Below are 46,376 nucleotides of genomic sequence, written 5' to 3'. Positions count from 1 at the left end.
GGGGCTCGAAAGATGGAGTGGCTGTGAGAGTCCCGGAGTGCCGGCCAGATCATCATCAAGCTTCTATAAGAAACCCCAGATCTCGTCAGAGGTCTGGGGTTTCGTCTTTGTGGGCCTGGGAAACAGCAAGCCGGCAGTGACAAGAGATCTCGAAGGGCACCTTCCTGGGTATCGCTGTGCTCAACCCAGGCTACGGGGCGAGCGGCGCAGGCGTGGAACCTCTTGGTGAGCCTGTGGTGGAAGGCTGAGGCGTCTCCCACCCTACATATGCCCTGAGCTGGCTCCGTAGCCTGGGTTAGCCGAGGCGTAACCCGGGGCCGCAGGGCGCGTCTGTTCAGGAGCCTAAGACGCAGAGGACGCACAGCATGGCTGCAGCAACAAGGGCAGGCTGTTGCCGTATTTGCCGATGGCTGCCCCTGCATCGACTACAAAGCGCCACGAATACAAACCCCTGTGGCTGAATCACCAGCCGGATGGGCCTAATTCAGTCGCCAGAGACGCCAGTGCTCACCGGCGAGGGAGGAGTCAGTCAAAGACTGCTGCCGTGTCTATACGTCGCCAGATCGCTTCGGCAAAGCTATAGAGCGCGAACGCGATCAGTCCCGAGCCAATCAACCCCAGCCAGAAGGTGCCAAAGGGCAACGACTGCAACGCCTGCAGTGCGTCCTCGAGGCCTGGCGGCTTGGTCGGCTCGTAGCGTGCACCCCCACTGAAGAGCATGCCGGACACCACCAGAAAGGAAATGCCTCGGGCAATCAGGCCCGCCTTCGAGATGGGCGTAACCCAGCGCATGACGTCGTCCGAAGCAGAGAAGTACTTTTCGAACTTGGCTTTCCAGCCCTTTATGATGTGCGCGATGCCGACGCCCAGAGGCACCAGCGCGACCAGGTAAACCAGATAGTTCGAATACTTCCAGCCCAATAGGCCGGAGAGGAAGTCGCCGTTGCCGCTCCCGCCACTGGACGACTCTCCGAGCGAGCTTCCCAGCAGGCCCAGGGTGAACAGGGTCAGCAGGCTGTAACTGATGGCGCCACCAACAAGGCCTGCGCGCGCGGCGAGCCCCTTGGCATCGGTGCCGTGATCTTCCGGATCGGTAATGGCCTGGGTCAGCCGCCAGGCGGCATAGGCGACAAGCCCTATCACCATGATCCACAGCAAGGTTGCGCCGAATGGTTGCGTCAGCAATTGCGAGATGGCGCCTTTGGTGCCGACCGTGTCACCGCTCCCTTTGGCGGCGAGCAGCGCGAAGATCCCGATGATCAGGTAGACCACTCCGCGCGCTGCGTAGCCAGTCCGAGCGAGCCAGACAATGCCTCGCGAGAGTTCGCCTTTGGCGTGAATGGCTGGGTTGTACATGGTGAGCATCCTGAATGGCCGAAGTAGATAGCGATGCAGTTGACACTCACCGATGGATCACGGTTTAGATTGATTGACCGCAGGCTTTCAGGAAAGGGCGAGGCTGAACGGCCAGAGGTTTGTGCCCCGAGCCTGCTTCACCCGGAGCACTTGAGCGCTCGCTTCGCCGAGCCATCCAATAACGTGCCTGCTGACAAAGCCGGAAGTGCTGCTATCTGCCTCCGCCAAGATTGCCCGGGTAGGCAGGTGCAGGTCGCCGATGCCCGTACCCGGGCTACGCACCGAACGCGGTGGTGCAAAGGCCCAAGCATTGAGTCCGTGCCTGAGAATGATTCAACGTCACAGGGAGCAAGTGCCAGAAACGACAAAACCCGCACATGGCGGGCTTTGTGTTGTGTTTTCTCGTCACCACTCGGATGCAGGAAAACAGCGATATGGCGCACCAGGCGGGATTCGAACCCACGACCCCTGCCTTCGGAGGGCAGTACTCTATCCAGCTGAGCTACTGGTGCGTTGCGGGGCGCAATCATACGCATGTCGCTGGCGTGCGTCCATGCTGCACGAGGTGCTCATTTGGCGGGAGCATGGCGGGCTCGGGCTCTAGAAAAAAGCCGGGCGGGGTTCCACCCACCGCGGGCTGTTAATTTTCTCGAACATACTATTGCCCTTTCGTCTGGCTGATCTTAGGATCTGTTTGATATTTCAAACGTCGGTGTTTGCCAAGCTGGGGCTCCCGGTTACACTCCGTTCGAATTGCCAGGCAGTGGCTAATCTGTCGCTCTACCCATACCTGGGCTCGCCCAGCTTCTTTCGTCATCTCCTGGTGCCATGTTGCCGGGATAGAGGAGACCGCCATGCAACTGAAAGACGCGCAACTGTTCCGCCAGCAAGCTTTCGTCAACGGTGCCTGGGCTGATGCCGACAGCGGCCAGACCATCAAGGTGACCAACCCGGCCACGGGTGAAGTGATCGGCAGCGTGCCGAAGATGGGTGCGGCCGAAACTCGCCGTGCCATCGAGGCGGCCGACAAGGCGCTGCCGGCCTGGCGTGCACTGACCGCCAAGGAGCGCTCCGCCAAGCTGCGTCGCTGGTACGAGCTGATGCTGGAGAACCAGGAAGACCTGGCGCGTTTGATGACCATCGAGCAGGGCAAGCCGTTGGCCGAGGCCAAGGGCGAGATCGCCTATGCGGCTTCCTTTATCGAGTGGTTCGCCGAAGAAGCCAAGCGCGTGTATGGCGACACCATTCCGGGTCACCAGGCCGACAAGCGCCTGATCGTCATCAAGCAGCCGATCGGCGTGACCGCGGCCATCACTCCGTGGAACTTCCCGGCGGCGATGATCACCCGCAAGGCCGGCCCGGCCCTGGCTGCTGGCTGCACCATGGTGCTCAAGCCGGCTTCGCAGACCCCATACTCCGCCCTGGCCCTGGCCGAGCTGGCCACCCGTGCCGGCATTCCGGCTGGCGTGTTCAGCGTGGTGACCGGCAGCGCGGGCGATATCGGTAGCGAGCTGACCGGCAACCCGATCGTGCGCAAGCTGTCGTTCACCGGTTCCACCGAGATCGGTCGCCAACTGATGGCCGAGTGCGCCCAGGACATCAAGAAGGTGTCCCTGGAGCTGGGCGGCAACGCGCCCTTCATCGTGTTCGACGATGCTGACCTGGACAAGGCCATCGAAGGCGCGATCATCTCCAAGTACCGCAACAACGGCCAGACCTGCGTGTGCGCCAACCGCATCTACGTGCAGGACGGCGTCTACGATGCCTTCGCCGAGAAGCTCAAGGTTGCGGTCGAGAAGCTGAAGATCGGTAACGGCCTGGAAGAGGGCACCACCACCGGCCCGCTGATCGACGAGAAGGCCGTGGCCAAGGTCAAGGAGCACATCGAGGACGCCGTTGCCAAAGGCGCCAAGATCCTCTCCGGCGGCAAGGCCCACGCCCTGGGCGGTACCTTCTTCGAACCGACCATCCTGGCCGATGTGCCCAAGGATGCGCTGGTCTCCAAGGACGAAACCTTCGGCCCGCTGGCGCCGCTGTTCCGTTTCAAGGACGAAGCCGAAGTGATCGCCATGGCCAACGACACCGAGTTCGGTCTGGCCTCCTACTTCTACGCCCGTGACCTCTCCCGCGTGTTCCGTGTGGCCGAGGCGCTGGAATACGGTATGGTCGGCATCAACACCGGGCTGATCTCCAACGAAGTGGCGCCGTTCGGCGGCATCAAGGCCTCCGGCCTGGGCCGTGAAGGCTCCAAGTACGGCATCGAGGATTACCTGGAAATCAAGTACCTCTGCCTCAGCATTTAAGACAGATTGACCTGCGCCGCTGCGGCGGCGCAACTCACGTATCTCCCTGTATCCCGCAAGGCCCCGGCAGTCGATCATCGCATGCTGTCGTGGCTGCAGCGGGATGCGTCATCCTTGAACCACACCGACGATGAGCGGTGAATGAGGAAGCCATGAGCAAGACCAACGAATCCCTGCTGCAACGCCGCCAGGCCGCCGTACCGCGCGGTGTCGGCCAGATCCACCCGATCGTCGCCGAGCGCGCCGAAAACGCCACCGTGTGGGATGTGGAAGGTCGCGAGTACATCGACTTCGCTGGCGGTATCGCCGTGCTGAACACCGGCCACCTGCACCCCAAGGTGGTCGCCGCCGTTCAGGAACAGCTCACCAAGCTGAGCCACACCTGCTTCCAGGTGCTGGCGTACGAGCCCTATATCGAGCTGTGCGAAGAAATCGCCAAGCGCGTACCGGGCGACTTCGCCAAGAAAACCCTGCTGGTCACCTCGGGCTCCGAAGCCGTCGAGAACGCCGTGAAGATCGCCCGTGCCGCTACCGGCCGGGCGGGCGTGATCGCCTTCACCGGCGCCTACCACGGCCGCACCATGATGACCCTGTCGCTGACTGGCAAGGTGGCGCCGTACTCCGCTGGCATGGGCCTGATGCCTGCCGGCGTGTACCGCGCCATCGCGCCGTGCGAGCTGCATGGCGTCAGCGAAGACGAGTCCATCGCCAGCATCGAGCGCGTGTTCAAGAACGATGCCCAGCCTCAGGACATCGCCGCGATCATCATCGAGCCGGTGCAGGGCGAAGGCGGTTTCTACGTCAACTCGCCCGCCTTCATGCAGCGTCTGCGCGCCCTGTGCGACCAGCACGGCATTCTGCTGATCGCTGACGAAGTGCAGACCGGCGCTGGCCGTACCGGCACCTTCTTCGCCACCGAGCAACTGGGCGTGGTGCCGGACCTGACCACCTTCGCCAAGTCCGTCGGCGGCGGCTTCCCGATCTCCGGTGTCAGCGGCAAGGCCGAGATCATGGACAAGATCGCCCCCGGTGGCCTGGGCGGCACCTACGCTGGCAGCCCGATCGCCTGCGCCGCGGCCCTGGCCGTGCTCAAGGTGTTCGACGAAGAGAAGTTGCTGGATCGCTCCAACGCCGTGGGCGAGAAGCTCAAGGCCGGCCTGCGTGACATCGCCGCCAAGCACAAGGTGATCGGTGACGTACGTGGCCTGGGTTCGATGATCGCCATCGAGCTGTTCGAAGGCGGCGACCACAGCAAACCGGCTGCCGAGCTGACCGGCAAGATCGTCGCCAAGGCGCGCGAGAAGGGTCTGATCCTGCTGTCGTGCGGCACCTACTACAACGTGGTGCGCTTCCTGATGCCGGTGACCATCCCGGACGCCCAGCTGGAAAAAGGCATCGCCATCGTGGCCGAGTGCTTCGACGAACTGGCGTAAGCCACAGCGTTGAAAAGGACCCGCTTCGGCGGGTCTTTTTTTGCCTGCGGTTTATACCGCTGCACATCGTCCGGGCATTGCAGCGCTGGGTAATAACCGCAGGAAAAATGTGTCGAAAATCCGCCGCAAGCGTCTCTTCACTTGCTCGAAACGGCCTGCTGCCGCCATGCTCCGACAACCCTGTCGGCGGCGGGATCGTTGCGCGCCTATTTCGGTCAAAGCTCGCGGTGCTTGCCCACAGGGGCGGCACGTCGCTCCCAGGTTCTCAAGGATATCGGTGTAGATGATTGACCACGATCTGTTGCTGGTAGGCGCAGGCCCGGCCCATCTCGGGGTTCTGCGGCGCTGGGCGCTGATCGAGCGGCCGGCGGGTCGTATCGCCCTGGTCGCCAGTGCCGAGCACACCTGGCATGCGGGCATGCTGCCCGGGCTGGTCGGTGGTCGTTATTCGCCCGAGGATTGCCAGATCGGCTTGCGCGCACTGTGCCAGGCGGCGCAGGTCGAGCTGATCGTCGCACCCGTCGCCGCGCTGGATGCCGCCACCCGCCAGCTGACCCTGGCCGATGGCCGCGTGTTGCAGGGCAACTGGCTGTCGCTCAACGTCGGCGACCGGGTGGCCTGCCCGCCGCGTGAAGGCGAGGGCATGGACGTGCTGGCGGTGAAGCCGGTAGATCAGTTCATCAGCGGCTGGCAGGCCTGGCAGCGTGACCCGCAGCCGCTGGCCATTCTCGGCGGTGGCGTGGCGGGCGTGGAGATGGCCCTGGCGCTCGCCGACCAGGTGCCGCAGCTGGCGCTGTTCTGCGCTGAGCCGCTGCTGGCCGGGCACTGCGCCGGTTTGCGCATGCGTGCCTGGGGCCACTTGCGCATGCGCCGCGTGCAGGTGCGCGAGCATTGCCCCATCAGCCGTATCGATGGCAACTGCCTGATCAGCGGTGAGGCGTCCGTGTGGCACGGTGGCCGCCTGCTGCTGGCCAGCGGTGCCCAGGCGCTGCCGTGGATCGCCGCCAGCGGCCTGAGCTGCGATGGCGACGGTTTCGTGCACACCGCCCCCACGTTGCAAAGCCATTCCCACCCGCAGGTGTTCGCCGTCGGCGATTGCGCCAACCTGCCCGGGGTGCGCAAGAGCGGCCTGTACTCGATGCGCCAGGTGCCGGTGCTCGCCGCCAACCTGTCTGCGGCCTTGCGCGGCGGCGCGCTGCGTGACTACAAGGCACGTGGCCAGCGCCCCCTGCTGCTGGCCAGTGGCGATGGCGGTGCCCTGCTGGGTTGGCAGCAGTGGAGCGCGGGCGGGCAGCTCTACGGGCGCTGCAAGGACTACTTCGACCGTTCCTTCGTCAAGCGCCACCGTCTCGAACGCTGATCGGGTTCGCCGTCTACTACCAAAGTGCCATAGCCTGATGGGGTGTGGGATGATCCACTCACCGGTCCGATGCATGGCTTCAGTTTTACTCTCCATGGTCGATGAGCTGAGGAGAAGAGCGGCTTGCGTCGCAAAGGCCCTTGGGCCGTATCACCGCATAACAAGAACAACGAGGTTCGCCATGGACACTGGTACTACTCGTGATCGGCTTGCGCTGGCCTTGCATGTACTGGGCTTGCTGGCACTGCTGGTGGTCTGGCAGCAGGTGCAGCTGCCGCCCTATCTTGGCGTTAGCGCACTGCTGTTGCTGGCCCTCTGGCCATGGCTTGGCCCCTGGCACCGGCCTGCTGCGCCGGTTGCCGACGCTGCGCCAGTGGCTTCGCTGGACGCCCTGAGCCAGAGCCTGTCGCAGCACACCTGCCATAACGCATTGTCCGCCGCCCAGGTGGCCTTCACCGTGCAGCAGCTGGCCGGCAGGTTGCAGTCACAGCTGGCGGCGGTCGAGCAGATCAGCGAAGGTGCCCACGCCGTGACCCGTACCGAGCAGAGCAACGCCGAACGTGCCGGGCAGACCCTCGGTGCCGCGCAAACCGTGCGCGCCAGCAGCGCCAGCGGCCAGGCCGAGTTGCAGCAGGCCATCGCGCGCATGCAACAGCTCAGCGCCCAGGCCGCTGCCAGCCGCGAGTTGATCGACGGCCTCGGCGCACGTACCGAGCAGATCGAGCAGGTCACCCAGGTGATCCAGTCCATCGCCAGCCAGACGAACCTGCTGGCGCTCAACGCGGCTATCGAGGCCGCCCGCGCTGGCGAGCAGGGCCGTGGTTTCGCGGTGGTCGCCGACGAAGTGCGCAGCCTGGCCGGGCGCACCGCCAGCGCCACCGGTGAGGTGGGGCAGATGGTCGCCGATATCCGTCAGCAGAGCGCAGCGGTGGTCAGCCATATCCAGCGTCAGGCCGAGGAGCTGGAAGCCGCTGCCCGGCAGGTCGAATTCACCGGCCAGCAACTGCGCGGCATCGCCGACCTGGCCGCCGATGTCGACACCCAGGTGGCGCAGATCAGCGCCGGTACGGCGAGCAACCACGAACACCTGGCCGAGTTGCTGGTGGCCGTCGAACAACTGCGTGGCGACGTGCGCAGCAGCGAAGACCAGACCCGCCAGCTGGGCAAGGCTGCCGAGCAACTGGTTGGCCAGGCGGAAAGCGTCAGCGAGCAGTTGGCCAGCGTCGGCCTCGACGATTACCACCAGCGCATCTACGACCTGGCGCTGGAGGGCGCAGCGGCGATTGCCGCGCAATTCGAGGCCGACATCCAGGCCGGGCGCATCAGCCTGGCGGACCTGTTCGACCGGCAGTACCAGCCGATCCCGGACACCTTTCCGGCCAAGTTCCGCACGCGCTTCGACAGCTACGCCGACGGCGTGCTGCCGGCCATCCAGGAGCCGCTGCTCAAGCGTCACGAAGGCCTGGTATTCGCCATCGCCACCACGCCGGAAGGTTACGTGCCGACCCACAATCAGGCCTTCAACCATCCGCCCACTGGCGATCGCGCCGTGGACACCGTGAAAAGCCGCAGCAAGCGACTGTTCAATGATCGCACCGGCATTCGCTGCGGCAGCCACAAGCAACGCGTGTTGCTGCAGACCTACATGCGCGATACCGGTGAGCTGATGCACGACCTGTCGGTGCCGATCCATGTGCAGGGCAAGCATTGGGGTGGCTTGCGCCTGGGCTACAAGCCGGAGCCGTGACCGCGATTGTTTAGTCGATGGCTATCTGAAGGTGCGGCAATAACGATTTAACCCCACTGTTGCCCCGTGCGAGCCTCGCGGGCATGTCTATTCCGGTTTGCAGCCCCGCCCACTCCGTTGCCATGCCAGCTGAACGCTCGCGGGGGCGGGTGCCTGAACCCACTGCGCTGCCGCAGATCCTCGCCTTCTGGGCACTCTGGCATTGCCGCCACGCCCGCCCGCCGGACGTTTCCCTCGCCCGCTGAATCCGATGGCTGCGCCCTGTCCGCAGCCGCTGATGCCTATTTGTCTGCCTGCGCCATCGGTTCGCGTATCGAACCGGCCGTGCGGACACCGAGCGCCTGACTGGCGCAAGCGAGTGCGCTATGACGACTTTCGCCGCTGTGCAGGAAGCCCAGGCTTTCCTGGCCAGCCACCCCGATATCGAACTGATCGAACTGTTCATCCTCGACGCCAATGGCGTGCCGCGCGGCAAGCTGCTGCACCGTGAGGAACTGCTGGCGCTGTACCAGAGCGGCCGGCCGCTGCCGAGCACGCTGCTCGGCCTGTCCATCCAGGGCGATGATGTCGAGGATACCGGCCTGGTCTGGGAGGTTGGCGATATCGACTGCCGCGCCTACCCGCTGGCCGGCAGCCTGGTGCGCCTGCCCTGGCGGCAGATCCCCACCGCGGCCGTGCAGGTGTCGATGCACCCCAGCGAAGGCCTGCCGGCCACCCCCGCCGATCCACGGCAGTTGCTGGTGCGGGTGATCGAGCAGCTCGAGGCCGACGGCCATCACCCGGTGATGGCCTGTGAGCTGGAGTTCTACCTGCTCGACCAGAAACGCGATGCCCGCGGGCGCCCGCAGCCGGCGCTGGACGCCGATGGCAGTCGCCCGCGGCAGACCCAGGTCTATGGCCTGCGCGAGCTGGAGCAGATCGAGCCGTTTCTCAAGGATCTCTACGCGGCCTGCAAGGCCCAGGGCATCCCCGCGCGCACGGCGATTTCCGAATACGCCCCCGGCCAGGTGGAAATCACCCTTGAGCACGGCCCGGCGCTGGCGGCCATGGACCAGGCCGTGCGCTACAAGCGCCTGGTCAAGGGCGTGGCCCATGCCCACGGCATGCAGGCCTGCTTCATGGCCAAGCCCTTCGATCACCTGGCCGGCACCGGCATGCATATGCACGTCAGCCTGGCCGATGGGCAGGGCGACAATCTGTTCGCCAGCAGTGATCCTGCCGGTACGCCGCTGTTGCGCCAGGCAGTCGGCGGCATGCTCGCCAGCCTGCTCGACTCGCTGTTGCTGTTCTGCCCCAACGCCAACTCCTACCGGCGCTTTCAGGCCAATAGCTACGCGCCGCTGGCGCCCACCTGGGGGGTGGACAACCGCACCGTCAGCCTGCGCGTGCCCGGTGGCCCGGCCAATACCCGGCATGTCGAGCACCGTATCTGTGGTGCCGATGCCAACCCCTATCTTGCCGCCGCGGCGATCCTCGCCGGGATCCGCCGGGGCATCCGCGAACGCCTCGATCCCGGTGCGCCAATCGAGGGCAATGGCTATGCCCAGGCCACCGAGCATCTGCCCACCCAGTGGTCGGCGGCGATCCACGCACTGGAGCATTCCGAGTGGGCCCACGAAGCCTTTGGTGGGGCGTTTCTCAAGGTGTATCTGGCGATCAAACACGCCGAACACCGCCAGTTCATGGGCGAGGTTGGCGAGCAGGACTGGCGTTGGTACCTGAGCAACGCCTGATGGCTCTATTTGAAAGGCTCGGGGCTGAAGCGGATCGCCGCCCGGCCCCTCCTACACAAACCCTCTGTGGGAGCGGCTTTAGCCGCGAAGGCTGATTTAGCGGTGCCAGCGCACCCCAAGGACATGCAATGAACCCAAGCGATCAACCCGTCAAGCCGGCCGCCGAGCGCGCGCCGTCCTACTATGCCGCCTCGCTCAATTTCGAGAGCGACTACCCGACGCTGCAGGGCAGCGTGAGCGTCGACGTGGCCATCATCGGCGGCGGCTTCACCGGCATCGCCACGGCGGTGGAGCTGGCCGAGCGCGGCCTCAAGGTCGCCGTGGTGGAAACCCACAAGGTCGGCTGGGGCGCCAGCGGGCGCAACGGCGGGCAGGTCACCGGCAGCCTGTCCGGCGACGAAGCCATGCGCAAGCAGATGCGCAACACCCTGGGCGCCGAGGTGGACGATTTCATCTGGCAACTGCGCTGGCGCGGCCACGCGATCATCGAGCGGCGCGTCGCCAAGTACGCTATCGCCTGTGACCTCAAGTACGGTCATCTGCATACGGCGATGAAGGCCAGCCATATGCACGAGCTCCAGGCGACGTACGACGAAGCGCTGCGCCGCGGCATGCAGCGCGATGTCACCTTGCTCGACGCCGCCGGTGTACGTGCGCAATTGGGCAGCGACCTGTACTGCGGCGCGCTGAAGAACACCCGCAACATGCACCTGCACCCGCTCAACCTGTGCCTCGGCGAGGCCAGGGCGGCCGAGCGCCTGGGTGCACTGATCTTCGAGCATGCCGAGGTGCTGGAGATCGTCCACAGCCCGCGCCCGGCGGTGGTCACCACCGGCGGGCGGATCGAGGCCAAGCAGGTGCTGCTGGCTGGTGACGTGTATCACAAGCTGGAGCGCCGCCAGCTCAAGGGCCTGATCTTCCCGGCCATGGGCGGCATCGTCACCACCGCGCCGCTGGGCGAACTGGCCGCCGAGATCAACCCGCAGGACCTGGCGGTGTACGACTGCCGCTTCGTGCTCGACTACTACCGCCTCACCGGCGATGGCCGGCTGCTGTTCGGCGGCGGCGCCAACTACTCCGGCCGTGACTCACGGGACATCGCCGGTGAGTTGCGCCCGTGCATCGAGCGCACTTTTCCACAGCTCAAGGGCGTGCCGATCGATTTCCAGTGGAGCTGCGCCATGGGCATCGTGATGAACCGCATCCCGCAGCTGGGCAAGCTGTCGGGCAACGTCTGGTACTGCCAGGGCTACTCCGGCCACGGCGTGGCGACCAGCCACATCATGGGCGAGATCATGGCCAAGGCGATCACCGGCGACCTGGAGCAATTCGACACCTTCGCCGCCTGCAAGCACATCAAGGTGCCGCTGGGCGACCAGCTCGGCAACCCGATGCTGGCGGCGGGCATGTGGTACTACCAGATGCTCGAGAAGCTGCGCTGAGGGCACCGCAGCTTGCCAGGGTGGCCTGCACCCTGGCGGTGGCGGGCCCCAGAATCTGTTCACGGTCTTGCGAGCTAGAGCGATACAAGGCAAAAACAAGCGAGGAAGCGGAGTTTACAAGTGGTAAATGAGCATTCCGAGCTTGTTTTTAACGCAGTAGCGCCGACGCGCAGCAGACTGTGGGCAGATTCTTAGTCGTGGCGTTCGGCCTTGGCCGCGCTCTCCGGCAGGAACCAGTTGAGCACCAGCGCGCAGATGCCGCCGGTGGCCACGCCGGACTCCAGCACGTTGCGCAGCGCAGCCGGCATATGGGCGAGGAATTCCGGCACCTGGGAAACGCCGAGGCCGAGGGCCAGGGACACGGCGATGATCAGCAGCGCGCGGCGATCCAGTTGGATGCCGGCGAGGATGTTGATGCCCGAGGCCGCCACGGCGCCGAACATGACCATCGCCGCGCCCCCGAGCACCGGTTCCGGCACGGCCTGGATGATCCCGGCCACCGCCGGAAACAGGCCGAGGATCACCAGCACCAGGGCGATCCACACACCGATGTGGCGGCTGGCGATGCCGGTAAGCTGAATCACCCCGTTGTTCTGGGCGAAGATCGAACTGGGGAAGGTGTTGAACACACCGGCCAGCAGCGAGTTGACGCCGTTGACCAGCACGCCGCCCTTGATGCGTTGCATCCACAGCGGGCCTTCCACCGGCTGGCGCGACACCTTGCTGGTGGCGGTCACGTCGCCGATGGCTTCCAGCGAGGTCACCAGGTAGATCACCAGCATCGGGATGAACAGGCTCCACGAGAAGCCCAGGCCGAAGTGCAGCGGCGTCGGCACCTGGAACAGTTCGGCCTGGTGCATGCCGGTGAAGTCCAGGCGGCCCAGGTAGCCGGCCAGTGCGTAGCCGACCAGCAGGGCGATGACGATGGCGCAGCTGCGCATCCACACCACGGGGATGCGGTTGAGCACCACGATCACCGCCAGCACCACGCCGGACAGCAGCAGGTTCTCGCCGTTGGCGAAAGTGCCGTTGGCCATGGCGCCGTAGCCGCCGCCCATGCTGATCAGGCCGACCTTGATCAGCGTCAGGCCGATCATCAGCACCACGATGCCGGTGACCAGCGGGGTGATCAGCTTCTTCACGAATGGGAGGATGCGCGAGATGCCGATCTCCACGAACGAGCCGGCGATCACCACGCCGAAGATCGCGGCCATCACGCCCTCGACCGGCGTGCCCTGCTTGACCATTAGCGCGCCGCCAGCGATCAGCGGGCCGACGAAGTTGAAGCTGGTGCCCTGCACCACCAGCAGGCCGGCACCCAGCGGGCCGAAGCGGCGGCATTGAACAAAGGTGGCGATACCGGAAATCACCAGGCTCATGGACACGATCAGGTTGGTATCGCGGGCCGACACGCCCAGCGCCTGGCAGATCAGCAGGCCCGGGGTGACGATCGGCACGATGATCGCCAGCAGATGCTGAAGTGCCGCGAGGATGGCCACCAGCGGGCGCGGGCGGTCTTCGAGGCCATAGATCAGTTCGCCGTTACGCTGGGGATCAGCTGGTTGCATGGTCGTCGCCGCCTGGAAAAGCGGCGAATTCTACTGCCTGGGCGGGGCGAGCCCAAGTGGCATTCGGCAGGCAGTGGCAAGATCGTGGCCGCAGGCTTGCGAACCATGCCGTGGCGCGATCGGTCTGACGGCCGCGCAGGGCAACGGCCAACAGATTGTGGAGCACCCATGGACACGACATTCGCTATCGCCCGCCGCTGGCGACATCGACCTGCAGGCGTTCTGGGATGACCGTACCCACGCCCGCAGCGCTCCGCAGGCTGGGCGTTGCGGCTACCAGGCAACCTAGAAGTCGGCTTTTACCGAGAGCATGAAGTTGCGCGGCTCGCCATAGAAATTGCCGAAGCCTTCGGTGCCGACGGTGGTGTAGTAACGCTTGTCGAACAGGTTGTTGCCGTTGAGGGCCAGCGACCAGGTGTCATCGACGCGGTAACCGATGCGGCCGTTCCACACGGTGTAGCCTGCCTGGGAGATATCGTTGCCGCTGATCGGTGAGGTGCGGTAGTTGTCGCTCTGGGCGTTGAAGCCGGCGCCAAGGGTGAAACGCTCCAATGGCCCACCGAGGCGATAGTCGCCCCACACGCGCAGCAGATGCCGCGGCACGTAGGAGTTGTAGGACACGCCATTCTGAGCCGGGTCGGCATCTTCCAGTACCTTGGTCTGGGTGTAGGTGTAGCCGGCCAGCAATTGCAGGCGGTCGATCAGTTCACCGCTCAGCTCGGCCTCGAAGCCCTGGGCGCGCACCTTGCCGGAGTTCTGCGAACAGCTGTCATCGGCACAGTTCGGGTCGGTCTGGGCGGCGTCTTCCTGAAGGGTGCGGAACAGGCTGAATGAGCTGTTCAAACGGCCGTCGTACCACTCGCCCTTGATGCCCAGCTCATAGCTCTTGCCGATCAGCGGTTTCAGGGTGCTGCCGTCGATTGTCTTGAGGTTGCCCTGGGGCGTGAAGATGTCTGTGTAGCTGGCGTAGGCCGTCAGGTGCTCGTTGAGATCGAGCAGCAGGCCGGCGAATGGCGTGACCTGTCCGGTTTCGGTTGCCTTCGAATTGGCCGGGGTGCCGACACCGCGAAAATAAGCGATGGAGTCGGTTTCGGATTGGTACCAGCTGACCCGGCTGCCAACTACCAAGGTCAGTGGCTCGGCCAGCTTCAGGCGCGCGGTCGAGTAGACGCCATATTGCCTGATGCGGATGTCCAGCGGGCCGCCGCGCGAGGCGTTGGCCAGGTAGTAGCGCTCATCCGGTTGCGGCAGATGATGATCCGGGTCGAGCACGTTCTGGCGCTGAGGCAGGGCCGCCACGGCGAAGAAGTCGTCCTTGTGCGAGCGGCTGGTGTTGGCACCCACGATCAGCTCGTGCTGCCGGCCAAAAGCATCGAATTTGCCGTCGACATAGGCATCGAGGCCGTAGTCCACCTGGTCGTAGTCATAGATGCTGCCCAGCACCAGCGTGTTGGAGCTGCTGGCGCCCACCGGCACCGAGCCACTGGGAAAGGCGTATTGCATGTCCTGGGTATTGCGCGACCAGGCACCTGCGACTTTCAGCGCCCAATCGTCGTTGAGCTGGTGGCTCAGGTCGCCGAATAGCGTGGTGCGTTTGCTGCGCTGGTGGTTCCAGGCAGGGTTCAGGCAGGTCGAGCGGCCGAGCTTCAGGTCGTTGCCATCGGCGTAGCGTGGCAGGCCGCCCCAGCAGGGCGTCGCGTCGAGATCCTCGTAGGCGACGCCTACGCCGACGGTGGTGTCGGCACTCAGGTCGAAATCCAGCGCGCCGTAATAGACCTGGTCCTTGCGCTCGGCGACGTCGTAGAAGTAATGGCGACTTTGCTGGGTCGCCACGGCCCGGCCGCGAACCGTACCGGCTGCATTGAGCGGGCCGCCCGTGTCGACCTGCGCGCGGTAGTTGTCCCAGCTGCCGGCGGCAAGAGACAGCTGAGTGTGGGGGCTGTACTGGCCGCGCTTGCGCACGAAGTTGACGCCGCCTGCGGTGCCGCCGGCGCCTTTCATCATCCCTGCTGCACCGCGCAGCACTTCGACCCGGTCATAGATGGCCATGTCGCTGGAGAAACTGTCGGCTTGTGCATAACTGCTGCCGATATCCAGCGGCACGCCGTCGTATTGATACTGGCCGGTCATGCGAAAGCCGCGGGAGTAGAAATACTTGCCGCCCATGGGCGAGTCGTACACGGTGATGCCCGGGGTCTTTTCCATGACCTGTTCGATGGTGTTGAGGTGCTGGTCGTCAAGCATCTTGCGGGTCATCACCGTGACCGATTGCGGGGTTTCGCGCAGCGAATGCCGGCCCTTGCCGATGGTTACCGCACCCGTGGTGTAGGAGCCGCTACCCTCGGTGAGCTCGCCCAGGCCGCTGGCGTTGATGCTGGTTGCGCCCAGTTCCACTGAGCTGCCGTTGTCCTGTGCGACTTCCAGGGCGTAGTTGTTGCCGGCCTGCAGCGGGCGCAGACCGGTGCCGGCCAGCAACCGCGCCAGGCCTGCCTCCACCGAATAGCTGCCGTTGAGCCCGGGGCTGCGTTTGCCCGTGGTCAGCCGCGAATCCACCGACAGCAGGATGTCGGCGTCGCTGGCGAAGCGGTTCAGCACCCCGTCGAGATCACCCGCGGGGATGGCATAGACGCGGGTCTGTGCAGTGGCGGCCGATTGCGCCTGGGCGCTGGCAGCGATCAGCAGGGGGCTGGTGGCCAGCAGGCTGGTGAGCAGGACTCGGGTGATCGACAGGCTCAGCGTCGAGCGTTGAGATGCGGGCAGGTACGGCATTCTGGATATCCTCTGAGAATGCGTCTTTGTTGGGTTCAAGAGGTATCCCGTGCGAGCCGGCAAAACCGACAATAGATTCTGAAAACATCTCAACTACCCCGCACTGCAGGGCATGTAGCGCGCTTTTTGAGCCTGGGTGGAGCGCAGCGAAACCCGGGGAGCGGTATCTGCTCGTTCCCGTACGCTAGCTGGCGGGGCACTCACGTCCGTGCGCTTCAGCAGGCGCCCCAGATGGCATTCCCCGTGGCGCGTGAGGAACGATCCGGCCGTCAGCCTCTCGGCCGCACGGTGACCCAGTAGCGGGTAACGCCGTGTACCTCGACCGGCAGTGATTGTTGCAAGGCGGCGAGTACGCGGTCGGTGTCGGCCAGTGGAAATACGCCGGTCAGCGGCAGCTCGGCGACCGCCGGATCGCAGCGCAGCACACCGCGGCGATGACGGCCCAGCTCGTCGAGGAATTGCCCCAGGGGCATGCGTTCGGCAATCAGCCGGCCCTCGCTCCAGGCAATCGCATTGCGGTCTGCCTGGCCGATAACACCGCTCCGTATGGCACTGAACCAGCGTTGCTGGCCGGCCTGGAGGTGGGATGGCGGAGCGTTGTGCGGGCGCAGTTGCAGTTCGCCCTCGTAGAGGCCGACGCGGCTGCCGCCGTCGATTTCATGTACCGAGAAGCGTGTGCCGAGGGCCTGGATTTCACCAGCGGCGGTCTCGACGATCAGTGGGCGGCGAGCGGCATCATGGCCACTGTCGAGCAGCAGTTCGCCCTTGAACAGGCGGATGCGGCGCTGCGTTTCGCTGAAGCGAACATCCACCGCGCTGTCGCTGTTCAGCGCCAGCCGGCTGCCGTCGGCCAGGGTGCGCTGCAGCCGCTCGCCGGTGCCGCTGCGCAGGTCGGCCATGGCTTCGCGCCAGGGTAACTGTGCCTGGGCCAGGTAGCCGCTGCCGCCTGCCAGCAGCGCCAGGCCGAGCATCTTCAGGGCCTGGCGACGCCGTGCGTCCGGCAGGTCGCGCAGCACGGCGCTGGCGGTATGGGCGGGGACGCCAGCCAGGGTACCTTGCAGGCGCTCCAGGCGTTGCCAGGCGCGCTGGTGTTCGGGGTCGCGGGCCTGCCAGTCAGCGAAGCGCTGGCGTTGCTCGGCATCCAGATCGCCGCCCCAGTGCAGCATCAGCCAGTGGCTGGCCTGCTCGACGATGGCCGGCTGGATGGGGGCATCGCTGGCACGCTTCATTCGGCGTACAGCACCTGATAGCAAGCGGTGATGGCGCGCAGCATGTACTTCTGCACCGAGCTGACGCTGACCTGCAGGCGCTCGGCGATCTGTGGATAAGTCAGCCCCTCGAACTGCGAGAGCAGGAAGGCTTCGCGTACCTTGGCGGGCATGGCGTCGAGCATTGCATCGATTTGCAGCAGCGTTTCGACCACCAGCGCACGGGTTTCCAGCGAGGGCGACTCGGGTTCGGCAAGGTGAGCGATGCTGTCAAGGTAAGCCCGTTCGATACGCTGCCGGCGCCACTGGTCGATCACCAGGTTGCGGGCGATCTGGGTCAGGTAGCTGCGGCCTTCGCCAATGCTCGGCAGGCGGCCGCTCAGTAGCAAGCGCAGGAAGGTGTCCTGCGCGATATCCGCCGCCTGTTCGCGGTCGCCCAGGCGTTTGCGCAGCCAGCCATGCAGCCAGCCGTGATGATCGCGGTAGAGCGTATCGACGCTTTGCAACGGTGAGGGGGGCGGAGCGCTGGACACCAAAACTCCCTTGGCGTGCGCCAGTGCGGATAAGAATTGATCGCGATTGTAGGCGGGCCGGCTTGTATTTGGGAACAGGGTGGCGGTAAATGCTTGAGCAGGGGCTGGGCAGTCTGCTGCATCGCCGAAAACCTGAACTTAGCAGCGCCTTCCAGTGACTGAGTGAATAAGGGCAATCAGCCCACTTGTGTTTACCAGCCCTGGAGGCGGATATGTCGGATCATCACACTTACAAGAAGGTCGAGCTGGTTGGCTCGTCTACCTCGAGTATCGAAGATGCCATCAACAATGCCCTGGCCGAAGCCAGCAAGAGCATCCGGCATCTGGAGTGGTTCGAAATCACCGAAACCCGTGGTCACATCGCCGATGGCGCGGTGGCCCACTATCAGGTAACCCTGAAGGTTGGCTTCCGCGTCGCCAACAGCTGATCGCGGGCATCTTTAGCCGCAGCCACTTGCCATAACGGCGATCTGCGGCTTTATTGAGTCGGGCCGCTTCAAGGCGCCCGGAGTTGTTCACTGTTACGAGGGAGCGTTTGTGATGAAGAAAGTGTTGTTTGCAGCAGGCCTGCTGGCGCTCGCTGGCTCGACCTTCGCAGCTGGTAAAGACTGTGAAACGCTGAAGAGCGAGATCGATGCGAAAATCCAGGCCAATGGTGTTTCGTCCTACACCCTGGAAATCGTCGACAAAGGCAGCGTGACCGATCGCCAGGTGGTCGGCACCTGCGATGGCGGCACCAAGGAAATCGTCTACCAGCGCAACTGATGGTGATGGTCGAAAGCCGGCTCGCAGCCACTGCGATGCCGGCTTTTTACTGCCTGCAATTTGCCATGTGGTGGCCTGAGACGGCGGGCAGGCGTAGGATAAGACCTACTGTTTTACTCGGATAAGGCCCCGGCGTTATCCATCAGCAAGGGTTCTTTCATGTCTGCACTCGCCAAACTTCCGTTTTCCGTTCTCGATCTGGCGCCGATCCGCGACACCGGCAGCCCACAGCAGGCGCTGCACAATTCGCTGGCGCTGGCCCGGCATGTCGAGTCACTGGACTTCAACCGCTTCTGGGTCGCCGAGCACCACAACATGGACGGCATCGCCAGCTCGGCGACCGCCGTGCTACTCGGTTACCTGGCGGCCGGTACGTCGCGCATTCGCCTCGGTTCTGGCGGGGTGATGCTGCCCAACCATGCGCCGCTGGTGGTCGCCGAACAGTTCGGCACGCTGGCGACCCTGTATCCGGGGCGCATCGAGCTGGGCCTGGGCCGCGCGCCGGGCGCCGACCAGTTCACCGCCCATGCGTTGCGCCGCGAGCGCTCCGGCAGCGCCGACGACTTTCCCCAGGACGTTGCCGAGCTGCAGCGCTACCTCGGCCCGCGCACGCCGGATCAACGGGTCATCGCCGTGCCGGGTACCGGTACCAACGTGCCGATCTGGCTGCTGGGTTCCAGCCTGTTCAGCGCCCAGCTGGCCGGTGAGCGTGGCTTGCCCTATGCCTTCGCTTCGCACTTCGCGCCGCGCTATGTGCACGAGGCGATTCGCGTGTACCGCAATGCCTTCAAACCGTCCGAAACCCTCGAAAAGCCCTATGTGATGCTCGGTGTGCCGCTGATGGCCGCCGATACCGACGAGCAGGCTCAACACCTGGCCACGTCCGCCTACCAGCGGATTCTCTCGCTGATTCGCGGCCAGAGCCTGGTGCAGCGCCCGCCAGTGGAATCGATGGAGGGCCTGTGGCTGCCCCACGAGCGCGATGCCGTCGGCAGCTTCCTGGGGATGGCGGTGATTGGCGGCCCGCAGAAGATTCGTGCGCGCCTGGAGGTGTTGCTGGAGCAGACCGAGGCCGACGAGCTGATCTTCACCTGCGACCACTACGACTTCGCCGACCGTCTGCACGCCTTCGATATCCTCGCCAGCCTGCGTTGACCGAGGCGGCACGCGCGCCAAAAAACTCGAACTTGCCTGGCCGCTGTCTCTCTGAACTCTGTACCCCTCATCAACAGGAGCACAGAGATGAAGAAGACAGCATCGGCCCATTGGCAGGGCGGCATCAAAGACGGCAAAGGCACCATTTCTACCCAGAGCGGTGTGCTTGCCGAGCAGCCCTATGGCTTCAATACCCGCTTCGAAGACAAGCCCGGCACCAACCCCGAAGAGCTGATCGGTGCGGCCCATGCCGGCTGTTTCTCCATGGCGCTGTCCAAGGAGCTGGGTGAAGCGGGCATGACCGCCGAGAGCATCGATACCAAGGCCGAAGTGACCCTCGACAAGCAGGACGGCGGCTTCGCCATCACGGCGGTGCACCTGTCACTGAAAGCCAAGATTCCAGGCGCTGACCGCGCCGCTTTCGAGAAGGCGGTAGAAACCGCCAAGACCGGTTGCCCGGTCTCCAAGGTGCTGAATGCGGAAATCACCCTGGAAGTAGTACTGGAAGCCTGATCGACGTTCACCGCGTCAACCCCTGAGCCGCCCCGCGCGGCTCAGACTCTTTAATTGCACGCCAGTCAGAAACTGCCGCAGCGCAGATTCTTGCCCTGTGCCAATACGTTGCGCTCGGCATCGTAGAGCACCGCCTGCGCGCGCATCACCACTGCACGGGCCTCGACGCGATAACGCTGGCCGGCCTTGAAGTCGTCGTAGCGGATGCGCACGTCACAGGTCAGTTGCTGGGGCTCGGACATCATCGAAGTACCCCCGCCACCGGCCACTTCGAAGCGATAGCGCATCTCCAGCTCATGGGCACCAGGGGTTACCTGGAAGTAGCGACCGTCATTGACGCGCTCGCGATCCAGCCGCTCGGCCATCAGCAGGTCGATGCCTTCGCCCTTGAGGTCGATCCAGGCCATGTTCGGGTCGGCGGCTGGCAGCGGCGAGGCGCAGGCGCCCAGGAGCAGCAGGCTGGCAAGCAGGAGGGGCTGGCGCATCAGGGTGCCTCCGTTAGGCGATTGTGGGGATGCAGCAGTATCACGCAAAACGGCCGCGACTTCGCGGTAGGATGAGGCGTTTATCCCTTACATGACGATGGGCATGCTCGAGCAGTGCACCTCTCTCCTTGTCGACCTGCCGCGCCGCGTTGCGGTTCCCCTGCTTGCGCTGCTGCTGACTGGCTGCAGCACGGTCGATTACTACGGGCAACTGGTCCGTGGGCAATTGCAGCTGCTCAGTGCACGGCAACCGGTGCAGGCGCTGATCGATGATCCAGCCACCGATGCGCAACTGCGCGAGCGGCTGGTGCTCTCCCAGCAAGCACGACGTTTCGCCAGCGAGCAGCTGGCCCTGCCGGACAATCGCAGCTATCGCCTGTATGCCGACCTGCAGCGGCCCTTCGTGGTGTGGAACCTGTTCGCCACCGAAGAGTTCTCGCTGCAGCCGCAGCTGCACTGTTTCCCGATTGCCGGCTGTGTGGCCTACCGCGGGTTCTACGAGCAGAGTCGTGCCCGTGGCGCGGCGGCCTTGCTCAAGGCGCAGGGCCTGGACACCTACCTGGGCGGCGTCGAAGCCTATTCGACCCTGGGCTGGTTCGATGACCCGATCCTCAACACCATGCTGCGCTGGAGTGACGAGCGTCTGGTGGCGGTGATCTTTCACGAGCTGGCGCACCAGCAGTATTACCTGGCAGGGGATACGGCCTTCAACGAGTCCTATGCCACCTTCGTCGAGCAGGAGGGCTTGCGCCAATGGCGCGCCGGGCGGGGTCTGCCGGCTGCCAAGACGCTCGGCGTGCAGCCGCGCGAGCAGTTCAGCGAACTGGTGCTGGCCAGCCGCGCACGCCTGGAGAGGCTCTATGCCAGCGGCCTGGATGCCGAGGCGATGCGTGCTGGCAAGCAGGCGGAGTTCGGGCGCCTGCGCGCCGAGTATCGGCAACTGCGCAGCCGCCAGTGGAACGGCGTGGGCTATTACGACGGCTGGATCAACGGGCCCTTGAACAACGCCAAGCTGCTGCCGTTCGGGCTCTATGACCAGTGGGTTGCGGCGTTCGCCAGGCTATTCGCCGAGGTGAACGGTGACTGGCCGGCGTTCTACCGGCGGGTCGCCGAACTGGGCGCCTTGCCACAAACGCAACGGCAGATACAACTGCGGGCGCTGTCCGTTGTCCGAGAGTAGGGTCCGAACAACTAGACGCAGAGGAAGGTCGTGATGAGAGGATGGACGGCAGTGATGCTGGCGCTGGGCGTGATGAGCAGCAGCGCCTGGGCGGCGCCCAAGTCGTGCGAAGAGCTCAAGCAGGAAATCGAAGTGAAGATCCAGGCTGCGGGCGTGGCCAGCTATACGCTGGAAATCGTGCCCAACGAAGAGGTCGAAGACGACGCCATGGTGATCGGCACCTGTGACGGCGGTAGCCGCAAGGTGATCTACCAGCGCAACGACCTGACCGGCTCGCGGATGATGTAGCGGCCCGCGCCGCTACCCTAGCCTAAGAACGCCTGGTGCAGCTGCGCCAGCGTCTGCACATGATGAGCCGGGCGTTCACTGCTCAGCTCTTCCAGGCTGCCAAACCCGTAACCGACCGCCACCGCCCGCACGCCGTTGCCATGGGCGCCGATCAGGTCATGCTTGCGGTCGCCGATCATCAGCGTATCGGTTGGGTCCAGGCCTTCCTGCTCGAGCAGGTGGGCGATCAGCTCCACCTTGTTGGTGCGCGTACCGTCCAACTCGCTGCCGTAGATGGCCTTGAAGTAACGGGCGAAATCGAAGTGCCGGGCGATCTCGGTGGCAAACACCGTGGGTTTGCTGGTGGCGATGTACAGGGTGCGGCCCTGATCCTGCAGCAGTTGCAGGAGCTCGATCACCCCGTCGAACACCTGGTTCTCGTACAGCCCGACCTCGCGGAAGCGGTCACGGTAGTGATTTACCGCCTCCCAGGCGCGCGCCTCCGTCAGGCTGTAGGTATGCATGAAGCATTGCAGCAGCGGCGGGCCGATGAAGTGTTCAAGTGCGACCAGATCGGGCTCGTGGATGTCCAGTTTCGACAGCGCATACTGCACCGAGCGGGTGATGCCTTCACGCGGGTCGGTGAGGGTGCCGTCGAGGTCGAAAAGAACGGTGCGCTGCTGCATCTTGGGTTATCCACTGGCCTGAATCGGCGCGGATTGTCCCGCACCGCAAGCACCCCGGCAACTCAGGCGGCGAGCGGGCGGTAGATCCAGCGCAGGCTCAGGTGGGTCAGCGGCCACAGCAGCGCCAGCAGCAGGAGCCCGAACAGCAGCATCAGCACTAACACCAGAATTTCCGAGCCGGCATACAGCGCCACCAGCAACACGAAGCCCAGCACGCCGGCCACCAGCAGCCAGCTCACCATGCACGCCAGTACGCTCGCCAATAAGCGGCCTACCGCCAGCTGCGGTAACTGCGTCGGCAGGGAACGGTGGGCGGCGATCAGCGCCACCAGGCTGTACACCAGGCCGATGGCACTGCTGAGGCCCAGCATCCACTCCATGCCATAGGGGCTGATGGCAGTGGAGGGCAGCAGCGTCAGCAGCTTGGTGTAGAGCACCAGGAACAGCAGGCCGAAGGCCAGTGCGGTTTCAGCGCGGCTTATCCGGGTGAGGCCGTTCTGGAACTGGCCCGTGCGGCGCATCAGGTGCAGGCTCAGCCACAGCGGCAACAGGCTCGCCAGCAGGAAGGACACCAGGTTGAGCGGCAGCATGAGCAGGGTGGGCGAAACGCCTCGGGCGTTTTCATACAGCCAGGGCCCTATCTGCGCCCACAGCAGGTTGTAGAGCAGGCCGACCACGAAAATGGCCACCAGGTAGAGGGCCACAAACAGGGCGATAAGCCGCGCCGGGCGGCTGACATCCACCAGGTTGTGACGCTGCAGGTAGTAGCGGGCGAGCAGCAACGCGCTGCAGCCGTCGACGGCCAGCGCACTCAGCCAATAGGCGGCCAACTGCCACAGGTTGTTCAGGTAGGCCTGGAAGTGCTCCGGCTCCAGGGTCAGCCACATGATGACCCAGTGGATCACCAGGCTTGCCGTGCAGCATGCCAGCGCGGTGAACAGCAGGCGCATGGGCAGCCGCGATGGTTGTCGAGGCTCGACGCCAGGGCCGGGCTCGACCTGGCTGATGGTGGGGTTGCTGTCCATGGTGATTTCCTTTTGCGGCGAGGCGGCGCCAGCAGGGTAGAGGGCAAACGGGGGCGGTGCCGTGCAGCGAGGGATGCGCGGCTCAGCGGGACGGCGGCGGCAGCCATTGCGAACGGCCGAAGCGGCCGCGCAGCCAGGTGATCGGCCACATGGCGGCGGACAGGATCAGCAGGTACTCGAAGAAGCGAAAAGGCACCACCACCCAGCTGCTGAGTTCATCCACCCTCTGGCCGCGGGCATCGACGAAGTGAAAATCGTAGTTCACCCCGGTGCTGCCGCCGCCATGGCTGACGATCTCGCGGGTCTGCAACTGCGCGCCCGCCGGCGCGAACAACCACTCCAGCGGCTTGTTGTAGGCCGGGTTACCACGGGCATCGAGGAACATGCCGACATAGGCCGTGATGGCAATCAGTACCGCCGCCGCCACCGGCTTCGCCCAGGTGATGCGCGCTTTCCAGGCAATGGCGCTGAACACCAGCAATACCGCCGCGCTGGCTACCCCGTCGATGAAGATTGCGCCCGTGAAGAACAGATAAAAGGCCAAGCCGATCAGGCAAAAACCACCGATCACGGCGGCGGCGATGGCGAAGATGCAAATGACGGTGAGGAAGCTGGAGCGTGGCTTTTTCATGGCGGCGATTCTAGCGCAGGGCTCAATGGTTCAGGTGCCGTCGGTGTGCAGGCGATGCGTGCCGCACTGTAGGCAGCGAAACAGATAACCCGTCGGGTTGCCGTCCGCGCTCAATGCCTGCACATGGGTGTCGTTCAGATGCTGCAGATCAGCCGCCAGTTCCGGTCGCAGCCCTTCTACCTCGGTAGATCCGACATAAGCGATGAACTGGCACGGCTGCCCGCAATGCACCAGCCAGTGGGCTTGCTGCCAAGCCAGATAGCCCGGCGTGCGGTCACACACCTCGGCGATCAGCTCTGCATTCAAGGCGTTGGCCGAGACCGAGGGATCCGGCTGCCAGCCTTCAATGGAGAGCTCGTCGTTGAATTGCCCCTCGTAGCGCCGGGCTGCACTGCCATCGGCGATGCACCAGGGGCACAGGTAGTCGGGTTTGTGTATGGCGTAGAACGGACCACGGTACTTCCAATCGCGTAGGTGTCCGCAACAGGAGCAGGTGCCGACCTCGGGTGCGAACAGGTCCAACTGGTAAGCATTGGGATGCAGACGGAAGATTGGTAGATCCTGTTTCATTGGCGATTTTCCAAGCGGATGAGGTGAGCCATGTAGTTATCGAAGTGCTCACAGGCGGTGTCCAGTTGCCAGCTCTGCTTGTCTGCTATGAAGGCATGCCAGGCCGGCAGGTGGCTGGTCAAGCGCTGCTCCTGCCGTTGCCGGTCGAGGTAGGCAAGGGCGGCCATGGCGTGCTGCTGATCGAAGTACAGCTGTGGTTGGCCCAGGTAGTAGTGCAGGTAGCGCTCCAGGTAGTCGACCGCCTCATCGCTGGCGAAACGGGCTAGCGCGACGCAATACGCGAAGCCGGCATAGCACAGGTCGCTGCGTAGCAGCAGGCGGCCTATTTGTGATTCCAGTTGCGGGCAGGGAATCAGCGCCGCGAGATGGGCGCCTACTGTGCGCGAGCGCCAGTCGACATGTGCCAGCAGGTGGCTGGCCAGGTGCCCGTCAGCGTCGCTCAGATTGGCCGCCAGGTATTCGCGAGCTGTCTCATTGTGCAACCCGAAGTACAGCGGCACCACCCAGCGTTCACGTAGCGATATCTCCAGTGGAGCCTGGTGACAGGGCACGTCCAGCTCGGCGAAGGGACTGATGTGCCGGATGATCGCACCGGCAATGTGGCGTTGCGCATCTGGTGTCATTGAGGCTCCGGTCGGTTCGCCATTTGAGTAGTGACAGGCCTCGGCAAAAGCCATCAAGTCGAGCACTGTACCGACTCCTGCGCTGGTCGGTCATCTGCGCAGCGCGTGCCTCTGCCGGCGAGCGGGAAGACCAAGCGCTGGCAGCCTCACTGCACGGCGGTGACGCGACGCCGAGCGCACGGTCCGCGGTGCGCTGGGTGATCGCCAACCCGCTGACTGTACCTGCCTGCCAGGCAGCGTTCTTCACTCCAGTGATGCGGCCGCAGCGTTGCAGCTCAGAAATCGCTCACCTCGTCCATGGCGGCGTCGATTGCTGCCTGATCCACGGGTTGCCTATCGGCTTCGAACAGCCGACTGCGTTGCTCGTCCATGGCATCCATGATGCCCATCAGGGCCAGGTAGATCGCTTCGCGTTCGGTGGTCTCGATGAAGCCTGAGCGGCGATCCAGCGCACTGAAACCCTCGGTGCACTGCCGAACCACGGCTGCCAGTTGGGCGGTAATGTCCACAGCGCTGCCTGGTGTCTGCGCGGCGATGACAAGCGCCCGCCCGTCTAAGTCATGGGGTGCAAGCCGGAAGGCTCTCCAGTGGCAGGCGTTCAGGCCTTTTCGCCGTAGCGGCTCGTCAACCACTCATCGATGGCATGCTGAATGTCGGGGCATGCCCGACGGGCCTCTTCGACGATGCTGGCGCCGGTTGCCGGGCAGGTCAGGGCGAATTCACGCTGCAGCCAGGCGCGCAGATTTTGCGCCGAGCCTGGATCGTCGGGTGGCTGGTTCAGGTCGTCGAAACCCAACTCGGCATAGCCGACGCCGAACAGCTGCAGGAAGTCCTGGAAGTTCTTCGCCAGCACCCGATTGTCGCAACCTTCCGAACCCAGATGGACGACTGGCACCTGGCGGGCATCGGTACCGTCGAGCAGCCAAAAGGCGACCAGCGAACCATCCGGGCCGGCGCCGAAGCAGGCGAAGTGGGCAGCCATGGCCGTGTCGCCATCGAACCAGGCGAGCAGGCCGCCATAGTCGTCGGGCCTGAGGCGCATGCAGCCGCTGATGGGGTAATCGGTTTGGTCCAGATAGTCGCAGATTCGGCGCAGCGCGTCGGGAAGCTCGACGCCTGCGGGAACGCTGGCCTGGATACGCTGGAAGCGAGTCATGTCAGCAGTTGCCATCCATAAGGAGGTTTAGCGGAAGCTCGCCGCACCAGCGCGCCTACGGCGCTACTCACGCCATGAAGTCTGTACTGGTTTGCGGCTGCTTGTTGTCGCTTCAACCCTAGAGCTTCGGCTGCGCTGGAATACGATCCTGCAATTCCGGTCGTGGGTAGGTGCGGAACTCGTCCGCCCATTTATCGGCAGAAGGAATGATTTCAAATGCCGGTAGTTCGTCATAAATGAAATCGAATCTGAAGTTGCCGTCAGGCGTGAGTGTGAATGTTGCGGTGTACCACGCGTGCCCATTTTCATGGAGAGCGGCCATCTTGGGACGCAGCTCACGAAATGCATCGCTCACTTCATCTTCCGCAACGAACGACACGGTACTTCCATCATCTCGGCAATACAGACCTTTTTCCGAAAAGAAGCGCGTGATGGCCAGGAAAGAGTAGGTAGCGTCTATCCAGCCTTCATCGGGCAGCACTTCATACACACCTTGGGCTATGGCTTGCTGCAGCTGCTGTATTTCGGGCGTCATTTCAGGGACCTGTAGGGTTTATGATGGTGTGTTTGGCTGTATTGCCGCCAATGGTCTCGGTAATTCTGAACTCGCTGGCCCGCAAACTACCGTCGGTATATATGGGCCTAATTTTAACATGCACGTCTTTGCCTGCTGCCAGTTCGCTAGCCCAGCGCTTCTCCATCTGCCCCCACTCACCGGCGTGGTAATTATTGATGTCCTTGTGCATGGGAGTCAGGTTGCCTTTACCGCCGTGGCCGCCGAACTGCGAGCCAATAAGATGACCGCCTTGGTCGTCGGCGAGCCGCCCATCGTTCTTGCCGACGGTGCGCTGAGCGTAAGGATTACGGTCAGCCTTGCTGAGTGACAGCTTGCCTTCGACGGAGCTGATACGGCCTTCGGCGTCCGTGGTGTATTTGTAGCCGTTGAGCTCATAGCTGTCGTTTGCTTTGAGCCTTCGTTTCTTGATCTGCACACCCTGTCTGGCGCCGTCTGATCCTTTGCCAGCATCCGATGTGGCGTCGGCTGCTCGTGCGCTTTCACTGGCGGTTTCTGCAGTTTTACCTGCCTGCGCAGCACCCTCAGCACCTCGTGCGGTGTCTGCTATGGCGTCAACCGCCTCGATTCCGCGCGCCGCTTTGCCCAGGGTGCCGGCGCCTTTTGCGATGGCACCAGCCGGTATGAACATCGACAGGAACGAGCCGCCCTTTTGCGCATCGCTGTTCAGTTCGAAGAGATCCCCTGCGGTACCTGCGCTCATCATCGTGCTGGCCTGGCTGGCGAGCTCATTGGCCTTGGCCAGATCGCCGGCCTGGTGGGCGGCAAGGGCGGCCTTTTCCATAGCTTGTGCGCGCAGGGCGATGGGCGGGATGCCCGCCGCCGAGCTGTACTTGCTGGCCATCACGCCGAGGTTCCAGAGATCCGTAGGCAGGTTGCCGATGCCCTTGAGAACACCAACGCCGGTATCCAGCGGGTCGTCAACGCTGGCCTCGGCTATGCGTTTGGTGCTGCTCCAGGCGCCGGAACCGAAGTCCTTGGTCTTCTCCCACAGCGAGCGCTCGTCGGCTTCTGCTTCGAGCAGCGCCTGCAGTTCCGGGTTGGCCTCTTTGTCGGCTGCTTCCGCTTGGGTATCCGCGCTGCGCTGGGTGGTGACGACCTTGCCCAGTGCGCCGCCGATACCTGCACCGTTGCAGTTGACCAGGCAGGCGCTGTCCTGGCGTACCAGGGGGATGTTGTTGACCTTGACGTCGCTCTGGCCGCTGAGAAACTTGACGTAGCCGCCGCCCAACGAGGTTCCGGCCACCACATGGGAGCCGGCATCCCCCTGTACGCCCTTGTGCAGGTCGCCGACTCGGTACACCGGTACGCCCTGAGCTTTGACGTCTGGCGAAGACTGGGTCTGATTGCCGATGGTGGCGAAGCTGTCGAAGGGCACCACGGCATTACCGACCTTGCAGAAGTCGGGCACCGAGCAGACCGCTTTCCATTCATGGCTGTCGTTGGCGGCGTGGCGGGCGTTGCCGAGCAGATCCTTGCCGTCTTTTGTCGGCTTCGATTCGGCCAGCTCACCGTCCTTGAAAACGCCTTTTTCGTACAGTTCATTGACCTGTCTTGCAGTCTTGTCGAAGCTCTCCCGCTGGCCTGGAAAATACTCGCCGTTGCTGGCAGTGAAGGCTTCCCAGGGGTGGCCGCCACGGGCATACAGACTGTCCAGGTTATTGAGTGCGTTAGCCGCCTGTTCGGCGCTGTCGATACCGAAGTTCTTACGGAACAGGTTGGCGTTGTGGTGCGGGCCCGCGACGATGTCGATATCAAGCGCCATGCACGTCCTCCTGCACCAGGGGAACGTCCAGCGTGCCGATTGCTAGTCTTCGCCAGGGCTCGCCACGTTCGAAGGTGCCGCGCCAGATCAGCGATACCTGCCGGGCATCCAGGTCGATGGCCACGGTATCGAGCACCAGTGGCCCTTGCCGGCAATGACCACTGGTGCCGGTCAGGGAGGCCAGCGCCAGCACCCCCGGCAGGCGGAAGTGGGTCAGGCCCTCGGGCAGCATGCCGAGCAGGGAGATGAATTCGTCGCCGCTCAGGTAGCCGGGCTGAATCAGGTCAGGCGGTGCGGCCTGGTAAAAGCGTTCGTCGAAATCATCGGGCAGCAGCGGATAGCGCTCACGCTGCCAGTGCTCGTCGTAGGTGCCGGCGTAGCGCAGGCGGGCCTGGCTCCAGCGGGCGAGTGGGGCGAAGCCTTGTGGCGGCAGAACGTCGTGGGGGCTGGTGATGGGCGCCTCGGCGTCCTCGATCTGTGGCGCCGGCAGCTCGCTTACGCCCTCAAGCCATTGGCGTATCTGCTCCTGCGCTTCGGGCGACACGGCTTGCAGGTCGGCCTCAGCGGGCAGCCAGCCGCACCCGGCAGGATTCTCGGGGTTGTACACCCGCTCCACCTCGCTTTGCTGGCTGGCCATCACGCTGTAGCAGCCGCCGAAGGCATAGCGGTAGTCGAGGGGCACCTGGTTGACGGGCTCGGCGCTGCTCAGGTGCCACTGCTGCCCCTGGCGTACGAAGCGCCGGGGGCCATGCAGTTGCAGCAGCTTGCGCCGCGTGCCGACGCGAATGCCGGCCAGCCAGCCGGTCAGGGCAGCGCCGCCCGTGCTGCGTGCGCTACCGGTCACGTAGACATCGCTGGCCGCTTTGAACAGCAGCAGATCGCCTTCGCGGCGCAGCACGCTCTGCAGGGGGTTGGCCTCGGGGTGACCGTCGTATTCGTCTGCATAGACGATGGGTGTCTGCACCTCGGCCCGTTGCAGCGGTTGATAATTACCGCTCAGCGCGAAGGTGCCGCGCAGCACCAGCACGTCGTAGACGACACCGCCAGGGCCGGTCTTCTCGAACCAGGCGTGGGGAAAGCCGCTGCGGTTATCGATCTGCACGTTGCGTCCGTTCGCCCAGGGTCAGGATTGGTCGGGCATCGATGGCGCGGCCGTGATGAGCGACACGCTGTGCAGGCACTCGGGGTTGTTCTGCTTGAATGCAAAGCGCAGTTGACCCCAGGGGCGCACGCTCTCCCAAACGCTTGTCTCGTTTAGCGAGCGGCCACGCGGGGCCGAGACCAGAAGCAGTTCACCATAGCGAGCTTCGATATCATCGCGGCCGATGCAGGCACCGCTCAGAAACAGGCCGACGGTACTCTGGCGCGCAGCATGCTCCTTGTTGAGGACGGTGAAGCCGGTCTGCGCAATGCGTACGTTGTCCAGCAGGGCCACTTCGCCGCCCACCCAGCGCGTGCGATGCTCATCCTGCTTGTCCAGCTGCAGCGGGCTGCCGAGCGTCTGCTCGATCTTGGCCTTGGTCAGTGGCGCCTGTTGCGCCAGTTGCTCGATGGTTTGCCAGAGCGTGAAAGAGGCTTGGTTCATCCGTTGGTTCTCGTTCGTTGTGGAGCAGGCTGTTGCGCTCGCCACCAGCAAATAGGCAAAGAGCCTGAAAAAAAGCCGCTTACTCGCCGACGTTGTCGTCATACCAGCTGCCGTAGTAATCGTTGTACGTGACGAACTGGCCGTCGACCTTGACCGATGAGGTTTCGCTGCCCCACAGGCGGCCGACCGCCGAGCGTGCAGCCTCGCTATTGCCGTTGCTGAGCAACTGATCATAGGCGGCGTTGTAGCCGGCATGGTTGGCCGGCGAACCGTTGATGCCGATGTCGGGGCCGCCGTTGGCGATGATTTCGCGCTGCACCTTGATATTGTTCAGCACGGCCGCCCCCTCGTCCTTGAGCGCACCGTTGACGTACGCCGCCTTGGAGGACAGGTCCTGCTCGTACGGGTTGCTGGCATGCCCTACCTCGTGAGCCAGCAATTGCGTCACTGTTTCGGGGGCGTCGCGCATGTCGCCATCGATGACGATCCTGCTGACGTCGCCCTCCTGGATGGCGTAGGTGCCCTCGCCGGCAGGGCCGTATTCGATGTCCCAACCTTCCTCCTGCAACTGGCGCAGGCCGCCTTGCAGCGAGGGCGACTGGGCGGCAATGCGGTCGACCGCCGTGCCCAGGCCGGTGGTCACGCCCGCGGGCGTAGCGGCTGCCGCAGGCGCATTGCTCCTCAGCGCCAGGCTGCCCTGGGCGTCGGCGCCGGGGCGCTTGTCGTTACCCTGGGCGGTGGGCGCCGCTGTCGAGCCCTGGCCGCGCATTACACCCGCGACCGCAGCCAGCGCGCCCACCAGCGAACCGGGTTCCATCTTGCCGCTGTGCTCGGGGGCCGGCTGAGCCGTACCCGAGTTGAGCAGAATGTCCGAGGGCGCGTCGGCGTGCAGGTGCTCTTGCGCCTTGAAGTGGATGTCCTTGGCGCTGAGGTAGATGGCATCCGGGGTCAGGGTCAATTGCGAGCTGCCGACCTTGAATTCGATCTTGTCGCCGGCCGAAACCGCCCAGGTCTTGCCAACGAAGTCGGTGCGGTTCATCCCCACGGCCGAGAACATGGCCATGCCGACATTGCGGTTGTAGCCCAGGCCGACGTTGGTCATCTTCGCCATGCCGATGCTCTCGACCTTGAAGCGCCCGATGTTGACCGTCTTGTTGTGGCCAATGCTGTAGCGCTCGTTACGGGCGATCTTCTTGGTGCGGTTGGCGCCGACATCGACGGTCTCGTTGCGGCCAATCGACTTGCTGCGGTCGCGGCCGATGGCGTGGGTCTCGTCCAGCTCGACGACGATGTCCTGATTGCGTTCGGCATGGATGTACAGCTGCTCTTCGCCCTTCTTGTCCTCCATGCGGATTTCATTGAACTGCGCCGGCGTGCCGCCCTTGCTGGAGCGGCTCTTGATACCGCTTTGCGTGGCGTTGGCGGGCAGCTCGTAAGGCACCGTCTGTTCGGCGTTGTAGACGCGACCGGTGATGATCGGTCGGTCGGGGTCGCCTTCCAGGAAGCTGACGATCACCTCCTGGCCAATACGCGGGATCTGGACCGAGCCCCAGTTCTTGCCGGCCCAGTTCTGCGACACGCGGATCCAGCAGGAGCTGTTCTCGTTGGACTGGTCGTGACGATCCCAGTAGAAGTGCACCTTCACACGGCCGAACTGGTCGGTCCAGATTTCCTCGCCCTGCGGGCCGACCACCAGCGCCGTTTGCGGCCCCTGCACGATCGGCTGCACGGTCAGCGGCAGCGGTCGGAACACCTGGCTGGCGTCGATGCAGTCCAGGCGGCTGTCGAATTGCAGAGGTTCTTCGTGGGTATTGTTCTCGAAGGCCTCCTGAACGATCTGGTAGTCGGCACTGACCGCCAGGTATTCGCGGTTCTGATCGGCACGCGGGTAGCCGGTCATGCTGAACAGGTGGCCGGAGCCGATGCCTCGGGCGTTGCTACGCAGCTGAATGCGCTCGTACTGCGTCTGGATGGCCTCGATACGGTTGCGGGCGTATTGCTCGCCATCCTTGCTCTGCACGTACTCGCCGGGATAGTCGAACAACGGGTGGCCAGCGTTACTGTGCGGCCGCGAGACGATCGAGCGCACTTCCAGGCGGGCGCTGGGGCGCTGGAAGTCATAGTCGTTGAGCTCCAGCGAACCTGGCTGCACCTCGTGATTCAGGTGCCAGTCGTAGATATGGTCGCGCTCACGCATCTGATCTTCCAGCGGGAAGAACGGTACGCTGGCGTAGCCCGGTGCAGCTCGATGCGCACCGTAGGCGTCGCACAGCACCAGCACATGGCGGGCCTGCTCGTGGCGAAAGTAGTAGTAGATGCCTTCCTGCTCGAGCAGCCGGCTGACGAAGTCCAGGCTGGTTTCACGGTACTGAACGCAGTAGTCCCACTCGCGATAGGTGCGCGTCAGCGCGTCTTCGAAGTCGGAGAAACCCAGGTCGCGAAACACCTGCTTGACGATGTCAGGCACCGTCTTGTTCTGGAAGATCCGGCAGTCGGAGGTTCTGGAGAGCAGCCACAACCAGGGCTTGAGGGTGACCCGGTAGCTGGCGAATTGCCCGCTACCGGCAGCCTGGCTACAGCGCGCAGCGATGCCGTGAAAATAACGGTCGCTGCCATCGGCCAATTGCAGTGTCAGGCCCATGGGCTTGCCGAGCAAGGCATTGAGCGGCAGCGAGTGATCCTCGGAAATCAGCGCCAACTCATAGGCGAATGGCCGGCTGAGCTCGTCGCGGCCTTCCATGCGGCGCAGCACCAGCACGTCACCACCCAGCGGGCTGGTGACGATGGCCATGCGTGCATCCTGGGTAATTGCCATCTGGCGTCCTCTAGCGCAGCGAGCGTTCGGGTTGTTATTGCACCTGTGCAAACGCGTAATGCAGGTCATGGTCCTGCACGCTGACCTGCACGCCAGCCAGCGGCTTGCCTTCGAGCAAGCGGCCGAGGAACTCGCGGCTCATGTCCGGCAGCATGCTGTTGGTGAGGATCGCGTCGATCTGCCGGCCGCCGCTCTCGTTCTCGGTGCAGCGCGAAACCACCAGGTCGACCACTGCGTCGTCGTAGCTGAACGGCACCTTGTGGGTGCTTTCGATGCGTTTCTTGATGCGCTCGAGCTGCAGGCGGGTGATGGCCTTGAGCATGTCGTCCGACAGCGGGTAGTAGGGGATGGTCACCAGGCGGCCGAGCAGGGCCGGCGGGAAGATCTTCAGCAGCGGCTCGCGCAGCGCCTTGGCGATGCCTTCGGGTTCGGGCATCAGCTCGGGGTCGCTGCACAGCCCGGCGATCATCTCGGTGCCGGCGTTGGTGGTGAGCAGGATCAGGGTGTTCTTGAAGTCGATCTGGCGGCCTTCGCCATCTTCCATCACGCCCTTGTCGAACACCTGGAAGAAGATCTCGTGGACGTCCGGGTGGGCCTTCTCGACCTCGTCGAGCAGCACCACGCTATAAGGGCGGCGGCGCACCGCTTCGGTCAGCACGCCGCCCTCGCCGTAGCCGATGTAGCCCGGTGGCGCGCCCTTGAGGGTGGACACCGTGTGGGCTTCCTGGAACTCGCTCATGTTGATGGTGATGACGTTCTGCTCGCCGCCGTACAGGGCTTCGGCCAGGGCCAGGGCGGTTTCGGTCTTGCCCACGCCGGAGGTGCCGGCGAGCATGAACACGCCGATCGGCTTGTTGGGGTTGTCGAGCCCGGCGCGGGAGGTCTGGATACGTTTGGCGATCATTTCCAGAGCGTGATCCTGACCGATGATGCGTTTTTTCAGGTGCTGGTCGAGCTTGAGGACGGTTTCCAGCTCGTTGCGCGCCATGCGCCCGACCGGAATGCCGGTCCAGTCGGCGACCACCGAGGCCACCGCCTGATAATCGACGGTCGGCAGGATCAGCGGGTCTTCGCCCTGCAAGGCGCTCAGGCGGCTCTGCAGGTCGGCGAGCTTGCTGCGCAGGGCAGCGTGTTCCTCGTCGCTCAGGCGCGCCTCGCCGGCCTCGCGGCTGGTATCGTCCACCGGCTCGGCGGCAGCGCGCAGGCTGGCGCGGGTGGCCAGCAGTTCGTCGACCAGTGCCTTCTCGTCGGCCCAGCGGGTTTCCAGGGTAACCAGACGCAGGCGCTCTTCGGCCAGGGCCGCGTCGACGTCGAGCAGGCGGCTGCCGATGTTCACGCCGATGGCTTGTTCGCGGCCGATGATGGCCAGCTCGGTTTCCAGGGCCTCGATGCGCCGACGGCTGTCATCCACCTCGGCCGGTACCGCGTGCAGGCTGATGGCCACGCGGGCGCAGGCGGTGTCGAGCAGGCTCACCGACTTGTCCGGCAGCTGGCGCGCCGGGATGTAGCGGTGCGACAGCTTGACCGAGGCTTCCAGCGCCTCGTCGAGAATCTGCACCTGGTGGTGCTTTTCCATGGTCGCGGCGACGCCGCGCATCATCAGGATGGCGCGGTGCTCGGACGGCTCGTCGACCTGCACCACCTGGAAGCGACGGGTCAGGGCCGGATCCTTCTCGATATGTTTCTTGTACTCGGCCCAGGTGGTGGCGGCCACGGTGCGCAGGGTGCCGCGGGCCAGCGCCGGCTTGAGCAGGTTGGCGGCATCGCCGGTACCGGCCGCGCCACCGGCACCGACCAGGGTGTGGGCTTCGTCGATGAACAGGATGATCGGCTTGGGCGAGCTCTGCACGTCCTCGATGACCTGGCGCAGGCGCTGCTCGAATTCACCCTTCATGCTCGCACCGGCCTGCAGCAGGCCGACGTCCAGGCTGCGCAGCTCGACGTCCTTGAGGCTCGGCGGCACGTCGCCGGCGACGATGCGCAGGGCGAAACCTTCGACCACGGCGGTCTTGCCCACCCCGGCCTCGCCAGTCAGGATCGGGTTGTTCTGCCGGCGACGCATGAGGATGTCGACCAGTTGGCGGATCTCGTCATCACGGCCGACGATGGGGTCGAGCTTGCCACTGCGGGCCTGCTCGGTGAGGTCGACGGTGAAGCGCTTGAGCGCTTCCTGCTTGCCCATGGCACTGGGTGCGATGGCGCCGCTGGCTTCGCCCGGGGCTGCACCAGCCTGGAAACCATCGGTGGCGCTCAGGGCGTTCTCCGGCGAGGCGCCGACGATCTCGTCGAAGCGCTCGGTAAGGGTCTCCACCTTGAGCTTGTCGAACTCCCGGGAAATCGCCAGCAGCGCATTGCGCAGGCTCGGCGTCTTGAGGATACCGACGATCAGGTAGCCGCTGCGCACCTGGCTTTCGCCGAACATCAGGCTGCCGTACACCCAGCCGCGCTCGACCGCTTCCTCGACATGGGAGGACAGGTCGGTGATCGAGGTGGAGCCGCGCGGCAGGCGATCCAGGGCTTCGGTGATGTCCTTGGCCAGGCGCGCCGGCTCGATGCTGAACTGGCGGATGATCTGGTGCAGGTCGGAGTCCTGCAACTGCAGGATCTGGTGCAGCCAGTGGCTCAGCTCGACGTACGGGTTGCCACGCAGCTTGCAGAACACGGTGGCGGCTTCGATGGCCTTGTAGGCGACGCTGTTGAGCTTGCCGAACAACGCGGCGCGACTGATTTCACCCATTTTCCTGTCCTCTAATTCGGGGTAGTGAGCGGCTGGGTGACGACATGGTGTCGATCCAGCAGCAGATCCTTTGCATCCTCGCTCGGTTTTCCAAGCCAGGTATCGAAGCCGAGTCGGCAGCCGCCATCCAGTGCTGCGGGCGGCACCTCCTCCTGTTTGAGCACCAGGTTGGTGTCCCAGTCCAGTTCCATGCCGACGTATTCGGCCACCCAGGCCGCCAGCTCGGCGAGCAGCGGCTGATCGGGCAGAAAACGCCGGTACTGCGTCAGGCTCAAGGGGCCGATACGCAGGCGAAATTTGTGTTGCCGGTCCCACACGTGGGTGCCCAGGCACAGGTCCATGCCGAGGGTGCAGGTGCTGGCCCCCAGGCGGCTGTATTCCGGCAATGGCAGCCACTGGCCGACGTATTCCTCGAGCGCTACCGGCACGCCGAAGTACTCGGCGAGGATGGCCTGCAGGCCGTCGGGGTAGCGGGTCTGGGCGGCCAGATGACCGGTGAAGTAATAGCGCGCCGCATCAGGAATCGGGCCCTGACCGAGCAGACTGTGCATGCCGCGGCCGGACAGCGCAGCGAGGCGTGGCGACCAGTAATCATCAGCGGCGCGATCCTGGGCCACCGTCGGTCGTGCCTCGGCCCAGGCGCGGTAGAACAGGGTCAGCAGGCGATGATTGAATACGTCGAGAAAGCGCTTGAAGGTGGCGTCGCCGTGGTGGCGCTGGCGCTCGCGGGCATGCTCGGTCAGGTGAATCGGCAATGGCCCGTTGGGGCCGGTAAGGCCGAAGAAGAACTGCTCGATGCGTGGCGTGCCGGTGCTGTCGTGGATGACGCTGGCCAGGGTCGACGGGGCGAAGCCGCAGTCCGGCTTCTGGCCGAGGCGCAGTGGGTCGTCGACCAGGCGTACGGAATGGCCCAGGCGCGGGCGTTCCGGGTATTCGCACTCGATGCGCCGCATGGCCTGGAAGAAATCGTAGTTCCAGGGCGCCTCGGCCATCGCCGCCAGGGTGTTCACAGCGTCGGTCGACATCCGGGCTTGGCCCTCCAACGCATTACTTCGCCGCGCTCGGTGGTGCGCAGCACCGTCTCGGTGAAGCTGTTGATCGATACGTAACGGGTCAGGAAGCGCTCCAGCACCGAACCGAGCAGGAACACGCCGGTACCGCGAAAGGCGTTCTCGTCGAACTCCAGGCCGATCTCCAGGCCACGCCCGAAGACGATCGGCCCCGGCATCGGCAGGCGCCGCGTGCACGGCTGGGCGCTGACCTTGCGCAGGCCGTCGATCTGCAGCTGCAGGGCGTTGTCGCCGACATCGCCGTACAGGCGCAGCAGTTCACGCAGGGCGGCGGCGCCCTGGCCCTGTTCGCTGAGCGACAGGTAGTTGAGCGACAACTGGCTGATCAGGCGCCAGGCGCTGGCGTCATGGGCGCGGCTGGCGCGCGGGCGGCTGGGGCCGGCCAGGCAGCGCACGGCGACCACCGGGGCGCTGTCTTCCAGGGTGAAATCGCTGCGCGTGCCACCGATCGGCATCGACAGCGGCAGATCGCGGTTGGTGCACAGCGCGCCGATGCCCAGCTGGCGCAGGTCGTGGCGGTACGGGGCCTGGTTGGCGTCGACCAGCGAGATGAAGGTCTCGCTGCCAATGTAGGTGGAGCGTGGGCCGTTGCGGCGCTGCTTGCTGGACAGCACCCGGGGTTCGCGGCGCAGGCTGTACCAGGCCTGTTCACGGCCGTAGCGCGACGGATCGCGCACCGCGTAGAACGGCTGGAAGGGCTGCTCGGGGCCGCTGCCATGGCCACTGACTTCGCTGATCGAGTGGATCTCGAAATCCTGCGGGCGGGTGCGGTCGGCGATGATCTGGTGCTCGTGCACCCGGTCGCTCAGGTGAATACGGTCGGCGCGGCGGGCGAACAGGTTGATCGCCGGGGTGCAGAACAGCCGGAACTGCTCGGCACCTATGCTGTTTTCCAGGCTGTTGTCGAGGCGGTTGAACAGCACCACGATCTCCAGTTCCTGGCTGCTGTTGCGTTGCACGGCGCGTTTGAGCCCGGTCAGCTCGACGAACAGGAAGCGGTTGGGCAGGGCGAAGTATTCCTGCAGCAGCCGATAGCCCTGGAAGGCGCGAGGCACCACCGGCAGCGCCGCGTCCTGATCGTCGAAGCCACGCGGGCGCAGGCTGTCCGGCGGCAGACGCTCGACCCAGGAGCCGTCCGCGGCGCGCACGAACAGCGCGCAGACGTTGCCCATCAGTTGCTCGTAGAGGCGGAACGGCTGCTCGTCGGCACCGTGCAGGAAGAAGGTCAGGGTATCCAGATCCAGCGCGTTGAACGGCAGCCCAGCACCGGTACGCAGGCGCAGCCGCACGGCGGCCTTGGCATGCGGCTCGCTGGCGGCCAGGCGACCGAGCTGGGTGCTCGGGTTGCCGAAATAACTGGCCTGGGCGACCTCCAGCGGCCACAGGGTGACCGGTTGGCAGGTGCGGTATTCACAGGCAGTCTGCGCTTCGCTGCCCAGGGCGCCGCGCAGCGAGGCGCCGCGCTCGAGGGTGAAGCCGCTGCTCAATGAACCTTCGTTGGGATCGGCACACAGCTGTACCACGGTCATCGACGGGGTCGGCGCCAGGTAGTGCGGGTAGGCGATCTCCAGCAGGTTGTGGGTGAAGGTCGGGTATTCGGCGTCGAGCTTGAGTTGCACCCGCGCGGTCAGGTAGGCGAAGCCTTCGAGCAGGCGCTCCACGTAGGGGTCGGCGCATTCGACGCCGGACAGGCTCAGGCGGCTGGCGATCTTCGGGAATTCGCCGGCGAACTCCTCCGCGCTTTCGCGGATGTGTTGCAGCTCCTGGTTGTAATAGCCGAGCAGGCGCGGGTTCATCGGCGTTTCCTTGAGGCGTCGGCGGGCAATACCTGAACGTGCCCGGTTTCCAGGTCCAGCTCGGTGGTAAGCAGCAGGCGCAGCGGCATCGGGTGGGCCCAGAGGTCGCCCTCGATCTCGAAGCTCAGCGAGTTGTGGCTCATTTCCTCGGCTTCCTGGCGCGCACGCACGCGCAGCGACGAGCGCACGATGCGCGGCTCGAAGTCGGCGATGGCCTTGGTCAGCAGGCGCTCGACCGCTGGAATGTCGATGCTCGACGCGCTGTGCCCGGCCAATGGTGGCAGGCCAAAATTGACCACCGAACTGCCGGCCCGGGTCAGGGCTTCGTCGTCGCTGGTCAGGGGCGCGATGGTGTTGAACAGCCAGGCCAGGTCGCGCAGCACCGAGGCGCGCAGCTGGTTGAGGGTCAACACACGCTTGTCGACACTTTCCGCCGGGTTGCTCGGGTCGTCGTCGAGCAGACGGTCGAGCAGGGCGGGCTGCAGGCGTTCCTGACGTTTCAGGTCGGCCATGCCGCGTCATTCCCGTGCGCGAAGCTCAGTGAACGAACATCGAACAGCGCCTGTTCGCCACCATCGAAGGCCAGCAGGCGCTGGCCGAGCGGCAGGCCGTTGTCCTGCCATTCGGTTTTGCGTGCCAGGCGCAGCGCGCCGTCGCTGCTGGCATGACTGCCGGCATAGCGGCTGGGGATCAACGCCACGGTGCTGCCGCCATTGGTCAGGGTCAGCTGAGCCGGTAGCCACACCAGATCACGCAGGTCGCTGGGTGCTTCCAGGCTCAGGCTGGCGATGTTTTCCATCGGCAGCCAGACGTAACGGCCATTGACGATCAGCTCGAGCACCGGGCCCAGGCGCGGGTCGGCATCGGCCAGCCAGGCGAAGGGGGTCTCGTCGAGTTTGCCCGGTACCGCAGCGGCGGCTTCGAAGGCCTGGTCGCGCAGGCTCTGGGCGGCGGCGCTGTTGCCCTGGGCGTCCTGCTCCAGGGCGAGGATCAGCGGGGCCACCCATTCAGCGGGTTGGCCAAGCACCACGGGCGTGGTCTTGCCGGCGAACACCTGCTCGCGCAGCGCTTCGCAGTTCAGTGCGGTGCTGTAGGTCTGCACCATGGGCAGGCAGGCGGCATCCAGCTCGCCGGCGACCTTGAGCTGGTTCTGCGCACGGCTCCACTGGCCCATCACGGCCAGCAACTGGAATAGGAATACCCGCAGTTCGGCCTTGGCGGGCTGCGCCCGAACCTGGTCCTGCAGCGCCTTCAGCGCGTCGTCGAGCTGTGCGTTTCGCAGGTATTGTTCGGCAGTCATCGTCGGTCCCTGTACTGGCGCGGTCACCGCTGTCATGCGGTGATCCTTCGGCGCGTCGCAGCTGCGTTGGCAGTGGGCGGCGCGCCAGCGAAAAATTCGTTCTGATCAGAACCAGCGATGCCCGGCGCAGTGCCGGGCATCGCTGTATGCCCAAACATCGAGCGGGTGTTACACCTTGACGTTCTGGCGGATGTTCCAGCCGTATTTGACCGGGCCACCGTCTTTGGCACCATCAGCTTTCTGCGGCTGATAGTCGACCAGCACCTGAGCGAAGTTCAGGGTGACGTTTTCGGTCAGGCGATCTTCGCCACCGCTACCGCCGGTGCTGATGGAGGACACCAGCACTTCCTTGAGGGTGATGATCAGGTACTCGACCTGAGAGTCGCCACCGGCTTTGCGGATGGTCAGCTTGGCTTCCGGATAATGCTTGCCGCTGGAGCAGGCCATCATCAGGTTGGGGCTGGATTTATCGACGTACTTGGTCAGCGACAGATCCTGAATGTTGACCTTGCCGGCACCGCCGCCACCGCCAACGTGCATCGAGCCGGATTGGCTCATGCCCCAGCTCCAGGCCAGAACGTCGATTTCGTCGCCGTGGGTCTTGTCCTTGGACTCGCCCTTGACGTCGCCAATCTTGATGAACATATCAACAGCCATCATTCCTCCTTTCGTGGCTTTTGCCACTCTGTTTCAGCTACGCCCGCCGGTGCGGGCGCCACAGTGACGAGCCTCAGGCCCCCTTGGCCGAAGGCAGTTTGGATACCAGGCGCAGCGACACGGTCAGCCCTTCGAGCTGGTAGTGCGGGCGCAGATAGAACTTGGAGCTGTAGTAACCGGGGTTGCCCTCGATTTCCTCGACCACCACTTCCGCCTCGGCCAGCGGGTGCTGGGCCTTGGTGGTTTCGGTGGAGTGCGCCGGGTCACCGTCGACGTAGTTGAGGATCCAGTCCTGCAACCAGCGCTGCATCTCGTCGCGCTCTTTGAACGAGCCGATCTTGTCGCGCACGATGCACTTCAGGTAATGGGCGAAGCGGCAGGTGGCGAACAGGTACGGCAGGCGCGCAGCCAGGTTGGCGTTGGCGGTAGCGTCCGGGTCGTCGTACTCGGCCGGCTTGTGCAGCGACTGGGCGCCGATGAAGGCGGCCAGGTCGGTGTTCTTCTTGTGCAGCAGCGGCATGAAACCGTTCTTCGCCAGTTCCGCTTCGCGGCGGTCGGAGATGGCGATCTCGGTCGGGCACTTCATGTCCACGCCACCGTCGTCGGTGGGGAAGGTGTGCGCCGGCAGGTTCGGCACTTCACCGCCCGACTCCACGCCACGGATGCGCGAGCACCAGCCGTACAGTTTGAACGAACGGTTGATGTTGACCGCCATGGCGTACGCCGAGTTGGCCCAGGTGTACTTGCTGCTGTCGGCGCCGTCGGTTTCTTCCTCGAAGGCGAACTCTTCGACCGGATCGGTCTTCGCGCCATACGGCTGACGCGCCAGGAAGCGCGGCATGGTCAGGCCGATGTAGCGCGAGTCTTCGGAGTCACGCAGCGAGCGCCAGCCGGCGTACTCGGGCGTGGTGAAGATCTTGGTCAGGTCGCGCGGGTTGGACAGCTCCTGCCAGGAACCCATGCCCATGACCGTCGGCGAGGCCGCGGAAATGAACGGCGAGTGCATGGCTGCCGAGATCTTGGCGATCTCGCCGAGCAGTTCGACGTCGGGTGGCGACTGGTCGAAGTAGTAGTCACCCACCAGGCAGCCGTAGGGCTCGCCACCGAACTGGCCGTATTCTTCTTCGTAGAGCTTCTTGAAGATCGGGCTCTGGTCCCAGGCAGTACCCTTGAATTTCTTCAGGGTCTTGTGCAGCTCGGGCTTGGAGATGTTGAGCACGCGAATCTTCAGCTGCTCGTCGGTCTCGGTGTTGTTGACCAGGTAATGCAGGCCCCGCCAGGCGCTTTCCAGTTGCTGGAAGTCCGGGTGGTGCATGATCAGGTTGACCTGAGCGGTCAGCTTGGCGTCGATCGCGGCGATGATCGATTCGACCGACTTGATGGCGTCGTCGGAGATCAGGTCGGTCTTGCTCAGGGCATGTTCGGCCAGGGTGCGCACGGCGGTTTCCACCGCTTCACGGGCACGCTCGGTCTTGGGTTTGAATTCCTGCAGCAGCAGCGAAGCGAATTCGCTGGTCTGTTCGGAGGTGGCGAGCGACTGTTCGGACGCCTGGGTCTGTTGGCTCATCGGGGCGTCCTCTTAGGCTTGTGGCTCGTTGTCTTGGGGCTTGGGCGCGCTGGCCAGGGCCTGCAACAGGGCCGGATCCTTGATCGCCTTGATGATCAGTTCCTCGGCGCCGGTCTTGCCGTCCATGTAGGTCAGCAGGTTGGCGAGCTGGGTGCGGGCTTCGAGCAGCTGGTTGAGCGAATCGACCTTGCGGGCGATGGCCGCCGGACTGAAGTCGTCCATGCTCTCGAAGGTGATGTCCAGGCTCAGGTTGCCTTCACCGGTCAGCGCGTTGGGCACGTGGAACGCCGCACGCGGCTTCATGGCCTTGAGGCGCGAGTCGAAGTTGTCGGCGTCGATTTCCAGGAACTTGCGGTCGGCGACGGCGGCCTGGGGCTCGGCGGGCTTGCCGGCGAGATCGGCCATCACGCCCATGACGAAAGGCAACTGCACCTTTTTCTCGGCGCCGTACAGCTCTACGTCGTACTCGATCTGCACCCGTGGGGCGCGGTTGCGCGCGATGAATTTCTGGCTGCTGGTGGTGTTGCTCATGTTGCTCCTCCTGTGCATGGGCACTGGCTTCTGCGGCCAATGGCCGGTAGCTGTGTGCGTGGGGCTTCCCTGAAGATCCGCCGCACGTTATCAGGCTGTTGAAAAACTACCTAGGTTGCCGCCGCGTCGTTGAAAACAGCCTCAAAATGCTCATGTACAACTCGTACACTCCGCTTTTTCGGCTGTTTTCGCCTAGCGTCGGCTGCCTCGCCTACGTTTTTCAACGGCCTGTTAGTCGTATTCGGGGCCACGCAGGTTTTCGAACTGCGACATACCGTCGGGAATCAGGTTGCGCACGATTTCCGCGAAATCCGCGGTGACCAGCTTCTGCGCGCGCGTCAGTAAGACCGGGACCGGGCTGGAAGGTTCGTGCTGGGCGTAATATTCCAGCAGGCGATCGAGAGTGCGCAGCACATCGTCGCGACTGGCGATGCGACCCGGTGCGGCGGGTGCCTGGCGGACCGCCTGCTGGAGGCTGGCATCACTATCGTTTGCGTCGGGGTACGTGGGCATCTCGTCCGTGTACTGGGCATCGTCGCTGGCCGCGGGCGCCTGGTCATTGAAGATCTGCCGGGCGTGGCGCAGCACCTGCTTGAGGGATTCCAGGTTGGCGCTTTGCGCCGAGCCGACCCGCTCGCTGAGCAGCCCTTCGATATCGGCCAGCGCCGCGGCAGCTTCGTCGAGTGCGACGCGGGTGCTGTCGAGCAGCTCGGCGTCGGCATCCAGAAAGGCGCCGCGCAGTTGCTCGGGCGACAGGGTTTCGCTGGAGAAGCGCTGCAGATCCGCGGCATTCAGCGCTGCGCGGATGCTCACCGCGCCAAAGGCGCGGGAACGGGTGATGCTCGCCTCGCGCAGCAGCACGATCACCGGCTCGGCACTCAGGGCATTGAGCGCGTTGATGCGGATGGTCGGGTCGTTGTCATCGTCGGCGTCGAGCTGCGGGTAGACGCCCTCCCAGTACTGGGTCAGCAGCTCGCGTACCAGGGTCAGGCCCTGGGCCAGGCCGTTCAGGCCGTCGAGGGCGATGGCGCTCTGCAGGTAGAGGCTGGCCAGGCGCAGATCCTTGCTGCGGGAAAACAGCTCGCCGGCACGCTCGCGCACCTGACGCCAGTCCGGCGGTTCGGCGGCGATGACCGACTGGCCCATCTGGCGCTCCGGCTGGCCCTGGGCGAGGCGCTCGAGCTCGAGAAAATCGGCGTCGTATTCGAGGTCGTCCCCATGTGGGGTCTCCTCGGATACCGGGTTGAGCAAGTGCGACACATCCACCACGTCAGGTGCTCTCCATGTCAGGCCCAGGGGTCGAATGAGCGCTCGCCGCAAAACAGCTCTGGCGGCCCGTGCTCATGACGAAAAGCGGCCAAATGCCACTATTCAGGCGGGGTTCGGTGTACAACGCCGCCATTCTCCGAGCGCTCTTTGAGCATTGTCAAGCGAGGGCAAGGCGGTAGAAACTGTCGCGATGCACAGTATTTCCGTCTTCTGTGCAGTGACTCACAACCGCTTGGAAATATATGCCCGCTTGGGCATTGAACCGTATCGGCCAAGGGCAAAAAATAGGGCGTTTGGCATATCGACGCCCCGCGAAGAACATGTTTTTTTACCGCACTGCAAAGGAGCCGCAATGCCGCTGCGTCTGTTCATCACCACCTATCACAAGCTGACCCCCGGGCAACGGGCCGAGGTCGAGCTCGATCGTGGTGAGCTGAAGATCGGGCGCAGTGCCGGCAACGACTGGGTGCTGCCCGACCCGGAGCGCCTGGTGTCCAGCCAGCATTGCGTGATCCAGTACCGCGACGGTACCTACTACATCACCGACACCAGCACCAACGGGGTGATCCTGCAGAACGCCGGCACGCGTTTGCGACGCGGCAGCAGCGAGCCGTTGCAAGATGGCGAGGTGCTGAAGATCGGTGAGTACGAGATTCGCGTGCAGATCAGCGGTATCAGCGTTGCGCCTTCCGCGCCACCGGCCTCCGGTATGGCCGACGACCCGTTCAACAGCTTCGAGGCGCTGCTCAGCCGCAGTGCTCAGCCGCTGGAAATGCCGCCGGTCAATCCCGCGCCCGCCGCGGCGCCAGCGCCACGCCGCGATTCGCCGTTCGATACCAAGCCGGAACTGTTCGATTTTCTCAGCCCGCCGCCTGCCGTGGCGCCGTCGGTGTCCGATCACGTGCCGGCGCAGCAGCATGACTTCCGGCCACCGCGGCCGACCCAGCCGGCCCCTGCCGTCGCACCGCCGGAGGCGCCCGCCGCTGCGGCGGCTTCGGTGATCCCGGCAGACTGGGACCCTTTCGCCGATCTTCAGGCCGCCGCGGCGCCTCAATCGATTCCTGATCCGTTCGCCGAGCCCCCTCAAATTGCCGCGGCGCAGGTGCCGGATCCGTTCGCCGAATCGCCGCCAGTGCCGGCAGTGGAAATTCCTTCGTTCGTGCTGGATGAGTCACCGGTAGAGCAGGTTCAGTCGTTACCGGTTGCCGAGCCAGTCGCGCCGCCCCAGCCTGCACCTGCACCTGCACCTGCACCTGCACCTGCACCTGCAGCACCGACTGCCGTTGATGATGGCGAGCTGATGGAGGCCTTTCTGCGCGGTGCGGGCCTGCAGCACCTGCGCCTGGATCGTGCCGCGGCCGCGGCGCAGATGGAGGCCATCGGGCGCAGTTACCGGCTGATGGTCGAGGGGTTGATCGACGTGCTGCGTGCGCGGGCCAGCCTCAAGGGCGAGTTCCGCATGGCGCAAACCATGATTCAGCCGGTGCAGAACAATCCGTTGAAATTCGCCCCCAACGTCGACGAAGCGCTGCTGATGCTGCTGCGTCACGACAACCAGGCGTTCATGGCGCCGGATCAGGCGGTGGGCGAGAGTTTCGACGACCTGCGTGCCCACCAGTTGGCGCTGATGGCGGGCGTACAGGCAGCCATCAAATATTTGCTCGCACGCTTTGAACCGCGTGAGCTGGAAGGGCGTCTGAACAAGCCGAGCGGCTTGTCGGCCCTGCTGCCCAATGGCCGGCGCGCCCATTACTGGGAGCTGTTCACCGAGCTGTACGCGACCATTTCCCAGGAGGCCGAAGACGGTTTCCAGGAACTGTTCGGTCGTGAATTCAGCCGCGCCTACGAAGAACACATTACGAGATTGAGGGGCCGTTGAGGCCCTAGGCCCGCCGCGTCGTGGCGGGCCAGCGGTAACCATCGAGGAAGCGTTATGCCAAGGATTTTGCCACTGCTGGTTTTTCTGTTGCTCGGCGCCTGTGCGTCGGGGCCGAAAGAACCGCCGCCCACCACCGTCGAGCTGCAGCTGCAGGCCAGCCGCGATCTCAACCCGGCGCTCGACAGCGCGGCGTCGCCGGTCTGGGTGCATGTCTACCAGTTGCGCAATGCCTCGACCTTTTCCCGAGCCGACTTCTTTTCGCTGGTCGACCGCGCCGACGCCACCCTGGCGGGCGAGCTGATCGAAACCGAGCGTTTCGTGGT

General features: G+C 64.5%; 40 protein-coding genes, 1 tRNA gene and 1 pseudogene (1 of these 42 cut by a window edge). 14 read left to right on the top strand and 28 right to left on the bottom strand.

What is annotated here, in order from left to right; genetic code table 11:
* Window positions 1-525: 525 nt before the first annotated feature.
* Window positions 526-1,356 (bottom strand): DUF1206 domain-containing protein, encoded by an 831-nt coding sequence (locus QYS36_RS23830; RefSeq protein ID WP_308841816.1) that lies wholly within the window; start codon window positions 1,354-1,356, stop codon window positions 526-528.
* 435 nt (window positions 1,357-1,791) lie between these two features.
* A tRNA-Arg gene (locus QYS36_RS23825) sits at window positions 1,792-1,868 on the bottom strand.
* Window positions 1,869-2,210: 342 nt separating this feature from the next.
* On the opposite strand from QYS36_RS23825, the gene gabD reads away from it, so the two are divergent.
* The 6 genes from gabD to QYS36_RS23795 all read left to right on the top strand — a co-directional run bounded on the left by gabD (window position 2,211) and on the right by QYS36_RS23795 (window position 11,374).
* A complete protein-coding gene (gene gabD / locus QYS36_RS23820) occupies window positions 2,211-3,659 on the top strand; it encodes an NADP-dependent succinate-semialdehyde dehydrogenase (protein WP_308841815.1) in 1,449 nt (482 codons plus the stop codon).
* Window positions 3,660-3,811: 152 nt separating this feature from the next.
* The gene (gene gabT, locus QYS36_RS23815) at window positions 3,812-5,092 is read left to right on the top strand and encodes a 4-aminobutyrate--2-oxoglutarate transaminase (protein ID WP_308841814.1); all 1,281 of its coding nucleotides are present in this window, start codon (window positions 3,812-3,814) and stop codon (window positions 5,090-5,092) included.
* A gap of 283 nt (window positions 5,093-5,375) precedes the next feature.
* Window positions 5,376-6,452, top strand: a complete 1,077-nt coding sequence (locus QYS36_RS23810; RefSeq protein ID WP_308841813.1) for an FAD-dependent oxidoreductase — start codon at window positions 5,376-5,378, stop codon at window positions 6,450-6,452.
* Window positions 6,340-8,199 (top strand): methyl-accepting chemotaxis protein, encoded by a 1,860-nt coding sequence (locus tag QYS36_RS23805; RefSeq protein ID WP_374990495.1) that lies wholly within the window; start codon window positions 6,340-6,342, stop codon window positions 8,197-8,199. Before QYS36_RS23810 ends, QYS36_RS23805 begins: the two co-directional genes overlap by 113 nt.
* A gap of 365 nt (window positions 8,200-8,564) precedes the next feature.
* Window positions 8,565-9,932 carry a glutamine synthetase family protein gene (locus QYS36_RS23800; protein WP_308841811.1) on the top strand — a complete coding sequence of 456 codons (1,368 nt, stop codon included), beginning with the start codon at window positions 8,565-8,567 and terminating at the stop codon, window positions 9,930-9,932.
* Window positions 9,933-10,060: 128 nt separating this feature from the next.
* Window positions 10,061-11,374: an FAD-binding oxidoreductase gene (locus tag QYS36_RS23795; RefSeq protein ID WP_308841810.1), complete on the top strand. Its 1,314-nt coding sequence runs from the start codon at window positions 10,061-10,063 to the stop codon at window positions 11,372-11,374.
* Window positions 11,375-11,565: 191 nt separating this feature from the next.
* Here the strand turns inward: QYS36_RS23795 and QYS36_RS23790 are convergent, their stop codons facing one another.
* From QYS36_RS23790 to QYS36_RS23775, 4 genes are all read right to left on the bottom strand, one after another.
* On the bottom strand, window positions 11,566-12,942 hold the full coding sequence (locus tag QYS36_RS23790; RefSeq protein ID WP_308841809.1) for a uracil-xanthine permease family protein: 1,377 nt from the start codon (window positions 12,940-12,942) through the stop codon (window positions 11,566-11,568).
* Window positions 12,943-13,227: 285 nt separating this feature from the next.
* Entirely contained in the window at window positions 13,228-15,711 is a 2,484-nt protein-coding gene (locus tag QYS36_RS23785; protein ID WP_308841808.1) for a TonB-dependent siderophore receptor, read from the bottom strand.
* A gap of 269 nt (window positions 15,712-15,980) precedes the next feature.
* On the bottom strand, window positions 15,981-16,940 hold the full coding sequence (locus QYS36_RS23780) for a FecR domain-containing protein (protein ID WP_308841807.1): 960 nt from the start codon (window positions 16,938-16,940) through the stop codon (window positions 15,981-15,983).
* Window positions 16,937-17,452: a sigma-70 family RNA polymerase sigma factor gene (locus QYS36_RS23775; RefSeq protein ID WP_308841806.1), complete on the bottom strand. Its 516-nt coding sequence runs from the start codon at window positions 17,450-17,452 to the stop codon at window positions 16,937-16,939. Before QYS36_RS23775 ends, QYS36_RS23780 begins: the two co-directional genes overlap by 4 nt.
* A 212-nt stretch (window positions 17,453-17,664) precedes the next feature.
* Between QYS36_RS23775 and QYS36_RS23770 the strand changes: the two genes are divergently transcribed.
* The 4 genes from QYS36_RS23770 (at window position 17,665) to QYS36_RS23755 (ending at window position 19,885) form a co-directional block, all read left to right on the top strand.
* The gene (locus QYS36_RS23770) at window positions 17,665-17,880 is read left to right on the top strand and encodes a dodecin (RefSeq protein WP_075928405.1); all 216 of its coding nucleotides are present in this window, start codon (window positions 17,665-17,667) and stop codon (window positions 17,878-17,880) included.
* A 112-nt stretch (window positions 17,881-17,992) separates the two neighbouring features.
* Window positions 17,993-18,217: a DUF1161 domain-containing protein gene (locus QYS36_RS23765; protein ID WP_308841805.1), complete on the top strand. Its 225-nt coding sequence runs from the start codon at window positions 17,993-17,995 to the stop codon at window positions 18,215-18,217.
* Between the two features lie 159 nt (window positions 18,218-18,376).
* Window positions 18,377-19,372 (top strand): LLM class flavin-dependent oxidoreductase, encoded by a 996-nt coding sequence (locus QYS36_RS23760; RefSeq protein ID WP_308841804.1) that lies wholly within the window; start codon window positions 18,377-18,379, stop codon window positions 19,370-19,372.
* An 87-nt stretch (window positions 19,373-19,459) separates the two neighbouring features.
* Window positions 19,460-19,885, top strand: coding sequence for an OsmC family protein (locus QYS36_RS23755; RefSeq protein ID WP_111461426.1), 426 nt, complete (start codon window positions 19,460-19,462; stop codon window positions 19,883-19,885).
* A gap of 65 nt (window positions 19,886-19,950) precedes the next feature.
* Here the strand turns inward: QYS36_RS23755 and QYS36_RS23750 are convergent, their stop codons facing one another.
* A complete protein-coding gene (locus QYS36_RS23750) occupies window positions 19,951-20,370 on the bottom strand; it encodes a hypothetical protein (protein WP_308841803.1) in 420 nt (139 codons plus the stop codon).
* A gap of 103 nt (window positions 20,371-20,473) precedes the next feature.
* Between QYS36_RS23750 and QYS36_RS23745 the strand changes: the two genes are divergently transcribed.
* Window positions 20,474-21,550 (top strand): aminopeptidase, encoded by a 1,077-nt coding sequence (locus QYS36_RS23745; protein ID WP_308841802.1) that lies wholly within the window; start codon window positions 20,474-20,476, stop codon window positions 21,548-21,550.
* Window positions 21,551-21,583: 33 nt separating this feature from the next.
* A complete protein-coding gene (locus tag QYS36_RS23740) occupies window positions 21,584-21,838 on the top strand; it encodes a DUF1161 domain-containing protein (protein ID WP_308841801.1) in 255 nt (84 codons plus the stop codon).
* A 17-nt stretch (window positions 21,839-21,855) separates the two neighbouring features.
* Here QYS36_RS23740 and QYS36_RS23735 read toward each other — a convergent pair whose 3' ends face one another.
* The 21 genes and pseudogenes from QYS36_RS23735 to tssA form a co-directional block, all read right to left on the bottom strand.
* Window positions 21,856-22,503 (bottom strand): HAD family hydrolase, encoded by a 648-nt coding sequence (locus QYS36_RS23735; RefSeq protein WP_308841800.1) that lies wholly within the window; start codon window positions 22,501-22,503, stop codon window positions 21,856-21,858.
* Window positions 22,504-22,565: 62 nt separating this feature from the next.
* Window positions 22,566-23,528, bottom strand: a complete 963-nt coding sequence (locus QYS36_RS23730) for a hypothetical protein (protein WP_308841799.1) — start codon at window positions 23,526-23,528, stop codon at window positions 22,566-22,568.
* Between the two features lie 82 nt (window positions 23,529-23,610).
* Window positions 23,611-24,159, bottom strand: coding sequence for a hypothetical protein (locus QYS36_RS23725; protein WP_308841798.1), 549 nt, complete (start codon window positions 24,157-24,159; stop codon window positions 23,611-23,613).
* A 30-nt stretch (window positions 24,160-24,189) separates the two neighbouring features.
* Window positions 24,190-24,729, bottom strand: a complete 540-nt coding sequence (locus QYS36_RS23720) for a CbrC family protein (protein WP_308841797.1) — start codon at window positions 24,727-24,729, stop codon at window positions 24,190-24,192.
* Window positions 24,726-25,418 carry a DUF6000 family protein gene (locus QYS36_RS23715; protein WP_308841796.1) on the bottom strand — a complete coding sequence of 231 codons (693 nt, stop codon included), beginning with the start codon at window positions 25,416-25,418 and terminating at the stop codon, window positions 24,726-24,728. Before QYS36_RS23715 ends, QYS36_RS23720 begins: the two co-directional genes overlap by 4 nt.
* 209 nt (window positions 25,419-25,627) lie before the next feature.
* Complete coding sequence (locus QYS36_RS23710; RefSeq protein ID WP_308841795.1) at window positions 25,628-25,861, bottom strand: hypothetical protein; 234 nt, start codon at window positions 25,859-25,861, stop codon at window positions 25,628-25,630.
* A gap of 89 nt (window positions 25,862-25,950) precedes the next feature.
* Window positions 25,951-26,508 carry a hypothetical protein gene (locus QYS36_RS23705; RefSeq protein ID WP_308841794.1) on the bottom strand — a complete coding sequence of 186 codons (558 nt, stop codon included), beginning with the start codon at window positions 26,506-26,508 and terminating at the stop codon, window positions 25,951-25,953.
* Between the two features lie 118 nt (window positions 26,509-26,626).
* Window positions 26,627-27,043, bottom strand: a complete 417-nt coding sequence (locus QYS36_RS23700) for a hypothetical protein (RefSeq protein ID WP_308841793.1) — start codon at window positions 27,041-27,043, stop codon at window positions 26,627-26,629.
* 1 nt (window position 27,044) lies between these two features.
* The gene (locus QYS36_RS23695) at window positions 27,045-28,847 is read right to left on the bottom strand and encodes a DNA/RNA non-specific endonuclease (RefSeq protein ID WP_308841792.1); all 1,803 of its coding nucleotides are present in this window, start codon (window positions 28,845-28,847) and stop codon (window positions 27,045-27,047) included.
* Complete coding sequence (locus QYS36_RS23690) at window positions 28,837-29,949, bottom strand: DUF2169 domain-containing protein (protein ID WP_308841791.1); 1,113 nt, start codon at window positions 29,947-29,949, stop codon at window positions 28,837-28,839. The genes QYS36_RS23695 and QYS36_RS23690 overlap by 11 nt, the downstream gene beginning before the upstream one ends.
* A 21-nt stretch (window positions 29,950-29,970) precedes the next feature.
* Window positions 29,971-30,534 carry a hypothetical protein gene (locus QYS36_RS23685; protein WP_308841790.1) on the bottom strand — a complete coding sequence of 188 codons (564 nt, stop codon included), beginning with the start codon at window positions 30,532-30,534 and terminating at the stop codon, window positions 29,971-29,973.
* A 930-nt stretch (window positions 30,535-31,464) separates the two neighbouring features.
* Window positions 31,465-33,247 (bottom strand): annotated as a pseudogene (locus QYS36_RS23680) (type VI secretion system Vgr family protein); the annotation flags it as partial.
* A gap of 34 nt (window positions 33,248-33,281) precedes the next feature.
* On the bottom strand, window positions 33,282-35,984 hold the full coding sequence (gene tssH / locus QYS36_RS23675; RefSeq protein WP_308841789.1) for a type VI secretion system ATPase TssH: 2,703 nt from the start codon (window positions 35,982-35,984) through the stop codon (window positions 33,282-33,284).
* Between the two features lie 11 nt (window positions 35,985-35,995).
* On the bottom strand, window positions 35,996-37,009 hold the full coding sequence (gene tssG, locus QYS36_RS23670) for a type VI secretion system baseplate subunit TssG (RefSeq protein WP_374990494.1): 1,014 nt from the start codon (window positions 37,007-37,009) through the stop codon (window positions 35,996-35,998).
* Entirely contained in the window at window positions 36,991-38,850 is a 1,860-nt protein-coding gene (tssF, locus tag QYS36_RS23665; RefSeq protein ID WP_308841787.1) for a type VI secretion system baseplate subunit TssF, read from the bottom strand. Before tssF ends, tssG begins: the two co-directional genes overlap by 19 nt.
* Window positions 38,847-39,362, bottom strand: coding sequence for a type VI secretion system baseplate subunit TssE (gene tssE, locus QYS36_RS23660; RefSeq protein WP_308841786.1), 516 nt, complete (start codon window positions 39,360-39,362; stop codon window positions 38,847-38,849). The genes tssF and tssE overlap by 4 nt, the downstream gene beginning before the upstream one ends.
* A complete protein-coding gene (locus QYS36_RS23655) occupies window positions 39,350-40,150 on the bottom strand; it encodes a type VI secretion system accessory protein TagJ (protein ID WP_308841785.1) in 801 nt (266 codons plus the stop codon). Before QYS36_RS23655 ends, tssE begins: the two co-directional genes overlap by 13 nt.
* 168 nt (window positions 40,151-40,318) lie before the next feature.
* Window positions 40,319-40,807, bottom strand: coding sequence for a type VI secretion system tube protein Hcp (locus QYS36_RS23650; protein WP_074885894.1), 489 nt, complete (start codon window positions 40,805-40,807; stop codon window positions 40,319-40,321).
* A gap of 73 nt (window positions 40,808-40,880) precedes the next feature.
* Complete coding sequence (tssC, locus tag QYS36_RS23645; RefSeq protein ID WP_027904019.1) at window positions 40,881-42,374, bottom strand: type VI secretion system contractile sheath large subunit; 1,494 nt, start codon at window positions 42,372-42,374, stop codon at window positions 40,881-40,883.
* Between the two features lie 12 nt (window positions 42,375-42,386).
* The gene (tssB, locus tag QYS36_RS23640) at window positions 42,387-42,905 is read right to left on the bottom strand and encodes a type VI secretion system contractile sheath small subunit (RefSeq protein ID WP_073263152.1); all 519 of its coding nucleotides are present in this window, start codon (window positions 42,903-42,905) and stop codon (window positions 42,387-42,389) included.
* Window positions 42,906-43,136: 231 nt separating this feature from the next.
* Window positions 43,137-44,174, bottom strand: coding sequence for a type VI secretion system protein TssA (gene tssA / locus QYS36_RS23635; RefSeq protein WP_308841784.1), 1,038 nt, complete (start codon window positions 44,172-44,174; stop codon window positions 43,137-43,139).
* A 352-nt stretch (window positions 44,175-44,526) separates the two neighbouring features.
* Here tssA and tagH point away from each other — a divergent pair, with 352 nt between their 5' ends.
* Both tagH and tssJ read left to right on the top strand, forming a co-directional pair.
* Complete coding sequence (gene tagH / locus QYS36_RS23630; protein WP_308841783.1) at window positions 44,527-46,053, top strand: type VI secretion system-associated FHA domain protein TagH; 1,527 nt, start codon at window positions 44,527-44,529, stop codon at window positions 46,051-46,053.
* A 54-nt stretch (window positions 46,054-46,107) separates the two neighbouring features.
* Window positions 46,108-46,376: the 5' portion of a type VI secretion system lipoprotein TssJ gene (gene tssJ / locus QYS36_RS23625; protein WP_308841782.1), read on the top strand. The gene runs 199 nt beyond the window's last position; the window shows 269 of its 468 coding nt (coding positions 1-269); it begins with the start codon at window positions 46,108-46,110; the stop codon falls past the right edge of the window.

It is taken from the genome of Pseudomonas sp. G34, assembly GCF_031119625.1.
Classification (GTDB): Bacteria; Pseudomonadota; Gammaproteobacteria; order Pseudomonadales; family Pseudomonadaceae; genus Aquipseudomonas.
The sequence above is the reverse complement of the archived record's forward strand: the minus strand, read 5'-3'. Positions and strand labels throughout refer to the sequence as shown.

What these genes read in the sequence shown, in the direction of transcription:
- QYS36_RS23830 (WP_308841816.1), bottom strand. Translation starts at nt 1,356, where the DNA reads ATGTACAACCCAGCCATTCACGCCAAAGGCGAACTCTCGCGAGGCATT.
- gabD (WP_308841815.1), top strand. Translation starts at nt 2,211, where the DNA reads ATGCAACTGAAAGACGCGCAACTGTTCCGCCAGCAAGCTTTCGTCAAC.
- gabT (WP_308841814.1), top strand. Translation starts at nt 3,812, where the DNA reads ATGAGCAAGACCAACGAATCCCTGCTGCAACGCCGCCAGGCCGCCGTA.
- QYS36_RS23810 (WP_308841813.1), top strand. Translation starts at nt 5,376, where the DNA reads ATGATTGACCACGATCTGTTGCTGGTAGGCGCAGGCCCGGCCCATCTC.
- QYS36_RS23805 (WP_374990495.1), top strand. Translation starts at nt 6,340, where the DNA reads ATGGCGGTGCCCTGCTGGGTTGGCAGCAGTGGAGCGCGGGCGGGCAGC.
- QYS36_RS23800 (WP_308841811.1), top strand. Translation starts at nt 8,565, where the DNA reads ATGACGACTTTCGCCGCTGTGCAGGAAGCCCAGGCTTTCCTGGCCAGC.
- QYS36_RS23795 (WP_308841810.1), top strand. Translation starts at nt 10,061, where the DNA reads ATGAACCCAAGCGATCAACCCGTCAAGCCGGCCGCCGAGCGCGCGCCG.
- QYS36_RS23790 (WP_308841809.1), bottom strand. Translation starts at nt 12,942, where the DNA reads ATGCAACCAGCTGATCCCCAGCGTAACGGCGAACTGATCTATGGCCTC.
- QYS36_RS23785 (WP_308841808.1), bottom strand. Translation starts at nt 15,711, where the DNA reads ATGCCGTACCTGCCCGCATCTCAACGCTCGACGCTGAGCCTGTCGATC.
- QYS36_RS23780 (WP_308841807.1), bottom strand. Translation starts at nt 16,940, where the DNA reads ATGAAGCGTGCCAGCGATGCCCCCATCCAGCCGGCCATCGTCGAGCAG.
- QYS36_RS23770 (WP_075928405.1), top strand. Translation starts at nt 17,665, where the DNA reads ATGTCGGATCATCACACTTACAAGAAGGTCGAGCTGGTTGGCTCGTCT.
- QYS36_RS23765 (WP_308841805.1), top strand. Translation starts at nt 17,993, where the DNA reads ATGAAGAAAGTGTTGTTTGCAGCAGGCCTGCTGGCGCTCGCTGGCTCG.
- QYS36_RS23760 (WP_308841804.1), top strand. Translation starts at nt 18,377, where the DNA reads ATGTCTGCACTCGCCAAACTTCCGTTTTCCGTTCTCGATCTGGCGCCG.
- QYS36_RS23755 (WP_111461426.1), top strand. Translation starts at nt 19,460, where the DNA reads ATGAAGAAGACAGCATCGGCCCATTGGCAGGGCGGCATCAAAGACGGC.
- QYS36_RS23750 (WP_308841803.1), bottom strand. Translation starts at nt 20,370, where the DNA reads ATGCGCCAGCCCCTCCTGCTTGCCAGCCTGCTGCTCCTGGGCGCCTGC.
- QYS36_RS23745 (WP_308841802.1), top strand. Translation starts at nt 20,474, where the DNA reads ATGCTCGAGCAGTGCACCTCTCTCCTTGTCGACCTGCCGCGCCGCGTT.
- QYS36_RS23740 (WP_308841801.1), top strand. Translation starts at nt 21,584, where the DNA reads ATGAGAGGATGGACGGCAGTGATGCTGGCGCTGGGCGTGATGAGCAGC.
- QYS36_RS23735 (WP_308841800.1), bottom strand. Translation starts at nt 22,503, where the DNA reads ATGCAGCAGCGCACCGTTCTTTTCGACCTCGACGGCACCCTCACCGAC.
- QYS36_RS23730 (WP_308841799.1), bottom strand. Translation starts at nt 23,528, where the DNA reads ATGGACAGCAACCCCACCATCAGCCAGGTCGAGCCCGGCCCTGGCGTC.
- QYS36_RS23725 (WP_308841798.1), bottom strand. Translation starts at nt 24,159, where the DNA reads ATGAAAAAGCCACGCTCCAGCTTCCTCACCGTCATTTGCATCTTCGCC.
- QYS36_RS23720 (WP_308841797.1), bottom strand. Translation starts at nt 24,729, where the DNA reads ATGAAACAGGATCTACCAATCTTCCGTCTGCATCCCAATGCTTACCAG.
- QYS36_RS23705 (WP_308841794.1), bottom strand. Translation starts at nt 26,508, where the DNA reads ATGACTCGCTTCCAGCGTATCCAGGCCAGCGTTCCCGCAGGCGTCGAG.
- QYS36_RS23700 (WP_308841793.1), bottom strand. Translation starts at nt 27,043, where the DNA reads ATGACGCCCGAAATACAGCAGCTGCAGCAAGCCATAGCCCAAGGTGTG.
- QYS36_RS23695 (WP_308841792.1), bottom strand. Translation starts at nt 28,847, where the DNA reads ATGGCGCTTGATATCGACATCGTCGCGGGCCCGCACCACAACGCCAAC.
- QYS36_RS23685 (WP_308841790.1), bottom strand. Translation starts at nt 30,534, where the DNA reads ATGACGACAACGTCGGCGAGTAAGCGGCTTTTTTTCAGGCTCTTTGCC.
- tssH (WP_308841789.1), bottom strand. Translation starts at nt 35,984, where the DNA reads ATGGGTGAAATCAGTCGCGCCGCGTTGTTCGGCAAGCTCAACAGCGTC.
- tssG (WP_374990494.1), bottom strand. Translation starts at nt 37,009, where the DNA reads ATGTCGACCGACGCTGTGAACACCCTGGCGGCGATGGCCGAGGCGCCC.
- tssF (WP_308841787.1), bottom strand. Translation starts at nt 38,850, where the DNA reads ATGAACCCGCGCCTGCTCGGCTATTACAACCAGGAGCTGCAACACATC.
- tssE (WP_308841786.1), bottom strand. Translation starts at nt 39,362, where the DNA reads ATGGCCGACCTGAAACGTCAGGAACGCCTGCAGCCCGCCCTGCTCGAC.
- QYS36_RS23655 (WP_308841785.1), bottom strand. Translation starts at nt 40,150, where the DNA reads ATGACTGCCGAACAATACCTGCGAAACGCACAGCTCGACGACGCGCTG.
- QYS36_RS23650 (WP_074885894.1), bottom strand. Translation starts at nt 40,807, where the DNA reads ATGGCTGTTGATATGTTCATCAAGATTGGCGACGTCAAGGGCGAGTCC.
- tssC (WP_027904019.1), bottom strand. Translation starts at nt 42,374, where the DNA reads ATGAGCCAACAGACCCAGGCGTCCGAACAGTCGCTCGCCACCTCCGAA.
- tssB (WP_073263152.1), bottom strand. Translation starts at nt 42,905, where the DNA reads ATGAGCAACACCACCAGCAGCCAGAAATTCATCGCGCGCAACCGCGCC.
- tagH (WP_308841783.1), top strand. Translation starts at nt 44,527, where the DNA reads ATGCCGCTGCGTCTGTTCATCACCACCTATCACAAGCTGACCCCCGGG.